Source organism: Streptomyces sp. NPDC032472, from assembly GCF_040636955.1.
In the GTDB taxonomy this organism is placed as follows: domain Bacteria; phylum Actinomycetota; class Actinomycetes; order Streptomycetales; family Streptomycetaceae; genus Streptomyces.
Window position 1 is genome coordinate 55,841 of record NZ_JBEZVK010000005.1, and the last position, 55,192, is coordinate 111,032.

A 55,192-nucleotide genomic window follows, 5' to 3' on the forward strand; every position below is an offset into this window, starting at 1 on the left:
CCAGCGCCCCGAGCAGGGTGTGGGTGTCGGCGGCCGAGAAGGCGGCCGTGCTCATCGACTCCACGAAGCGTTCGCCGATGGTGTCGTACTGGAACCGCATGCTCTGCCTTCCGTGGCCGGGTGGACGCCTGCGTAAGGTGCCCCGGGGCACGGCCGGGGTCCGCGCGGGCGCGGGTGCGTCCCCCGGACGGGGAGGCGTTCGGGTCAGCGCGTACGGCGTCCGGGGTGTTCGGCGGGACCGGGCGGCCCGGGGCATACGGGCTCCCCGGGCGTACGGGTTCCTCGTGATCCGCGGTGGCCCGCCGCTCCGGGAGGAGTTCGCGGACGCAGGCGCGCAGCCAGGCGTGGGCCGGGTCGGCGTCGTGGCGCGGGTGCCAGGCCATGCCGAAGGGCAGCGTGGGCAGGTCGAACGGGAGCTCGAAGGTCTCCAGTCCGAGCGCGGCGGCGAGTGACGCGGCCTGGGTGTGGACGAGGCCGACGAGGTCGCTGTCGCGCAGGACGAACTGGGAGGCGGGGAAGGAGCCGACGCTGCCGACGACCCGCCGGGACAGGCAGGGACTTCTCCCCCGCAGGCACCGGCCTGGCGATCGTCCCGCTGACGGTGGGCATGGCGCTGGTGCCGCGGCTGGGTGCCCGCCTGCAGGACCGGTTCGGGCCTCGGCTGCCGGTGGGGGCCGGGCTGGGGCTGCTCGGCGCCGGGCTGCTGCTGGTGTCGACGGCCGACGCGGGGACCCTGTACCCGGTGTACGCCTGCCACCTGCTGCTGCTGTCCGTCGGAACGGGCCTGTGCGCGCCGTCCTTGACGATGACCGTGGTGGCGGAGCTCCCCGCACACCAGGCCGGGCTCGGCTCGGGGCTGAACACGGCGGCCCGCGAGATCGGGGCCGCGCTGGGCGTGGCGGTGGTCGGAACGGTGCTGGCCTCGCGGTTCCACGGGGATCCGCACGATCCGGGGCAGGTGGCCGCGTTCACCGGTGCGATGGACTTCGCGCTGCGCGTGGTGGCCGGGGTGCTGCTGCTGGCTGCGGTCGCGGTGGTGGCGGGCTACCGGGACAAGGCCCGGCGCTGGGATGCAGCGCCGGGTGGGGCGGGGGCATGCTGACTGTGTGACGGCGAGACCGGAGCGCGGCCCTGCCGGCGATGCCACGGCCCGGGTGCTCGTACGGGCGACGGTGGATGCGGTGCAGGCCCTGGGCGGGTTCGCGGGCGGGGTCTACCTGCGCTCGGGCACGGAGGGGCTGCTGCTGATGGCGGTGGTGACCGGTCTGCCGGCGCGGCTGTTCCGCCCGTGGTGGCGGATGCACGTGAACCGCCCGTACCCGGTCGCGGAGGCGTACCGCAGCGGGCAGTCGGTGCACCTGCCGGACGCGGAGTCGGCGATGCGGCGGTTCCCGCAGCTGATGGCGGGGCTGCCGTTCCCGTTCGGGTCGCTGTACGAGCCGGTGTCCGCCGGGCCGGAGCGGTTCGGGGTGCTGTGGGTGATGCGGCCCGCGACGCCGGGGACCGCGGTGGGTGCCGCGGACCGGGGGCGGCTGCGGGCGGCCGCGGAGGGGCTGGCCGGGGAGCTGGGGGCGCTGGTCGCGGCCGGGGACCCGGTGGTGTGGAGCGGCGATCCGGTGCCGGTGGCTCCGGCGGGGCGGGCGCAGGGGGCGCGCGAGGCGGTGGAGCGGCTGCCGCAGGCGGTGCTGTCGGTGGACCGCGCGGGCAGGATCCGCTACGTGAACGGGGCGGCGGCCCGGCTGGGCCTGGGCGGGCCGGACCTGCGGGGCCGGGTGCTGTGGGAGGCGCTGCCGTGGCTGGGGCAGCCGGCGTACGAGGACCACTTGCGCGCGGTGTTCATCGCGGGGGACCCGGTGGTCTTCCCGGTGCGGCGGGGCCGCCCGCCGCACGCGGAGTGGGTGGCGGTGGAGCTGTATCCCGGTCCGGACGGGGTGACGGTGCTGATCGGTGCGGGCGACCGGCCGGCGTACGGGCCCGATGCCGCGGGCCGGCCTGGGGCGGGCGCGGGCTCGGTGACGGGCCCGGGCGCACCGGGCGCACTGGGCGCACCGGGCGCACCGGGCGCACCGGGGGTCCAGGGGTCGCCGAGGGCGCGGGTTTCGCCGACGGGCCTGGATTCTCCGGCGGACCGGGCGTCGGCGCTGTACCGGCCGGTGGCGCTGGCGATCGCGCTGACGGAGGCGGTCACGGCCCGGCAGGTGTCGGCGGTGGTCACGCAGGAGCTGCTGCCGGCGTTCGGCGGCCGCCAGCTGGCGATCTACCTGCTCAACGAGCGGCACCTGCACCTGGCGTGGGAGACGGGGTTCCCGCAGGGGTTCCTGAACCGGTTCGACGGGGTGGGGCTGGACGCGCGGCTGCCGGGTGTGGAGACGCTGACCACGGGCCGGCCGATCTTCTTCGAGTCGATGGAGCACCTGGCGGCCGCGTATCCGGGGATCCCGCTGGACGCGCACGTCGGGGCGCGGGCGTTCCTGCCGCTGATCGCGTCGGGCCGGCCGGTGGGCTCGTGCATCCTCGGCTTCGACACGCCGCGCGGGTTCTCCCCGGAGGAGCGCACGGTGCTGACGGCGCTGGCCGGGCTGATCGCGCAGGCCCTGGAGCGGGCCCAGCGCTACGACTCGGAGGCGGCGCTGGCGCGCGGGCTGCAGTCGGCGTTGCTGCCGCACCGGCTGCCGGTGCGCGAGCACGTGGAGACGGTGGGGCGGTACCTGCCGGGCACGACGGGCCTGGACGTGGGCGGCGACTGGTACGACGTGGTCGAGACGGGCGCGGGCTGCCTGGCGCTCGTGATCGGGGACGTGCAGGGCCACGGGGTGGCGGCCGCGGCGACGATGGGCCAGCTGCGCAGCGCCGTACGGGCCTTCGCGCTGAGCGGGAACGCCCCGGAGCAGGTGGTGTCGGGGACGAACCGGCTGCTGATCGATCTGGATCCGGGGCAGTTCGCCAGTTGCTGCTACGTGGTGCTCGACCCGGTGTCGGGCGCTGCGCAGGCGGTGCGGGCGGGGCATCCGCAGCCGCTGCTGCGCCATCCGGACGGGCGGGCGGAGGTGCTGGACCTGCCGGGCGGGGTGGTCCTCGGGGTGGACGCGGAGGCGGTGTACCCGGTGACGCGGCTGCAGCTGGCGCCGGGCGCGGTGCTGGCGCTGTACACGGACGGGCTGGTGGAGGTGCCGGGCCTGGACATCGACCTCGGCGTGGAGCGGCTGCGCGCGGCGCTGGCGGCGGCCCGGCCGTCGCCGCTGGCGGAGACGGCCGACCGGCTGGTCCGCGAGGTGGGCGGGAGCGCGGACCGGCCGGACGACATGGCGCTGCTGCTGGCGTCCCGTCCGACGGCGCCGGGGCGGCGGTGACCGGCCGGGTGGCGTCTGCGGCAGGCGTCCGGCGGTGACCTTCTCCGCCCGGCGGTGATCGTCTTCGTCCGCTGCGGTGTCGCGGCGGCCACGCATCGGCAAAGCGGAAGAAAATTTGCACGCGCCGCGCTGCGGTTCCCGTACGGGGAGACTGTGCAGCATTTACGCGGTCTTAACGTCGGCGAAGGGCCCCGGACACCACCCGGAACGATGGAATCCGCAGGAGGTGAACTCTTGACCTGCGGAATCCCTCAGGGATTCCATGTCGGCCCGGGAGCCTCCGAACATCTCTGCTCACCACCGCCCCGGAGGCGATACCGCTCCCGTCTCTCAGTTCACCGCATCTGCCGATCGGAACCCCGTACCGATGACTGAAACGATCAGCGCCCCGCAGGCCCTCGCGCCGGCCACCGGCCCCACCCCCCAGAAGCTCAAGCGTTCCATCGGCGTCGTCGGCGGGACCCTGCTGACGCTCTCGTGCGTGACGCCCGCGTCCACCCTGTTCGTGGTCGTGCCCGACCTGTTCGCGGACCTGGGTACGTGGACCGCCCTCACGATCGCCATCGGCTCGCTGCTCTGCATCGGTGTGGCGTTCTGCTACTCGGAGCTCGGCACGCTGATCCCCAGCGCCGGCGGCGAGTACGCGATGGTCTCGACGCTGGCGGGCCGGCTCGCCGGCTGGCTGGTGTTCGTACTCTCCCTGCTCGTGGTGATGATCGTGCCGCCCGTGATCGCCATGGGCACGGCCGACTACCTCGCGCCGATCGTCCACATACCGGCTCCGGTCGCGGGCGGCGGCGTGATGCTGCTGGCCACCCTGGCCGGCCTGCTGGACCTGCGGGCCAACGCCTGGATCACCGGCATCTTCCTGGTGCTGGAGGTCGTCGCCGCCGCTCTGGTCGCCGTCCTCGGCTTCGCGCACGGCGAGCGGGGCGCGGACGCGCTGGTGCACGGCGTCGCCGCGGGCGAGAGCGGTGCGTCCTCGCCCGTGACCGCGATGATGGTCGTCTCCGGCCTCGCGATCGCCCTGTTCATCACCCAGGGCTTCTCCACCGCCGTGTACCTGTCGGAGGAGCTGGAGAACCCGCGCCGCAACGTGGCCCGCACGGTCCTGGCCACGCTCGCCATCTCCACCGCCGTCATCCTGGTCCCGGTGATCGCCATCACCGTGGGCGCCCCGGACCTGGGCGCGCTGGCCGAGGGCGACCTCAGCGGGATGGTGACCGCCTGGTCGAACTCGGCCGTGGGCACCTTCGTCAGCCTGTGCGTCGCGCTGGCCATCATCAACGCCGGCATCGTCATGGTGATCCAGAACTCGCGCGTGCTGTTCGCCTCCGCCCGCGACAAGGCCTGGCCCGAGCCGGTCAACAACGCGCTGGCCAAGCTGGGCCGGTTCGGCTCGCCGTGGGTGGCCACCCTGGTGGTCGGCGTCCCGGGTGCGGCGCTGTGCTTCGTCAACCTCGACACGCTGTACGGCGTCACCGGCGTCTCGGTGACGGGCATGTACCTGCTCGTCGCGGTGGCCGCGCTGTTCGCCCGGCGCGGGGCGCACCGCCAGGTGGCCGCGTGGCGGATGCCGCTGTGGCCGGCCGTGCCGATCGCGCTGATCGCCGTCCTCGCGTACATCCTGACGCAGCAGGAGACCCAGTACCTGCTGTGGACCGGCGGGATCACCGCCGTGGCGACGCTCTACTGGGCGCTGTACCTGCGGCCGCGGCAGGACTCCCGCTGGCTGGTCAGCGTGCCCGAGGACGAGGCTGACGAGGCCGTCGAAGCGGCCAAGACCGCCGGGGCTCCGGCCGAGGTCGGCGCCGGAACGGCAGCCGTCCCCGGGATCGCCGTCGGCGAGGGCGCCCCGGCGTAGCAGGACCTTCGGGAACAACCGGTCGGCGGGGCCGGCCGTCGGCGGGAGCGCCGGCGGCCGGCCCCGCCGTTCAGCGTGCGGCGGCGGTCGCCGGGCCGCTGCCCAGGCCGAGGGTGAGTGCGGTGTTCACCAGGCCGACGTGGCTGAACGCCTGGGGGAAGTTGCCCAGTTGGCGGCGGGTGGCCGGGTCGTACTCCTCGGAGAGGAGCCCGACGTCGTTGCTCACCTCCAGCAGCCGTTCGAACAGCTCCCGGGCCTCCTTCTCGCGGCCGGTCATGTGCAGGGCGTCGGCGAGCCAGAAGGAGCAGGCCAGGAAGGCGCCCTCGGATCCGGGCAGCCCGTCCACCGAGGCGCCTTCGGTGCTGTAGCGGCGCACCAGGCCGCTGCTGCCGAGCTCGGCGCGGACGGCGTCGACCGTGCCGACCACGCGGGGGTCGTGGGGCGGCAGGAAGCCGACCCTGGGGATGAGCAGGGTGGCCGCGTCCAGCTCCTGTGAGCCGTAGGCCTGGGTGAAGGTGTTGCGCACGGGGTCGTAGCCGTTCTCGCACACGTCGCGGTGGACGGCCTCCCGCATGGACCGCCAGCGCTCGACGTCGCCGTGCTCGGAGGGGTCGGCCTCCAGGGTGCGCACGGCCCGGTCGGCGGCCACCCAGGCCATCACCTTGGAGTGCACGAAGTGCCGGCGCGGTCCGCGGACCTCCCACAGGCCCTCGTCGGGCCGGCGCCAGTTGTGCTCCAGGAAGTCCAGCAGGGCGAGCTGGATCCGCCAGCTGTGCCGCTCGGCGGGCAGGCCTGCCGTCCTGGCCAGGTGCAGTGAGTCGAGCACCTCGCCGTACACGTCGAGCTGGAGCTGGTTCACGGCGGCGTTGCCGATCCGGACGGGCGCGGAGTAGGCGTAGCCGCTCAGCCACGGCAGTTCGGCCTCGGGGATCCGCCGCTCGCCGCCGATCCCGTACATGATCTGCAGGTCGGCGGGGTCCCCGGCGACGGCGCGCAGCAGCCATTCGCGCCAGGCGCGGGCCTCGTCGAGGAAGCCGGTCGCGAGGAGGGAGCCGAGGGTGAGGGTGGAGTCGCGCAGCCAGCAGTAGCGGTAGTCCCAGTTGCGGATGCCGCCGATCTCCTCGGGCAGGGAGGTGGTGGCGGCCGCGGCGATGCCGCCGGTGGGTGCGTACGTCAGGGCCTTGAGGGTGATCAGGGAGCGGGTGACCGCCTCCTTGTAGGGGCCCTCGTAGCGGCACTGGGCGGCCCAGTCGCGCCAGTCGGCGAGGCTCTGCTCCAGGGCCGTGTACGGGTCCACGGGCTCGGGGCGCGGTTCGTGCGAGGGGTGCCAGGTGAGGACGAAGGCGACGCGCTCGCCGGCGGCGACGGTGAACTCGGAGCGGGTGCTGTTCTCCTCGCCCCAGGTGCGCACGGGCGGTTCGCTGCGGAACCAGGCGGAGTCGGGTCCGGCGACGGCGACGCGGTGGCCGTCGCAGCGGCGGACCCAGGGCACGACGTGCCCGTAGTCGAAGCGCAGCCGCAGGGTGCTGCGGACGGTGACCTCGCCGGACAGGCCCTCGACGATGCGCATGACGTCGGGGGCCTTGTCGCGTTGCGGCATGAAGTCGACGACCTTGATCGAGCCGCCGTCCGGGGTGTCCCAGTAGGTCTCCAGGACGAGGGTGCCGTCCACGTAGGCGCGCCGGGTGCAGGGCTCGCCGTCGGCGGCTGCGGCGGGGGCGATGCGCCAGTGGCCGTTCTCCCGGTCGCCGAGGAGGGCGGCGAAACAGGCCGCCGAGTCGAAGCGCGGCAGGCACAGCCAGTCGATGGACCCGTCGCGGCCGACGAGCCCGCTGGTCATCAGGTCGCCGATGATTGCGTAGTCTTCGATGGGTTGTGTCATTTGTGCGCCTTTCCCGCGGACACGCGGGCCCAATCAGCGCACGCGGCGCTAGTTGCGGGCGAGGAGCGTGACGGCCGCGAGGACGACGCCGAGGGCGACGGCCAGGGCGCCGTGGGCGAGGCGGTGGGCGCGCAGCACGGGCAGCAGGCGGTCGACGGCGTAGCGGCCGGGACCGGTGAGGGCGAGGGCGGCGGCGCCCGCGGTCAGGAGGATCTCGTACTCGATGCCCTTCGGGGCGAAGAACGACCCGGTGCCGTGGACGGCGATCGCGTTGATCATGGTGCCGACGACGGCGGCGCCGGCGAGCGGGGTGAGCAGGCCGACGGCGAGGCCGAGGCCGCCGAGGATCTCGGTCAGGCCGGCGACGACGGCCATGGACTCGCCCGCCGGGTAGCCGCTGGCGGTGAAGAACTGGCCGGTGCCGCTGATCCCGCCGCCGCCGAACCAGCCGAAGAGCTTCTGCGAGCCGTGGGCGGCCATGGTCAGGCCGAGGACGAGGCGCAGCAGCAGGAGGCCGGTGTCGTGGCCGGGGGTGGAGAGGGCGAGGGGGGCGGCGACCCGGGTGGCGGCCTGCGGCTTCGTCGCGGTGGCGGAGGGGCTGGTCATGGGGGATTCCTTCCGGTCGGGCGGCGGGGGCGGGAGTAGTTCAAATTCGAACCCGCCGGACCTGACAGTACCGATTGATTCAAATTCGAACAACCCGGTACCCTGGGCGCATGGCTGAAACGAGATGGCTCGACGATCGCGAGATGCACGCCTGGCGCGGCTTCCTGGCCGCGTCGGCCCTGGTGAACCGCCGTCTCGACCAACAGCTCAAGGACGAGGCCGGGCTCTCGCACCCCCAGTACGAGATCCTCGTACGGCTCTCGGCGGCCCCGGACCACGAACTGCGGATGACCGAGCTGGCCAACGGGCTGATCAACTCCAAGAGCGGTCTGACCTACCAGGTCACCCAGCTGGAGAAGGCGGGCCTCGTCCGCCGCCGCAGCTGCCCCTCCGATGTGCGCGGCGTCTTCGCGGTGCTCACCGAGGCCGGGCGCGCCCGCCTGGACGAGGCGGCCCCCGGGCACGTGGCGGCCGTACGGGAGGCGCTCATCGACGTCCTCACGCCCGAGCAGCTCGACGCGATCGCCGAGGGGCTGGGCGAGGTCAGCCGGCGGCTCCGCGCGCAGGGCTGACGGCGGACGGCGGACGGCGGACGGGTATAGGAGACGCATGGACACAACGGTCTGGCTGGTGCTCGCCGCGGTCGTCGCCCTCGGGCTGGCGGTCACGGCCGCGGTGCTGCTGGTACGGGTGGTCAGGGCGCGGCGCCTGCTGGTCGACGCGGGGGTTCCGCTGCGGGACAAGGCGCTGTTCTGGCTGGCCGTGGTCTACACGGTCTCGCCGGTGGACCTGCTCCCGGACCCGGTGTACCTGGACGACATCGGCATCCTGCTGCTGGCCCTGCGGGCGCTCCGGGCGGCGGCATCGGCAGTATCCGCGGCACCGGCGGGCACCGCCTCGTCAGCAGCGCGGACCGCGAGCGGGTGATCCCGGCCCGGTGACCGCAGGCCGGCCAACCGGGCCCGGTGGCCGCGTGGTTGGCCGACGGCCCCGGGCCGGGATGTCGGAGGCGGGTGGCACCATGTCCGCATGCCTCGCAACGATCTTGACACCTTCTTCTCCTCCCCCGCCGCCGTCCTGGAGGCCGGCCCCGCCGAGCTGGCGGAGCTGCTCGAACTGCCGGACACCGGCGGCGGTGTGGGCCGCGAGGTCTTCGCCCAGGCCGGTGCGGTGCTCGCGGGGGCGGAGGTGCCCCGGGCGGAGTTCGCCTCGTGGCTGCATTTCGCCGCGAAGGTGCTGGGGCACGACGCCTATGCCGATGCCGTGGCGGCCGCCGAGCCGGCCATGCCGTGGCGGACGGTCTGGGCCTGGTGGCGGCCCGTCGGCGCCTACCGGGCCGACCCGAACCTGAGCGGGGAGGCCGCCACCGAGCTCTACGACACGGCGGACGGCCGGGTCCTCCTCAAGGTGTGGTCGCTGTGGACCGAGGAGCGGTGGTTCGACGCGGCCACCGGTGAGCCGGCGCCGAAGCCGGCGGAGGGCGAGGCCACCGCGCGCGAGGAGGACTACGACCCGGACGGCCCGTGCCTCTTCGACCCGGACGGCGAGGACGGGCTGCACACCCCCGAGACCTGGGAGTGGCTCCCTCCGCTCGGTGACGACCGGTTCCTGCTGGTCGAGGCCCGCGGAATCGCCGTGGTCGAACGCGGCACCCCGGCGCCCGCGGCGGGCGCATCAGACGCATCAGACGCATCAGGCACAGCGGAGCGTGCCTCCTGGGGTACGGGGGAGCCGTGGTTCGCCGGCCCCACGCCCAACGGGACGCCGCTGGACGCCGACCGCTTGGAGGCGGTCTTCGGCGCGGAGTGGGTGGTGCGCGTACCGCCGGAGCAGCAGCCCGGGGTCCTCACCCACCGGCCGACCCGGGAGCTGATCGCCACGGCGGGCCTGCCCACGCACTGGGCGGCCGGGGTGGTCTCGTTCGAGCTGGCCTGGACCGCCTCGGGGCCGAAGGACCCGCAGCCCGATGCCGACGGGCTGCTGCACCTGGGGACGTTCGCGTGGGGGGACGACGGCGGGCCGGTGCTGGTCCACCCGGAGACGGGCGCGGTGTCGATGGTCCGGGACGGCGACGGGCCGTTCCCCCTCGCCCGGGACACCGAGACGTTCGTCCGGCTGCTGGAGGCCGTGCGCCGGTTCATGGGGGCGTGCTGGGACCCGTGGCCGGGCGAGTTGGGCCACACCACCTTCCTGCGCGAGGCGGCGGAGCTGGAGCCGCTCTCGGTGGACGGCGACGAGCCGGGCGGCCAGGCGTGGGAGCACCTGTTCGCCGGCATCACGGAGCTGAGCGTCTGGGGGTACTGACACGCCTGGTCGGAGGTGCTTCAGCGGACGCCCCGCGGACGGAACTGGATGCTGATGCGGGGGCCGACGGCGCGGGTGGACTTCGGCACCGCGTGCTCCATGGTGCGCTGGCAGGAGCCGCCCATCACGACGAGATCGCCGTGGCCCAAGGGCAGGCGCAACAGGGTCGGGCCGCCGCCGCGGGGGCGCAGGACGAGGTCGCGGGGGTCGCCGACGGAGACGATCGCGACCATGGTGTCCTCGGTGGCGGAGCGGCCGATGCGGTCGCCGTGCCAGGCGACACTGTCGCGGCCGTCGCGGTAGAGGCACAGCCCGGCGGTGGTGAAGGGCTCCCCCAGCTCGGCGGCGTAGTGCCGGGTCAGGGTCTCGCGGGCGTCGGTGAGCGCGGGGTGCGGCAGGGGTTCGCCCTCGCCGTAGAAGCAGAGCAGGCGCGGTACGTCCACCTCGCGCTCGTACATCTGCCGGCGTTCGGCCCGCCAGGGCACCTCGGCGGCGAGGTGCTCGAAGAGCGCGTCGGCCCCGGTGAGCCAGCCGGGCAGCCGGTCCACCCAGGCCCCGGCGCCGAGCTCGGTGCGCCGCAGGCCGGTGAGCGGGCCGAGGCGGATCTCCTCACCCTGGTCGAAGAGGGAGCCCTGGAGACCGTGGAGACTCTGGGTCGCGCGCATGGGTCCACCCTAACGCTCCGCTCGAACATTCGCTCGAACGTCGGCGGGCGCGAGGCACCCGGAACAGGGGCCCGGGAGCGGCACAGGCGGTGTCACCTTCCGTGCCGGTTACGTGACGCTGCGCGGCCCGCCGCATAGGCTCGCTCCGGTCGCCGACGGGCCTACGCACCCGCCGCCCTCACCCCGGGAGATGCACATGAGGATGCTGATCAACAGTGCCGACACCGTCGTCGCCGACGCCCTGCGCGGAATGGCGGCCGCACACCCCGAGCTGGAGGTCGACGCCGACAAGCGGGTCGTCGTACGGCGCGACGCGCGCGAGGGCGGCCGCGTCGGCCTCGTCTCCGGCGGCGGTTCCGGCCACGAGCCGCTGCACGCCGGCTTCGTCGGGCTCGGCATGCTCTCCGCCGCGTGCCCCGGCGAGGTGTTCACGTCCCCCGTGCCCGACCAGATGCTGCGGGCCGCGAAGGCCGTGGACAGCGGGCAGGGCGTCCTGTTCGTCGTCAAGAACTACACGGGCGACGTGCTGAACTTCGAGATGGCCGCCGAGCTCGCCGAGGACGACGGCGTACGCATCGAGCAGGTGCTGGTGAACGACGACGTCGCCGTCACCGACAGCCTGTACACGGCGGGACGCCGCGGCACCGGCGCCACCCTGTTCGTCGAGAAGATCGCCGGGGCGGCCGCCGAGGAGGGCGCCCCGCTGGAGCGGGTCGCGGCGCTCGCCCGGCGCGTCAACGAGTCCTCGCGCAGCTTCGGCGTGGCGCTGAGCGCGTGCACGACCCCGGCGAAGGGCAGCCCGACCTTCGATCTCCCCGACGGCGAGCTGGAGTTGGGGATCGGCATCCACGGCGAGCCGGGCCGCGAGCGGCGGCCGATGATGCCGGCGCGGGAGATCGCGGAGACCGCGGTGGCCGCCGTGATGGAGGAGGTGGCGAAGGTGGGGCCCGCCGAGGACCCGGTGCTCGTCCTCGTCAACGGCATGGGCGCGACCCCGCTGCTGGAGCTGTACGGGTTCCACGCGGAGGTGGCCGCGGCCCTGGCCGCGCGGGGCGTGCAGGTGGCGCGGTCGCTGGTCGGAAACTACGTCACCTCGCTGGACATGGCGGGCTGTTCGGTGACGGTGTGCCGTGCGGACGAGGAACTGGTGCGGCTGTGGGACGCGCCGGTGCGGACCGCCGCGCTGCGGTGGGGATGCTGAGCGCGGGGCCGGCCGTAGGGTGTGCGCAGACGGGACCGGACGGGGCGGTACTGGGGCGGGACCTGACGGGGCGAGGCGAGGAGACCGAGGTGCGTGACGCAGACTTCTTCCGGCGCTGGATGGCCGCGGCGGCGGCCGCCGTGGCCCGCGAAGCCGACCGGCTGACCGAGCTGGACTCCCCGATCGGGGACGCCGACCACGGCAGTAACCTCCTGCGCGGCTTCACCGCGGTGCAGGCCGCCCTGGAGGGCGAACCGCCCGGCACGCCGGGAGCGGTGCTCCAGCTGGCGGGACGGACGCTGATCTCCACGGTCGGCGGGGCGTCCGGCCCGCTGTACGGGACGCTGCTGCGGCGCACCGGCAAGGAGCTCGGGGAGGCCGCCGAGGTCTCCGACGACGCGCTGCGCCAGGCCCTGTCCGCGGGCGTGGCCGCGGTGGCCCAGCTCGGCGGGGCGGCGCCGGGCGACAAGACGATGCTGGACGCGCTGGTGCCGGGGCTGGCGGCGCTGTCCACCTCGTACCGGGCGGCGGCCGATGCGGCGCAGGAGGGCGCGGTGGCGACGGTGCCGATGCTGGCCCGCAAGGGCCGCGCCAGCTATCTCGGGGAACGCAGCATCGGGCACCAGGATCCGGGGGCGACCTCGTCCGCGCTGCTCCTGGAGGCGCTCGCGGAGGTGGCGGGATGACCGGGCAGGAGGTCGGGATCGTGCTGGTGTCGCACAGCGCGCGGGTGGCGCAGTCCGTGGCGGAGCTCGCGACGGGCCTGGCCGCGGGCGGAGCGGTCGCTCCGGTCGCTGCGGCCGGCGGCACCGAGGACGGCTCGCTGGGGACGAGCGCGGAGCTGATCGCGGCGGCCGTGCGGCAGGTGGACCGGGGAGCGGGCGTCGCGCTGATCGCGGACCTGGGCAGTGCGGTGCTGACGGTGAAGTCGCTGCTGGCCGATGAGGAACTGCCTCCGGGGGCCCGGCTGGTGGACGCCCCGTTCCTGGAGGGAGCGGTGGCGGCGGTGGTGGCGGCCTCGACGGGAGCCGGGCTGGACGCGGTGGCCGCGGCCGCCGAGGAGGCCTACGGCTACCGCAAGACCTGACCCCGGGTCGCGGCCGGTACGCCACCGGCCCCGGCCCGGGCGACCGTTCGGCGGATCAGGGCGAGCCGGAGGGGTGGCGCCCGGAGCCGGTCACTGGCCCACCCTTCCGTCGACGCACTCGCGCAGCAGGTCGGCGTGTCCGCAGTGCCGGGCGTACTCCTCGACCCGGTGCACCATGAGCTCCCGGACGGCTATCCCGTCCTTCCCGACGCGCCGGCCCAGGTCCTCGTGCTCGGCCAGGGCGGCGTCGGTCGCGGCCTGCTCGCGCTCCAGATCGGCGTACGCGGCATCGACCACGGCCTGCTCGGCGGCGGCCCCGTGGAAGTCCGCGTCCTTGGCGCCGTACAGCTTCGGCAGCGGTTCGCCGTCGCCGAGCCAGTTGCGCCAGTCCCGTTCCACCTCGGCGAGGTGACGGAGGAGGCCGAGCAGCGACATCGTCGAGGGCGGGACCGACCGGCGGGCCAACTGCTCCGGGTCAAGGCCCTCGCACTTCATGCGCAGGGTCATGCGGTAGTTCGCGAGGAAGTCCTGCAGGGTCGCGAGCTCGCCGTCCGGGCTGTCCTCGTTGTTGCGGGGGTCAGCGTCGGGGTCGGCCCACATGTCGGTGTAGACCGTTGCCTGCGTCCATCGCTCGGGTTGATCGCTCATGCGCTGCATGGTGAGCCGCGGCGGCCCGGGTCCGCCACCGGATTTTGCCGCCGGGCCGTCGACGGGACGTCGAGACGAGAGACGGGGAGACGGAGGGTCAGCGGCCGCGCAGGGTGTTGAGTTCCCGGCGGTCGCGCTTCGTCGGGCGGCCTGTGCCCCGGTCGCGGATGCCGACGGCCGCGGCCTCGACCGCGGTCGGCGGCGGCGGGCTGTTGTCGACGAAGCACTCGGCGGCCACCGGCGCACCCACCCGCTTCGTCACCGGCCGCTTGACCACCACGATGCGCTCGCGCCCCGCGTGGAACAGCCGCACCTCGTCCCCCGCCTTCACCGACTGGGCCGGCTTCGCACGCTCGCCGTTGACCTTCACGTGGCCCGCCCGGCAGGCGGTCGCCGCGATCGAGCGGGTCTTGGTGAGGCGGACCGACCAGATCCAGGCGTCCACCCGCGCACTTCCCGTCTCGGTGCCGGCGCCCGGACCCGCTGCCGCGCTCGTTCCCGTGCTCGCGCCCTTGCCCGTTGCGTGATCTGCCATGGCACCGACTCTAGCGATCCGGAGGGCCGGCAACGGAACGGGTTTTGGCGGAAGCTCCCAGTCCTATCGCATGTGCCATGTGTATCGCCCCAAGAGAATTGCACATGCGCCATGCGTGCACCTACCTTGTCGCACATGCAGTCCTACACCATCGGGCAGGCGGCGCGTCTGCTGGGCGTCAGCCCGGACACGGCCCGCCGCTGGGCCGATGCCGGCCGGGTCGCGACCCACCGCGACGACGCCGGCCGACGGTTGATCGACGGCCGCGACCTGGCCGCCTTCCCCGTGGAAGTGGGCCAGGGCGCCCACACCGAGGACGACGAGCCGTACACCTCGGCCCGCAACGCCTTCCCGGGCATCGTCACCGCCGTCAAGCTCGGCGACGTGGCCGCCCAGGTCGAGATCCAGGCCGGACCCCCCCGCCTGGTGTCCCTGCTCACCCGCGAGGCCGTCGAGGAGCTCGGCCTCAAGGTCGGCATGCAGGCCACCGCCCGTGTGAAGTCCACCGGCGTGCACATCGACCGCACCTGAGCGGCCCGGCCGGCTCCGCCGATCCGGCCGCTCGCGTCCGGCCGCCGGCCCCGCCCGCCCCCATCCCTGTCCCCGTCCCCGTCCCCGCCCGCTCCGCCGTCACCGGCGCGGGTCGCCGTCCCGCGCAGCCGGCACCGTCCGGCCGCCGACCCGACCGAGGAGCACCTGCTCATGTCCTTCGCCTTCCTCCCCGTGAACCGCCGCACCGCCATGGCCGCCGCCCTGGCCGCCGCCCTGCTCGTGCCCGCGCTGTCCGCCTGCGGCAGCGACGACAAGAAGGCCGACGACACCGGCTCGGGCGCCTCGGCCTCCGCCTCCGCCGAGCCCAAGGCCGCGAACCTCACGGTCCTCGCCGCGTCCTCCCTCACCGACGTCTTCAAGGCGGCCGGCGCCGCGTACGAGAAGGCCCACCCGGGCACGAAGGTCACCTTCTCCTTCGCCGGCTCGCAGGAGCTCGCCGCCCAGGTGAAGCAGGGCGCCCCCGCGGATGCCCTGGTGACCGCCGACACCAAGACGATGGACGGCCTGAAGGCCGAGACGAACGACCCGACGATCATCGCCAAGAACCGCCTGGTCATCGCCACCGGCAAGGGCAACCCGTTCAAGATCGCCGGACTCAAGGACCTCGCCGACACCAAGATCAAGGTGGTGCTCGCCGCGCCCGAGGTCCCCGTCGGCCGCTACAGCAAGCAGATCCTCGACGCCCAGAAGGTCGAGGTGAAGCCGGTCTCCCAGGAGCCCAACGTCCGCGCCGTCCTGAGCAAGGTCGAGCTCGGCGAGGCCGACGCCGGCCTCGTCTACAAGACCGACTCGGCGAAGTCCGCAGACAAGGTCGACACCGTGGAGATCCCGGACGACCAGAACGCCGTGGCCTCCTACCCGGCTGCCACGGTCAAGCAGTCCAAGAACGCCGAGGCCGCCACCGCGTTCGTGGCCTGGCTGAGCAGCCCGGAGGCGCAGAAGATCCTCCAGGACGCGGGCTTCCAGAAGGCCTGACCGGCCCGTCCGCCGGAGAGGTTCGGGAGGGACTGCCTGGTCCGGGGGGACAGGCAGTCCCTCCCGGCATATGTCCCGTCCGCCCGTACGCACCCGCCCCCGTACGCTTCAGCCAGGAAACCCATGAGCAGACACCGCACCCCCAACCGGCCCCCCGTGACCCTGGCGCTGCCCGCGCTGCTCGCCGTCGCGTTCCTGCTGCTGCCGCTCGTCGGCATCCTCACCCGCACCGAGTGGGGCGAGCTCGGCACGCACCTGACCAGCCCGGGCACCGTCGAGGCCCTGCGGCTCTCGCTGCTCGTGTCGGCGTGGGCGCTCGGCCTCTCGCTGCTCCTCGGCGTGCCGCTCGCCTGGCTGCTGGCCCGTGTGGAGTTCAAGGGCAAGGCGTTCGTCCGCTCGCTGGTGCTGCTGCCGATGGTGCTGCCGCCCACGGTCGGCGGTGTGGCGCTGCTGCTGGGCTTCGGCCGGCGCGGGCTCCTCGGGCCCTGGCTGGAGGACGCCTTCGGCATCACCCTGCCCTTCCACACGTCGGGCGCGGTCCTCGCGGCGACCTTCGTCGCCATGCCGTTCCTCGTGATCAGCCTTGAGGGTGCGCTCGGCGGGCTGAAGCCGAGCTACGAGGAGACCGCCGCCTCGCTCGGCGCCTCGCCGGTGCGGGTGTTCTTCACGGTGACCCTGCCCATGGTGGCCCCCGGTCTGGTGGCCGGCGCGGCGCTCACCTGGGCGCGTGCGCTCGGCGAGTTCGGGGCGACCATCACCTTCGCCGGGAACCTGCCCGGCACCACGCAGACCCTGCCCCTGCAGGTCTACCTGCTGCTGCAGGACAAGCCGGAGGCCGCCACCTCGGTGTCCCTGCTGCTCCTCGCGATCGCCATGGCCGTACTGATCGCCCTGCGCGGCCGCTGGACCGGTACCCCGCTCGGCCGCCGGCCGGCCGGGGCCCCGCAGCCCGCGGCCGAGGAGGCCCCGCCCGCCGACGCCCCGGCGGCCGTCGTCGGCGCCGACGACGGCGACGGCGACCGGGACCGCGAGCGGGACGGGCAGTGGCCGCTGCACGCCACGGTCACCGGATTCAACGAGCTCACCCTCGAAGCCGAGCCCGGCACCACCATCGCCGTCGTCGGCGAGAACGGCGCCGGCAAGACCACCCTGCTGCGCGCCCTGCTCGGCCTGACCCCCCGCGCCCGGGCCGAGCTCCGGCTCGGCGACACCGATGTCACGGAGCTGCCCCCGCACCGGCGGCAGGTGGCGTGGGTCCCGCAGGACGGGGCGCTGTTCCCGCACCTGAGCGCCCTCGCCAACACCGCGTACGGGCTCCGCGCCCGCGGGGTGCCGCGGGCCGGCGCCCGGCGCGAGGCGCAGCGGTGGCTGGACCGGCTCGGCGTCGGCCACCTCGCCGGCCGCAGGCCCGGGCAGCTGTCCGGCGGCCAGGCCCAGCGGGTGGCGCTGGCCCGGGCGCTCGCCGCCCGGCCGCGGCTGCTGCTGCTCGACGAGCCGCTGGCCGCGCTCGACCAGGCCACGCGGGCCCGCGTACGGCACACGCTGCGCACGCATCTGGCCGGGTTCGGCGGGGTCTGCCTGATCGTCACGCACGATCCGGTCGAGGCGGTGTCGCTCGCCGACCGTGTGCTCGTACTCGCCGACGGGCGGACCCTCCAGGACGCCCCGCCCGCCGAGGTGACCCGGCATCCGCGGTCCCCGTGGGTGGCCCGGATGCTGGGCCGCAACGCGTGGCCGGGCACCACGTCGGCCGACGGGCTCGTACTGCCGTCCGGGGGCCGGCTGGTGGTGGCCGAGGCTCTGCCCGAGGGGGCCGCGGCGCTCGCGATCATCGGCCCGGAGGCGGTGTCGGTGCACCGCGACCGGCCGGGCGGCAGCCCGCGCAACGTCTGGCCGGGGACCGTACGGGAGATCACCGCGGTCGGCAGTCGGCTGCGCGTGCTGGTGTCCCCGGCCGAGGCGCCCGACCTGGTCGCGGAGATCACCCCCGAGGCCGCCGCCGAGCTGGGCCTGGTCGACGGCTCGAAGGTGTGGACGAGCGTGAAGGCGACCGAGGTCAGTCTCGTCCGACTGTGACCTTGTCGGTGAGGGCGTCGAGGTTGATCAGGGCGCGCTCGATCCGCTCCTGGAGGGTCAGGGTCTCCTCGTACGCGCGGCCGCGCAGCTTCGGCTGCCGCTTGCCGCGCAGGTAGAGCGAGCAGGCGAGGTCGGCGCAGACGTAGAAGCCGACGGTGTTGCCCTCCCGTCCGCGGGGGCCCGCGAGCGGGGCGACGAGCAGGGAGACGCCGGAGGCGGCGTGCGCCGTCAGGCAGATCTGGCAGACGCTGGACTTCAGTGCGCTCGTGCGGTTGGTGCCGGGGACGCGGAGGCTGATGCCGACGGGGGTGCCGTCGGTGTCGGTCCCGGGGCGTACGAGGTGGGCGCGGAGGGGGGCGCCCGGGTCGACCCAGCCGAGGAAGTCGAGGTCTTCCCAGGGGAGTTCGTCGAAGTTCGGCGGCAGCTTCAGCCGGGCCGCCTCGCCCTTGGTGCAGTTCACGAAGGATGAACGGATCTGCTTCTCGGTCAGTGGTTCCATGGGAGGCAACGCTACTGGGCGGTAGCGCCCGAGTTCATCCGATTTTCCCGCTGCGTGAGCCGTTCCCCATCCCGCCCCTTCCCACTGTGCCGGATGTGCGCCTCCGCCGCGTGGCGGGCTCCGCCCGGACCCCGTTCCGGGCGCTTGGCGCCCGGTGCGCTCAAACGCCGCGCGGGCTGGATTCATCCAGCCCCGCCGGCGTTTGAGGCGAGCGGGGCCTGGGGCCGCAACGGCTCCGCGCAGCGGGAGCCCCGCAGGGGCTGCGCCCGACAGGGTCACGGCGGCGGCAGGGCGAACTCGCACCAGACCGACTTGCCCCCGCCCCGCGGTTCCACGCCCCACTCCCGCGCCAGCCGGTCCACCAGCAGCAGACCCCGCCCCGACACCGCCCAGTCACCCGCCTCCCGCCGATGCGGCAGGGCGCTGCTGGAGTCCTCGACCTCGACCCTGATCCGCCCGGCGGCGGTCATCCGGACGTTGACGTGGCCGCCGCCGTCCGTGTGCACCAGCACGTTCGTCATCAGCTCGTCCGCGGCCAGTTCGACCGCGTCGGCCAGTTCCCGCGCCCCCCACGCCGCCACGGCCGCCCGGATCAGGTGGCGGGCCATCGCCGGCCCCTCGGCGTCGCCGGGGGTGAGCCGCAGCCGCAGCGGCCCGCCGCCGCGCGGGCTCGGGGTGCCGCGGCGGCACAGCAGGAGCAGGGCCATGTCGTCCCCGGCGCCCGCGTCGCCGAGCAGGTCGCACAGGGCGTCGGCCAGCTCCTCCACGTCGGCCGGGCCCCTGCTGACGGCGTCCATCAGCTCGCGCATGCCCGCGTCGGGGTCGTCCGCGTACGGCCGTGCGAGCAGCCCGTCCGTACACAGCACCAGCGTGTCCCCGGGGTGCAGTTCGAGACTGGTGACGGGATAACCGGAGCCCGCCCGGCCCCCTGGCGGGGCCTCGCGCGGCGCCAGCCCCAGGGGAAGTCCGCCGGCCACCTGGACGGGATGGGCGGTGCCGTCGCCGCGCCGCACGACCGGGTCGTGGTGCCCGGCGCGGACCAGCCGCAGCATCCCGGTGTTCAGGTCCACCTCGGCGTACGTACAGGTGGCGAGGCGGTCGGTGGCCAGGTCGCGCAGGAAGGCTGAGGCCCGGGCCATCGCCATGTCGGGGGTGTGGCCCTCGGCGGCGTACGCCCGCAGGACGATCCGCAGCTGGCCCATGACCGCGGCCGCGTCGGTGTCGTGGCCTTCCACGTCGCCGACCATGACCCCGATCCGGCCGTCGCCGAGCGGGACCACGTCGTACCAGTCCCCGCCGATCTCCCGCCCCATCCGGGCGGCCCGGTACCGCACGGCGATCCGACTGCCCGGCACCTGCGGGATCCGGCGCGGCAGCATGGCCCGCTGGAGGCCTTCGGCGAGGTCGTGCTCCTGCTCGAAGAGCATGGCCCGCTGCAGGCTCTGGGCGATGCCGCTGCCGAGTGCGACGAGCACGTTGCGTTCCTCGGCGGTGAAGTCGCCGTCGCGCCGGTACAGCAGCCCGAGCGCGCCGATGGCCCGTCCTTGGGCGATCAGCGGCAGGTAGACCCCGCTGCGCACGGACAGCGGCTCGATGTACGGCCACAGCAGCGGGTAGCGGTGCTGGAACTCCTCGCGGGAGGCGATGAAGACCGGCTGGAGGCTGCGCACGGCCTCGCTCATCGGGAACCGGGCGTCGATGCGGGTGTACTCGATCTCCGGGACGTACGAGCCGAGCTGCCCCTCGGCGACGAGGTGGATCCGGGCGCCGTCGACGATGCCGAGCATCACGCTGACCGCGCCGAGGTGGCCGAGGGCCTCGGGGTCCTTCAGCACGTCGGTGACGTCGTTGACGGTGCGGGCGTGGGCCAGGATCGCGGTGGTCCGTTCGACGACGCCGGTCATCCGGCGCCGCCCCTCGGCCCGCTCCCCGCCCGCACCGGGCTCGCCGGGGTCGTGGGCGGCGTCGCGCAGGATCCCGATGACCCGGTACGGGCGGCCGTCGGTGTCGCGCAGGATGTGGCCCTGGATGTGCGTCCAGGCGGGGGACCCGTCGCGCCGGCGGCTGCGGACGTAGACCCCGTAGTGGCTGCGGCCGTCCTTGAGGGCCTGCGCCACTCGGGCGTCGAGGCGGGCCGCCTCGGACGGTCCGATACGGGTGCGCAGCCCGGCGGGGGTGCCGCTGAACTCCTCGGGACGCAGGTCGAGGACCTCGAGGGCGGTGGAGTCCAGGTGCATGCGCCCGCTGTCGAGGTCCCAGTCGAAGGTGCCCATGTGGTTGAGCGCGAGGCTCATGTCCGGCTCCGCAGGCCACCGGACCTCGGGGCTCGCTCGCCTTTCGGCCATGCAGCAAGCGTCTCACCGATCGGTGCGGCGCGCGGGCCGCGCGTCTGCGGCCCGCGCGCGGGATCTCCCGGCTTGCGCGGCCCTGCTGCTGCTAGGGGGCCGGGGCCTTCTTGCAGGTGATGGCACGATCTTCAGCTTCGCGCCGAAGGTCCTCCCGGGAATGAGGGTGCCGGTGACCTCGGCCGAGGTGATCGACACGTCGTCGTCGGCCGCGGCCTGCGGCGCATTCAGCGAGGCGGGCCCGCCACCAGTGGCAGGGCGACCAGCACCCGGCCCCAGCGGGGTCGCCGGCGCGCGGGTAGGTCGTTGGCTGCCGTCTTCGTGCCGCGTTGACCCGTGTCGGGCTTCGTCATCGATCGCTCCTTCGCCAGAGCCTGCCCTGTCGAGACGTCGCGACCGCATCTCATCCAGGCTCCGCCCGGGATCTCTTCCAGGCTCCGCCCGGGGTCGGCCCGTGTCGATTCGGCGGCCGCTGCGACCGTTCGCGTCGCGGTGACATCACCGCAGGTCAGAGGCCTCTTATGGGTAATGACAACGGTCCCCGTTGCAGCCTTTGCCCATTGCTTCGCGGTGCGCTTCACTTCACGCGTCGGAACCGAACGGACGGGGGACGAGATGGGCGTGCACGACCACACGCAGGAAGACGACCGCACCCGCGGCGCGGGCCACGACCACGGGGCGGGCCACGACCACGGGGCGGGGCACGACCACGACCACGCCGGGCACAGCCACGGCGTCTCCGCGGACGCCGACCGGCGGTGGCTGGCAATCGCGCTCGGCCTGATCGGCGCGTTCATGGCCGTGGAGGTGGCCGTCGGCATCATCGCCCAGTCGCTGGCCCTGATCTCCGACGCCGCGCACATGCTCACCGACGCGGTCTCGATCGTGCTCGCGCTCGTCGCGATGCGGCTCGCGGCCCGCCCGGCGCGCGGCGGGTTCACGTTCGGACTCAAGCGCGCGGAGATACTGTCCGCCCAGGCCAACGGGCTCACGCTGCTGCTGCTCGCGCTCTGGCTGGCGTACGAGGCGGTGCGGCGGCTGATCGATCCGCCGCCGGTGGCGGGCGGGCTGGTGCTGGTCACCGCGCTCGCCGGCATCGTGGTGAACGTGGCCGCGGCCTGGTGCATCTCGCGGGCGAACCGCTCCTCGCTCGCCGTCGAGGGGGCCTACCAGCACATCCTGAACGACCTCTTCGCCTTCATCGGCACCGCCGTCGCCGGCCTGATCGTCCTGACGACCGGCTTCGTGCAGGCCGACGCGATCGCCACGCTCGTGGTGGTGGCGCTGATGGTGAAGGCGGGTTACGGGCTGGTCCGCGAGTCCGGCCGGATCTTCCTCGAGGCCGCCCCGGCGCACCTGGACCCGGACGCGGTCGGGGACCGGCTCGTCGGGCTCCGGCCCGTCACCGAGGTCCACGACCTGCACATCTGGACCATCACCTCCGGCCAGGCGGCGCTGTCGGCGCACGTGCTCGTCGAGCCGGCCGGCGACTGCCACGCGGTGCGGCGGGAGCTGGAGCGGCTGCTCGCGCAGGAGTATGGGATCACGCACACCACCCTGCAGGTGGACCACGTGCAGGAGGCCCTGCTGACGGTGGGCCGGCGCGGCGAGGACGCGGTCGACCCGCACTGCGCGGACGCGCACGGCCCGGTGCACCGGCACGGTCCGCACGAGCACTGAGCGGTGGGCGGCCCGCCCGGCGGGCATACATCCGCCCATGACCGACAAACGCAGTGCCGGGCTGCTCCTCTTCCGTGACGCCGCCGGCGGCGCGGGCATCGAGGTGCTTCTCGGCCACATGGGCGGCCCGTACTGGGAGCGCCGCGACGACGGGGCCTGGTCCATCCCCAAGGGCGAGTACACGCCGGACGAGGAGCCGCTGGACGCGGCGCGGCGGGAGTTCACCGAGGAGATCGGCCTGCCGCCGCCCGAGGGGCCGTACCTCCCGCTGGGCGAGGTGCGGATCCCGGGCGGGAAGCTGGTGACGGTCTGGGCCGTACGGGCGGACCTGGATCCGGCGCTGATGGTGCCCGGGACCTTCACGATGGAGTGGCCGCCGCGCTCCGGGCGGACGGCGGCGTTCCCCGAGTTGGACCGGGTCGCCTGGTTCCCTCCGGAGGCGGCCGAAACCAAACTGGTGAGCTCTCAAGTCACTTTCATCGAGCGGCTGTTGGGGTTACCAGAGGGTTGACTCGACCTTGACTTGCCAACAAACCCCACCCGAGTGGACATTGCACGTATGACGAACGTCGTGCTGGTGGGAACCCTGGACACCAAGGGTGTCGAGTACGGCTGGCTGCGCGAGAAGCTGCTGCGCACCGGCGTCGAAGTGACCATGGTCGACACAGGAATCATGGGCGAACCACGCGTGCCCGCCGACGTGCCCCGCGCCGCGGTGGCCCGGGCGGCGGGAACGGAACTGTCGGACCTGCGGGCGGCCGCCGACCGGGGCGCGGCCGTCACCACGATGGCCCGGGGCGCGGAGGCGACGCTGCTGCGCCTGCACGCCGAGGGCAGGCTCCACGCGGTGCTCGCCATCGGCGGCAGCGGCGGCACCTCCATCGCCACCCGGGCCATGCGGGCGCTGCCGCTGGGCGTGCCGAAGCTGATGGTCTCCTCCATGGCGTCCGGGGACGTGGCCCCGTACGTCGGATCCGCGGACATCACCATGATGTACAGCGTCGTGGACATAGCGGGCATCAACAGCATCTCCTCCCCGATCCTCGCCAACGCGGTGGCCGCCGCCGCCGGCATGGCCAAGGCCTACGAGCGGGCCGGACTGGAGTTGCTGCGCCCGGCCCGCCTGGGCACCGGCTCACGCCCCCTCGTCGCGGCGAGCATGGCGGGGGTGACCACGCTCGGCGTCGACGCGGCGCGCGAGCGGCTGACCGAACTGGGCTACGAGGTCCTCGTCTTCCACGTCAGCGGCACCGGCGGCCGCACCCTGGAGAAGCTGGCGGGCCAGGGCGTGTTCGCGGGGGTGCTCGACCTCACCCTCAGCGAGCTTGCCGACGACCTGTGCGGCGGCATCCTCAGCGCCGGGCCCGACCGGCTCAGCGCGGCCGGGCGGGCCGGCATCCCGCAGGTGGTGAGCCTGGGCGCACTGGACATGGTGAAGTTCGGGCCGTTGGACTCCCTCCCCGAACGGGTGCGCTACCGGCGGGTCCGCGTGCACAACCCGTCCATCACGGTGATCCGCACCACCGAGGCCGAATGCGCCGAGCTCGGCCGCCGGGTCGCCGCCAAGCTCCGTACGGCGACGGGCCCCACCGAGGTGTGCCTGCCGCTGCGCGGCCTGTCCACGCTGGGCGCGCCGGGCGGCCCGTACCACGACCCGGCCGCGGACCGGGCCCTGTTCTCGGCGCTGCGGGAGGGGCTGCGGGGCACGTCCGCGGTCCTGCGCGACTACGACACCCACATCAACGACCCCGCGTTCGGGCGAGCGGCCGCCGACCGGCTGCACGCGATGATCCGCGCGGAGCGCGCCGCTGCCTGACGCGCGCCGCTGCCTGACGCGGGCCGGGGCCTGGCACGGGCCGAGGCCTGGCACGGGCCGAGGCCTGACGCGGGCCGAGGCCCGAGGAGTGAGACACGCCGGGGGTTGGGAACCGGCCGTGGCGGAAACCGTGTCCTGGGGGGTGGCCGGTCGGATGGCGACCGGCCCTTCGGGCACGGCGGCACGGCGCCACGGACGGGGGCGGACGATGACGAACGGGTGGACGGTACCCGGCTACACGCATGCCCGGGACCTCGGCTCCGGGGCGAGCGGCCGGGTGGTGCTCGCCGTGCACGACGCGACCGGCACGCCCGTGGCGGTGAAGTACCTCGCCGACCGGCTCCGCGAGGACCCGGCGTTCGTCGGGGAGTTCCGGGCGGAGGCCCGGCTGCTGGGCGGGCTGCACACCCCGTACGTGGTCCGCCTGTACGAGTACGTGGAGGCGCCCGGCGGCGCCGCCATCGTGATGGAACTGGTCGACGGGATCTCCCTGCGCGCCCTGCTGAAGCAGTCCGGGCAGGCCGGTCCCGAGGCCGCCCTGGTCCTGCTGAAGGGCTCGCTGCTGGGGCTGGCGGCGGCGCACCGGCAGGGCGTCGTCCACCGCGACTACAAGCCGGAGAACGTGCTGGTCGCGGCCGACGGCACGTCGAAGCTGGTGGACTTCGGGATCGCGACGCGCCGCGGCAGCACGCCGGGCGTGGCCGGCACTCCCGCGTACATGGCGCCCGAGCAGTGGCAGGGGCGGCCCGCCTCGCCCGCCGCCGACGTGTACGCGGCGACGGCGACGTTCTTCGAGTGCCTGACCGGCCACAAGCCGTACCCGGGGCAGAACTTCGCGGAGCTCGCGGTGCAGCACGTCGAGGCGCCGGTCCCGGCGGCCGAGGCCCCGGAGCCGGTGCGGCCGCTGATCCTGCGGGGCCTGGCCAAGGCTCCGGAGCAGCGCCCGGAGAACGCGGAGGCGTTCGTCGCGGAGCTGGAGCACGTGGCACTGGCGGCGTACGGGCCGGACTGGGAGGAGCGCGGGCAGCGCAAGCTGGCGGCGCTCGCCGCGCTGCTGCCGCTGCTGTTTCCCTCCGCGGGCGCACCGGCGGCCGGGACCACGGCGGTGGCGACGACCTCGCTGGGGCCCGGTTCGGGCTGGGCGCCGGGGCGTCGCGGCCTGTACGCGGCGGGCGCGGCGCTTGTCCTGGGAGTGGTGGCAGGGCTCACCACCAGTGCGATGGGCGGGGAGCCGGGCGGGGCCCGGGCGGTGAACACCTTCGCCACCTCCGGCCCGGGTCCGACCGCTTCGCCCGGGGCGTCGGGCTCGCCCCTGCCGGGTCCGAGCGGTTCGGCTTCCCCGGACGCGTCGGCCTCGCCCGAGGCGTCCGCGTCGGCGTCCCCGTCCGCGTCGCCTTCCGCATCGCCGTCCGGCTGGGCGTGGCCCTCGCTGTCGCCGAGCCCGGGCCACACCGTGAGCCGCCCGCCGACCACTGCCCCGGCCACGACCCGGCCGCCGACCTCGCCGCCGGCGCCGTCCCCGAGGGCGACGGTGTACGCGGTCGGGGTGAACCTGACCCAGAGCGCCCCCGGCACCGGGCAGGCGAGCGTGGGGATCAAGGCCGCGGGCAGCGGCACGGTGAAGGTCACGGTGCAGTGGTTCACCGGCAACGACGGCAACCCGTTCGCGACGCCGGACGGCTCCGCCGTCTACGACTACAAGCCGGGCGGGGCGTTCGGCCCGCTGACGCACACGTTCAAGGGCACGGGCTGCTACTGGGCCGTCCGTGTCACGACGGTGCCGGCCGCGGCCGAGGGGCCGGCGACCGACACCCTGCTCGACAGGAGGTGCGTTCCCGGATGAGCGAGGACGACGAGTACAGCGCAACGGTGCTCGGCAGCCACTGGATCAGCGGCCCGCCGGGGGCCCACACCACGCAGCCCCTCCCCACGCAGCCCCTCCCGACGCAGACCCTGCCGACGGAGGGCGGCCCGTCGCAGGTCGGCCCGTCGCAGGTTCCGGACGCCGTGCCGGACCGGGTCGAGGGATCGGTCATGCGGTTCGGGCCGGGGGTGACGGCGGCCATGCCCGCCCCGTTCCCCGTGGTCGTCGCCCCGCCGGCGCGGCGGCGGCGCGGCGAGTGGCGCCGCTACGCCCTGGCCGGCGCGGTGCTGCTCGCGGTGCTGGCGTACCTGGCCTGGCAGCGGCTCGGGCCGGGCATCGAGGTGCGGGAGGTGACGGCGGCGACGGCCGGCGCGCAGGATGCCGGCTGCGACTCGACGGCCGATGTGGTGGCCGTCGTACGGACCAACGGGCGCCCGGGGACGCTGGAGTACCGGTGGATCCGCAGCGACGGCACCCGCTCGGAGCAGCTCACGGAGCGGGTGCCGCGCGGCCGGGAGGAGGCCCGGCTGCACCTGCTGTGGACCTTCCGGGGCCGGGGCGTCTACCCGGCCACGGCCGAGATCGAGCTCGTCTCCCCGGAGCACCGCACGGCGACGGCGCGGTTCACCTACCGCTGCGCCGGCTGAGCGGGCCCGGGGCCGGTCCGGCCGCGGCCGCCCTCCCCGTCAGAAGCGGGCGTGGGCGGTGATGTCCGCCTCGAACTCGCCCGTCATGGCGGGGGTGACCGTGGGCCGGCACTGGCGGACCGCCGCCAGGTAGTCCTCGGTGGTGGCGCCGAGCCGGTCCGAGGCGGCGCCGCGGGCGCCCACCGACTCCAGGTCCCGTTCGAAGGAGACCTGGGCGGCGATCCGCGCCGCGTGCTCGATGTCGGCCGGGGTGAACAGCTCGCTCGCCTCCACCAGGGCCGCCACGTCGACGTCCGCGCGGCCCTCCGTGTAGCGCGACCAGATCGCGGCGCGGGCCCCGGAGTCCGGGGTGCCGATAGGGATCAGGTAGTCGAAGCGCCCGGGCCGCAGGAAGGCCGGGTCCAGGGAGCGGATGGAGTTGGTGGCGCACACCAGCAGCCGCTCGCCGCCCTCGCGGAATCCCGGGATCAGCTTGAGCAGCTCATTCGTCACCCCGTGGATGCCGCCGGGCTGCGCGGGCTCGGTGCGCACGGGCGCGATCTCCTCGACCTCGTCGATGAAGACGAGCACCCGTTCCAGCTCGGCGATCCGGGCGAACGCGTCGCGCAGCGCGGCGGCGAGGTTGCCCTCGTCGGCGAGGCGGGAGGGCAGCAGCTCCACGAACGGCCAGCCGAGCCGGGAGGCGATGGCGCGGGCGAAGGTGGTCTTGCCGGTGCCGGGCGGGCCGAACAGGGTGATGGCGCGCGGCGGCCGCACGCCGTGCGCGGCGGCCCGCTCGGGCTCGGCGAGCGGCAGCACCACGCGCCGTTCGATGAGGTCCTTCTCCTGCTCCATGCCGGCGACCTTCTCCCACAGGTCACTCGGCAGGAAGCGGCCGCCGAGGTCGTCGAGGAGGCCGGCGGCGGGCCCGTGCAGCGGCTCGCTCTTCTCGAAGTAGGCGACGGCCGGCTGCCGGGTGTAGCCGGCGTTGAGCAGGCCCTCGCCGAGCAGGTCCTCCTCGGGCAGGACGTACGCGATCCGGCCGACGCGGGCGGCGATGAGCCGCCGCTCCAGCTCGACCAGCAGGGCGCTGGCCAGGCCCCGGCCGCGCCACCCGGCGGCGATCGCGATCCGCATCACCCAGGCGCGCTCGCCGGTGACGCAGGCGAGGGCCGCTCCGATCGGGATGCCCTGGTGGACGGCGACCACGCAGGGCTGCCGGCCGGTCAGGGCGCTGATGCACTCGGCCAGCGAGAAGACGGATTCCTGGCCGAGCTCGGCCGTGGTGTCGATCAGATGGACGACTGCGGCGAGATCGCTCTCGCGGTAGTCGTGGATGAGCCAGTTCACCCGGTACCGCCCCTCGTTCGTGCTCCTGCCGCGAGGCTAGGGGCGGCGGGGCGGCCCGCCCACGCTCCGCGGTGCACAACAGCGGCTGCGCGAACCGTCCGTGCCGTCCATAGACTGGTGCTTTCCGCCCGCGCCGCCCCCCGAGGATCCGATCCGCTTCATGACTTCCGACATATCCGAGATACCTGACGCCCGGCGGCGGACCCTCGTGTGGCTGCTGCCGGTGCTCTGGACGCTCGGGTTCGGACTGTGGGGGCTGTCCCGGCAGGGCAGTGTGTGGCGGGACGAGGCGGCCACCTGGCAGGTGGCCGCGAGGCCGGCGGGCGAGATCTGGGAGATGCTCGGCAACGTCGACGCCGTGCACGGGCTCTACTACCTGCTGATGCACGGCCTGTTCGAGGTCTTCGGGGCGGGTACGACGACGCTGCGGCTGCCGTCGGTGCTGGCGGTCGCGGCCGCCGCGGCGTGCGTGGCGCTGATCGGGCGGCGGCTGGCCGGGTTCTGGGCCGGGCTGGGCGGGGGGCTCGCGCTGGCGCTGCTGCCGGCCGTGCAGTTCCACCTCCAGGAGGGCCGCCCGTACGCGCTGGTCACGGCGGGAGCCGGGCTGTCGACGCTGCTGCTGGTGTCGCTGCTGGCGGACGCCGGGGCCGAGGGGCCGCCGGGCGGGGGCCCGGAGCGGCCGCGAGGGCGCCGGTGGCCCCGCTGGACGGCGTACGGGCTCACGGTGCTGGCGTGCGCGCTGCTGAACTGGCTGTCGCTGCTGGTCCTGCCCGCGCACGCCGCGACCCTGTGGTGGGTGCGGGCGGGGCGCGGGGTGGTCGGGCGGTGGGCGGTGGCCTCCGCGGGGGCCGTGGCGGGGGCGCTGCCGCTGGTCCTGTTCAGCCGGAGCCAGTCCGACCAGGTGTCGTGGATACCGCCGCTGACCTGGCACATGATGATCGGCCCGGGGATCCTGTTGGCGGTCGGCGGCCTCGGGGCCGTGCTGGACCGGCCGCGCGCGGGCCGGCTGTCGGCGGCCGCGGTCGGGCTGCCGCTGCTGGCGGTGCCGCAGCTGGGCCTGGCCGGGATCTCGCTGGCCCGGCCGCTGTTCCTGGACCGGTACGTGCTCTTCGGCATGGTGGGCCTGGCCCTGCTGGTCGGTGCGGGCCTGGGGGCGGGCGTACGGGCCGCCGCGCCCCGGTTCCCGAGGGGGTCGGCGGTGCTCGTACCCGGCGTGGTCGGTGTCGGGATGCTGGCGCTGCTGCCGGTGGCCCTGGCCGATCGGGCTCCGGCCAGCCGGATCGACGACGTACTGGCGGTGGCCGGTGAGGTGGCCCGGCTGAAGCAGCCGGGGGACGCGGTGCTGTTCGTGCCGGCCGCGCGGCGGGACACCGCGCTGGTCTCCCCCGGGGCCTTCGCGGGCCTCGCGGACATCGCCCTGGAGCGCGGGCCGGGTGCCTCGGCCACGCTCAAGGGCGAGGAGGCGGAGCCGGACCGGATACGGGCCGCGCTGCTCGGGCAGCGGCGGGTGCTGCTGGTGACGGATGCGGCGCGGGTGGCGAAGCCGTGGCGGGCCGCGCGGGACGCGGCGAAGGCGGCGGTGCTGCGGGAGCGGTTCACGGTGGTGGCGGACCGGCAGGTACGGGGCCGCCGGGTGACGGTGTACGAACGCCGCTAGGAGGCGCCGGACAGGCCTTGGGCGGCGCCGTTCGAGCGGTTCGCCCGGTCCGCCCGATTGGCCCCGGCTCACCCTCGCCCGATTGGCCGGGCGGTCCGGGGATTCACAGCGGATTCATATGGAATAACGGGCTCCGGTCATAGTTTCGACGGGGAATCTCGGAGCATGATCCCGAGCATGCTTCCCCCACCGGCCCACCGCCCCCGCATCCGGCGGACGTCCCGGATGCTCGCCGCGCTGGCCGCGATGGCCGCCCTGCTGAGCGTGAACATGCCGGACGCCGAGGCGGTGCCGCCGCTGGGCGTCACCGCGCAGGCGCTCCCCGACGCGACGGCGAACCGGGTCGGGCCGCTGTTCGCGGGCGGCCTGTCCGGGGGCCATTTCTGCACCGCCGCCGTGGTCCACAGCGACGGCCGCGACGTGATCGCCACCGCCGCCCACTGCCTGGGCGACCCGCAGAACACCTACTTCGCGCCGGGCTACCGCGACGGCACCGCCCCGTACGGGGTGTGGCGCCTGACCAGCGCGTACGTGGCGCCGCAGTGGACCGCCGGCCAGGACCCCGACGCCGACGTCGCCTTCGCCACGGTGGTCCCGGCCGGCGACGGGCACCGGGCGTCCGTGGAGGACGCTGTCGGCGGCTTCCCGGTGGCGGCCGAGCAGGCGGCCGACGCGGCGGTCACGATAGTGGGCTACCCGAGCACCGAGAACGCCCCGCTGCGCTGCGCCAACACCACCGCCCTGTACTCCGACAGCCAGCGCCGGATCGACTGCCCCGACCTCAGCGGCGGCACGAGCGGCAGCCCCTGGCTGGTGGGCGGGGCGGTGGCGGGGGTGCTGGGCGGGTACGAGGGCGGGGGCTCGGACCCGGACGTCTCGTACAGCGCGGTGCTGGGCGACCAGGCGGTGGAGCTCTACCGGGAGGCGGCCGACGACGACTGAGCCGGCCGTGGCGCGGGTCCCGCTACTCCGGGATGCCCTCCGGCACCCACGCCGGAGCGGCGGCAGCGGCTGCGGCCGGGGCCACTGCAGGGGCCGCGGCAGGCGGCTCCTCGGGGAGCTCGGCAGCCGGCGTGAACCAGGTCGGCTCGTCGCGCAGCGCCCGCTGGATCCGGTCCAGCGCGAACGGCTCCAGCGGCGGCAGCGCGTCCGGTGCGAACCAGGCCACTTCCAGCGACTCGTGGTCGTTGACGCGGGCCTCGCCGCCGGTCGCCCGGCAGCGGAAGCTGATGTCCTGGAACTGGCAGAGGTCGCCGTTGGGATAGGTGAACGGCTGGAGCATCTCGACCAGCACCACCCGCTCGGGCACGCACCGCACGCCGGTCTCCTCGTACACCTCGCGCACGACGGTGTCGGCGGGCTGTTCGCCCGGCTCGGCGATCCCGCCGACCACGGACCACCCTCCGGTGTCGGCGCGGCGGCCGAGCAGGACCCGCCCATGCCCGTCGACGACGACGGCGCTGACGCCGGGCAGGAGCAGGAGCCGGTTCCCGGCATGGGCGCGGATCTGGCGGATGAACTCAGGTGTGCTCATGCCACGAACCTTACGAGGCCCGCGCCGGGCCCCCGGTCAGGCGGCGCTGCGGCGGGCGCGGATCCGGCGCAGGAGCGTGCCGCCGAGGGCGCCGGCGGCGAGCACGAGGAGCGCGTACTCGGGCAGCGGGCCGAAGCGGGTGGCGGGCGTCTCGGTCGAGCGCAGCGGGATCTCGGCGACCAGCGCGTCCGCGGTGAACATCTTCGTCTGCTGCACGACGGTGCCGTCGGGCCGGATGACGGCGCTGACGCCGCTGGTGACCGGGACCAGCACGGTACGGCTGTGTTCGACGGCGCGGACCCGGTCCATGGCGAGCTGCTGGTAGGTCATCTGGGTCCGGCCGAAGGTGGCGTTGTTGCTCGGTACGGCGACGACCTGCGCGCCGGCCTGCACGGTGGAGCGGACGGCGTCGTCGAAGGCGGCCTCGAAGCAGGTGACCATGCCGATGCGGCTGCCGGCCATGTCGAAGACGCCGGGGTCCTTGCCGGGGCCGAAGTCGCGTCGGACCCGGTCCACGTCGGAGCTGAAGATCCGGACGAAGGACCGCATCGGGATGCGTTCGCCGAACGGCTGGATCTTGCGCTTGTCGTAGGTGTCCGTGGGGCCCTTGACCGGGTCCCACAGGATCATCGTGTTGCGCAGCGGGCCGGTCTCGGGGGCGAGGACGGAGCCGATCGCGACGGGTACGCCGACGGCCTTCACCGCGCGGTCGATGGCGTCGTACGCGTCCGGCTGGGTGTACGGGTCGATGTCGGAGGAGTTCTCCGGCCAGACCACGAAGTCCGGCTTGGCGACGCGGCCCGCCTTGACGTCCTCGGCCAGCTGCAGGGTGCGGTTGGCGTGGTTGTCGAGGACGGCGCGGCGCTGGGCGTTGAAGTCGAAGCCGGCGCGCGGCACGTTGCCCTGGACCACGGCGGCCACGGCGGTGCCGTCCTCGGCGGCGTCGGACACCAGCGGGCGGGCGGCGAGCGCCGCGCCGACCGGGGCGGCGACGGAGAGGGCGGCGAGGGCGGCGGTGGCCCGGCGCGGGTGGCTGCGGGCGGTGCGCAGGACCTCGTACAGCCCGAAGCCGCACAGGGCGATGCCGAAGGAGAGCAGCGGGGTGCCGCCGAGCGCGGCGAGCGGCAGGAAGAGGCCGTCGGCCTGGCCGAAGGCGAGCTTGCCCCACGGGAAGCCGCCGAAGGGGGCGCGGGCGCGCAGGGCCTCGCCGGCGATCCAGACCGCGGCGCCCCACAGCGGCCAGGCGGGGAGCTTGCTGACGAGGGCGACGCCGAGGGTGGTCAGGGCGATGAGGAGGGCTTCGAGGAGGGCGAGGGCGAGCCACGGGACGGGGCCGACGCCCTCGCTCGTCCACACCAGCAGCGGCAGCAGGAAGCCCAGGCCGTGCAGGAGGCCCAGGCCGAAGCCGGCGCGGGCGCGGCGGCCGTGCAGGCAGCCGGCGAGGACGGCGAGGGCGAAGGGGGCCAGCCACCACAGCGGGCGGGGCGGGAAGCTCAGGTAGAGCAGCACGCCGGAGCCGGCCGCCAGTGCCGCGCGCAACGCGGCGGCGGTCTTCCGCTGCGGCCGTCCGGCGGCCGGGCGCGCGGCGGCTTCTGCTCCGAGGGCGGCTTCCGCTGCGGCGCCTTCGGGCTTTCGGGTGACACTGCTGCTCATTGGGCGGAGTGTACGTGGCCCGGCCGGAAGCCCCCACACGGACGGGCCCGCGCGGGCCCGTCCGGTACGCCGGTCAGCGGGCGAGGGCGCGCAGGTGGGTGCGGATGACGCGGACCGCGTTCTCGGCGTCGTCGACGGTGACGGTGAACAGCTTGCCGTCGCCGAGGTGGAGGGCCAGCCCTTCGCCGCGCCGGACGATGACGGCGGTGCCCTTCTCGGGGCGCCAGCGGTAGCCCCAGCCGCCCCACTGCTGGGGGGTGATCCGGGGCAGGAACTCGGCGGAGGTCACCTCGGAGAGCCGGATCGTGCGCCGCGGCAGCCCTATGTGCCCGCAGCGCACCTCCATGGCCTCGGAGTCCACGGTGACGGCGACGTGCACGAAGGCGATCGTGCCGTAGAGGATCAGCAGGCCGACGGCGAGGCAGCCGACCACGGACATCACGAGGGGGACGTTGCCGGAGCCCCAGGAGTAGTCGACGGCGAGTTCGATGCCGAGCGCGAGCGCCGCAGCGCCCGCCGCCGCCAGGAGCCACTGCGCGCGGTTGGAGGCCCGGCCCGTCCACAGCGGACCAGGGGGGTGACCCGTCATGGGTAGCAGCGTACTCACGTTCCGCATGTGCGGCACCGCCTCTCGCCGGCCCCTCACCCGGACTGTCGTGCAGCGCGTACCCGGCGGCGGTTGACCTCAAGCAAGGTTGAGCTCCTACGGTCACCCTCATGACCACTCACGAGGCGGCAGAGGCCGCACAGATCATCCCGGAGCGCTACCGCACGGCGGTGGTGCCGCATGTCATGGTGGCCGACGCGGGCGCCGCGCTCGCCTTCTACGAGCGGGCCTTCGGCGCGGTCGTGGACTTCCGGCTCGACCGCCCCGGGGGCGGGGTGCTGCACGCGGAGATCCGCATCGGCGGGGCCGTGCTGATGCTCGGCGACACCGCCGAGGGGCCCTTCTCCGCCCCTTCAGCGCTCGGCGGGACCTCGGTCGCGCTCCACGTGTACGTACCGGACGTGGACGCGCTGGCCGCGACGGCCGTGGCCGAGGGCGCGGAGCTGCTCCAGCCGCCGGCCGACCAGTTCCACGGCGACCGCACGGCCATCCTGCGCGACCCGTCCGGGCACCTGTGGGTGTTCCTGACCCATCTGGAGACGGTCTCCGGGGAGGAGTTGGAGCGCCGCCTCGCGGGGGCGTGAGGTTCCGGTTCAGCCGGGCAGCAGGCCGACGAGGGCGTCGCGCAGGGCCGGGCGGCGGGCGGTCACGAACCGGTGCAGGGTCCGCGAGCCGAGGGCGACGCGCTGGGCGCTGCGGCGCCGCTCGGCGTCGTACGCGCGCAGGGCGGCGGGCAGTTTGGACCGCCCGTGCGCGGCGACGGCCCGGGTGAGGGCCTCGGCGTCGAGCAGGGCGGTGCAGGCGCCCTGGCCGAGGTTGGGGGTCATGGCGTGGGCGGCGTCGCCGACGAGGGCGGTGCGGCGGCCGTCGACGAAGGCGGGCAGGGCCGGGTGGAGGTGGCGCATCTCGTAGCGGATCCAGGTCGCCGGGTCGGTGTCGGCGAGGGTGCGCGGGACGGGGTCGTGCCAGCCGGCGAACGCGGCGCGCAGCCCGTCGGCGGTGGTGGCTGCGGGGACGGCGGCGTACCAGTTCGTGCGCCCGGGCTCGACCGGGGTCATGCCGAAGAAGCGGCCGTCGCCCCAGGTCTCGCCGTACACGCCGGTCTCGAAGCCGGCGATGCCGATCCAGGCGGCCGTGCCGAGGGTGCGCACGCGGCTGCGCGCGCCGAAGCGGGCGGTGCGCACGGCACTGTGGATGCCGTCGGCGCCGACGACGAGGTCCGCGTCGAGCGCATCCGCGTCGGTCAGGCGCTGCCCGTACGCGAGGTGGACGCCACCGAGGCGGTCGAGTTCGGCGAGCAGGGCGTCGATGAGGTACGGGCGGGAGACGAGGAGTTCGGGGCGGCCGGCCTTGCGCTCGATCCGCTCGAGGGGCAGGGCCGCCAGCACGGTGCCGTCGGGCCGGCGGATCTTCGCGCCGCGGTACGGGACCGCGCGCACCCGCAGGGCCTCGCCGAGGCCGAGGCGGTCGAGGGCGGCCTGGGCGGTGGGGTGGATGCCGAAGGCGGTGCCGTAGTGCTCAAGTGCGGTGCGGCGCTCCAGGACGCGGACCGCCCAGCCGGCGCGGCACAGGCCGACGGCGGTGGCGAGCCCGCCGACCCCGGCCCCGACCCCGACGGCCGTGCCCGTGTCGCCGTGTCCGTCGTTGTGCCGTGTGGCCTGCTCGCCTTGCCGGTCCCGGTCGTTCTGTTCGTTCTGTTCGTTCTGTTCGTTCTGCATGACACGTTCCCCCTCGCCACGGGTTACGGGTGACCACCACAAGTGTGGTACTACACCTGTGGTACCACACTTGTGGTTAGGCTGCACACGTGAATCAGGATCGAAGGGACCGGCTGCGAGACGCAGCCGTCGCGGTGCTGGCGGAGGCGGGCGGGCGCGGGCTGACCCACCGGGCCGTCGACACCGCGGCCGACGTGCCCCTGGGCACGGCCAAGAACTACTTCCCGAGCCGGGACGCCCTGCTGCGGGCGGTCGCCGAGCGGTGCCTGGAGCAGTACCGGGCCCTGGCCGACGCCCTGGCGGGGGCCGGCCCGGGCCCCGGCGACCGGGAGGCCCTGGCGGCCCTGCTCGCGGGGCTGCTGCGCGATGTGGCCGGGCCGGGGCGGGCACGCGTCCTGGCCTATCTGGAACTCCAGGCCGAGGCGGCGCGGCGGCCGTGGCTGGCCGCGCTGCTGGACCCGATCGGCGCGGCGGACTTCGCGGCCCACGAGCACCTGCTGCGCGCGGCCGGGCTGCCGGCCGGGCCGGCACAGGCCCGAGCCCTCACCCTTGCGATGCACGGGGCGCTGTGGCACCTGCTGGCCGGGGCACCGGCCACCCTGGCCGCCGCCGGGCTGGACGACCTGGAGGGCTTCGCCCGCGGTGTACTGTCCGCGGTCTGCCCTGAACCGGACGGGCCGGAAGCGAACGTGGAGAACGTGGAGGAGGAGCGATGACCACGCGGCTCGACCGCGCCGTGGGTGCGGTCCTGGGCTCGGCCGTCGGCGATGCACTCGGCGCGCCCTACGAGTTCGGGCCCGCCGGGGAACTTTCCGCGCGCGGCGCCGAGATGCGCGGGGGCGGCGGCTGGGACCCGGGCGAGGCGACCGACGACACGCAGATGGCGGTCCTGGTCGGCGAATCGCTGCTGGAGCACGGCGGCCTCGAACTCCCCGACGTCTTCGGCCGGTTCCAGCGCTGGGCGGCGGGAGGGCCCAAGGACATCGGGCTCCAGACGGAGGACGTGCTGACCAGCGGCGCGCCCTGGGATCTGGCGGCCGCACTGCACTTCCAGGTCAACGCGCGGGCGGCGGGCAACGGTTCCCTGATGCGGGCCTCGACCTCGGCGGTGTACTTCGCCGCCGCCGGGCGGGAGGCGACCATGGACGCGGCCCGGCGGATCGCCGCGCTGACCCACGGCGACCGGGCCGCCTGGGAGGGCACGGCCGTACTGCACGAACTCGTACGGATCGCCCTGGACGGCGCCGATCCGCTGGCCGGCCTGCCCGAGGTGCTGGCGGCCGTACATCCGGAGCACCGGGAGCGGTACGGCCGGGTGCTGGATCCCGGCTGGCACCCGGGCCTGGCCACCGAGTTCAACGGCGCGGTGTGGCCCTGCCTGGGCTCCGCGGTGTGGGCGCTGCGGACGACCGCCGGGTTCGCCGAGGCCGTACGGGCCGCCGTGAACCTGGGCGGGGACACCGACACGGTGGCCGCCGTCACCGGCGCCCTGGCCGGGGCCCGCTACGGCCAGGCGGCGGTCCCGCCGGAGTGGAGCGCCGCACTGCACGTGCCCCTGCCCGGATTCGGCCCGCGGGTCCTGGGCGCGGAAGACCTGTGCGAGCTGGCCCGGCGCCTCGCGGAGCCGGGCCGGACCTGAGGGGGCTGCGGGTCAGCCGGCGACGGCCGCGCCCTCGCCGGCGAGGAGCCGGCCCTCGGCGTACTCCAGTGCGGCGGCGGGGAGGGCCCCTTCGGCCCCGCTGAGCAGGACCGTCAGGCTGCCGGTGCGCGGCAGCTCCGGTGCGGGGGCGGCGCCGATGCGGCGCAGCGCCTGCACGGCGACGGGCTCGGCGGAGCCGTAGTAGGTGAGCTCGGCCCCGCCGGTGCGCTCCGCGAGGGCGGCGCGGACGGTCGGCTCGACGAGCTCGTAGTGCGTGCAGCCGAGGACGATGTCGGTGACGTCGGCCGGGGTCAGCGCGGCCGCGGCCGCGACGGCCGTGGCGATGGCCGCCTCGTCGCCGGCCTCGACGGCGTCGGCGAGGCCGGGACACGGCACCTCGGTGACGCGCGCGCCGGCGGCGAAGTCACGGATCAGCCCGCGCTGGTAGGGGCTGCCGGTGGTGGCAGGGGTGGCCCAGATCGCCACGCGCCCGCCGCCGCCGGCGGCGGCCGGCTTGATCGCCGGCACGGTCCCGATCACCGGGATCGCGGGCTCCAGCTCGGCCCTGATGGCGGGCAGGGCGTGGACGGTGGCGGTGTTGCAGGCGATGATCAGCGCGTCCGGGCGCAGCGCGGCGGCGGCCCGGGCGACGCCGAGCGCGCGCCCGGTGAGGTCGGCCGGGGTGCGCGGGCCCCAGGGCATGCCGTCGGGGTCGGAGGACAGGACCAGATCGACGTCCGGGCGCAGCCGTCGCATCGCGGCGGCAGCCGCGAGGAGGCCGATTCCGGAGTCCATGAGGGCGATCTTCACCCGGTCACCTTAGTCGACGCGCCCCCACCACACCGGCCGACGGGGCCTGCCTGTGGCCCGCGGCACACCGCCCACCGCCACCGCTGCGCGGAGCCGGTCCCCTTCCCGCCCCTTCCCGAAGCCAGGGGCTCCGCCCCTCGAACGCCGGCAGGGCTGATTTCAGCCCGCGCGGCGTTTGAGCGTACCGGGTCCGGGCGGAGCCCGGTTTCGGGAAGGGGCGGGACTGGGGAACGGCTCCGCGCAGCGGTGGTCGGACGCCGGGCCGGGCGGCGCGGATACGAGACACGCCCCGCAGGGTTTCGGCAGACTGCCCGGCATGGGCCTCCTCACCGCCGCCTGCGCCTCCCTCGCCGCCTGGATCTGGCTCACCCTCGCCCAGGGCATGTTCTGGCGGACCGACGTCCGCCTCCCCCCGCGCACCGCCCCCGCCCACTGGCCCTCGGTGGCCATCGTCGTCCCGGCCCGCGACGAGGCCGAGGTGCTGCCCTGCAGCCTGGTGTCGCTGATCGCGCAGGACTATCCCGGCGAGGCCGAGATCATCCTGGTCGACGACGGCAGCACGGACGGCACGGGCGCCCTCGCCCTGCGCCTGGCCCGCGAGAACCCCGGCCTCCCGCTCACCGTCGCCTCGCCCGGGGACCCCGAGCCCGGCTGGACCGGGAAGTTGTGGGCCCTGCGCCACGGCATCGCGCTCGCCCGCACCGCCCACGCCGCCGAGCCGGAGTTCCTCCTGCTCACCGACGCCGACATCGCGCACGAACCGGACAGCCTGCGCGAACTGGTCGCCGCCGCGACCAGCGCCCGCCTCGACCTGGTGTCGCAGATGGCCCGGCTGCGCGTCGCCGGTGCGTGGGAGCGGCTCGTCGTGCCGGCGTTCGTCTACTTCTTCGCCCAGTTGTACCCCTTCCGCCGGATCAACCGCCCCACCGGCCGGACCGCCGCCGCGGCCGGCGGCTGCGTGCTGCTGCGCACGGAGGCGGCAGTGCGGGCCGGGGTCCCGGAGTCGATCCGGCAGGCCGTCATCGACGACGTCTCCCTCGCCCGGGCCGTGCGGCGCTCCGGCGGGCGGATCTGGCTGGGCCTCGCGGAGCGGGTGGACAGCGTGCGCCCGTACCCGGCCCTGGCCGACCTGTGGCGGATGGTCTCGCGCAGCGCCTACGCACAACTGCGCCACCGGCCGCTGCTGCTGGCCGGGACGGTGGCGGGGCTGGTCCTGGTCTACCTCGTGCCCCCGGCCGCCCTCTTCGCGGGGCTGGCGGCCGGCCGGCCGGCCGCCGCGTGGGCCGGGGGGCTCGCCTGGCTGCTGATGGCCGGCACGTACCTGCCGATGCTGCGCTACTACCGGCAGCCCGCGGCGCTGGCTCCGCTGCTTCCGCTCACGGCCCTGCTGTACCTGCTGATGACCGTCGATTCGGCCGTGCAGCACTACAGGGGGCGCGGAGCGGCTTGGAAGGGCCGTACCTATGCCCGCCCGAGCGATGCCTGAAACCGCACAGCCGCCGGCTTCGCGATGTCATCGCAGGTCACCGAGGTGTGACGCTCTGTCAGTGGAATGTGGGTGCAACAGCCAACCACCGGGCACGAGTCGGAGCAAGATGGGACGCAAGAGACGAATCGTGCACGTGAACGTGAAGTGAAAGGTGTGGCGCTGACCTGCGAAGATGCAGGTCAGCGCGGCGTTCGTCACACCTCGCTATGGACCCCGTGAAGTCGTGGGCTTAACTTATGTCCCATGACCTCCCCCCGCTCCACTTATGGCGGCGGCTACTACTCCGCGCCCTCCTTCCCGGACACCCCCATCTACGACTCGCTCGTGGCGGAACGCGGGACTCCGCAGATCGCCCCGATCCGGGTTCCGGCCGCCTACGACTCCCCGAGCACGGGCTATTCGAGCGGTGGCTACGTCCCGGCCCTCCCCTCCGCGCTGCCCGCGCTGCCGGCCGCGCTGCCCCCGGCAGCGCCCCAGCAGCAGCAGACCGGCGGGTACGGCTACCCGTACCAGGGGCAGGCCGCGCCCGCGCCCATGCCCCTGCAGAACGCGCCCGCGCCGTACATCCCCCAGCAGCAGCCGGTGGCGGCCCGCGCGGCGTACATGCAGCAGGCCCAGCCGCAGCAGCCGCGTCCGATGGCCACAGCCACCGGGTACGAGGCCATGCGCCCGGCCGCGCCGCGCCCGATGCAGGTCCCGACCCCCGTTCCGGCCGCCACGTACGAGGACCCGTACGGCCGCCCGTACCAGCAGCGCGGGTACTGACGAGAGGCCGGCCGGCGCTCCCCTGGGACGACGGCGGGGCTCCTGGCAGGATGCTCCCATGTCGAACCTCTCCGTCCATGCGCTCCACGTCCACCCCGTCAAGTCGGTAGCGGGGACAGCTCCCGACGAGGTGGCCGTGGAGCCATGGGGCTTTTCCGGGGACCGCCGCTGGGCGCTCGTCGACCCCGACGGCACGGTCATCACCCAACGCCAGCAGCCCCGGCTGGCGTTGGCCGCCGCGCGTCCCCTTGCGGGGGGCAGGGTCGCGCTGTCGGCTCCGGGCATGTCCGAGCTGGTGGTCGACGTGCCGGAGCCCGGGCCGCTGGAGCCGGTCGTCCTGTTCGGCAAGAAGATCGAGACCGTGGTCGCGGCAGGAGCCGCGGCCGACTGGTTCAGCAGCTACCTCGGCGTGCCGGCGCGACTGGTGCACCTGGACGACCCCGCAGTGCGGCGCCCCGTGGACCCCGACCACGCGCTGCCCGGCGAGACGGTGAGCCTCGCCGACGCCTACCCGGTGCTGCTGACCACCCTGGCGTCGCTGGACGCCCTCAACGCGCTGATCGCGCAGGGCAGCCACCCCGAGGAGGGGCCGCTGCCGATGAACCGCTTCCGGCCCAGCCTGGTGGTCGCCGGGGCCGAGGCGTGGGCCGAGGACGGCTGGCGGCGGATCGCGATCGGCGACGCCGTCTTCCGCGGCGTGCGCGAGTGCGGCCGGTGCATCGTGACGACGACCGACCAGCGGACGGCCGAGCGCGGCAAGGAGCCGCTCAAGACGCTGGCCAGGCACCGGCGGATCGGCAAGTCGCTGGCGTTCGGCCGGCAGCTGGTGCCCGTGCGGACGGGAACGGTGCGCGTCGGCGACGAGGTCCGCGTCCTGGAATGACACCTTCGAGGGGCTCTGCGCAAACGCTGGAACCAAGAGCCCCGGCCATGCCGTTGGATCAGTCGAAACGTGTCGCACGAGGTGCGGGGGAACGTGCACCGGATCGGGTGACACGTCCCTCGCGCGTCCCGGAATGCGCGTCGCCGGGGTGTGCGAGAGGCTTGGACGGCAGGCAGACGGAGGCTGGCACAAGTTGGGGGGCCGGACCGTGTGGACAGCAATGGGTGTGTGGCGCTGGCGGCGCAATCCGCTGCGGCGGCCGACCGATCTCTTCGAGGCCTGGCTGGCGTTCGCCGCGCTGGTGTGCGTCCTGCTGGTGGCCCCGGTCGTCGGCTGCGTGACGGGCCTGGAGGTGGACGGGACGCTGCAGCAGGCCGCGCGCGTGCAGCAGCAGGAGAGGTACCTGGTCCCGGCGGTGGTGGTCCGGCCGGCCGCGGAGCCGCCCACGGGCGCGGCCGCGGATCCGGCGGCGCAGCGGCAGACCCCGCAGCGGACGCAGATCGTGGCGTCGTGGACGGCTCCCGACGGCAGCAGCCACGAGGGCACGGTCCCGGCGGCGGAGGAACCGCCGCAGGCCGGCGACCGGTTCCGGATATGGACCGATCTGCGGGGCCGGCTCGTGGGGCGGCCGCTCGATTCGTCCATGGCCAGTGCGCACGCCGCTGTGGTGGGCCTGGCCGCCGCGATCGGCGCCGCCGCGCTGGTGGAGACGGTGCGCCGGCTCGTCGTACGGCGGCTCGTGCACCTGCGCTACCGGCGGCTGGACCGGGCCTGGGCCGCGGCGGGACCGGACTGGGGCCGCGCGGGCGCAGGCAGTTGACCTGGCGGCCCCGCGGCCTTCCGCGCGCTACGGTGGAGCGGCCGGAGCGGTTGCCGTAGGCCGGCGGCGGCCACCGCAGGGCGCCGGATGCGGCTGCGGCTCCGGCGGGTTCGATCGCTTCAGTCGCTTCGACAGCGCAAGGACGAGGACGAGGGCGGGGGCACAACAGCACCATGGCACACGGCACGGTCCAGGTGACGCACGGCGGGTCCTCGCGGTGGCGGCGCCGCTCCGGCGAGTATCCGACACTGGCCGCCGCGCTCGCCGCCGCGGGCGACGGGGACGTGCTGTCCATCGCCCCGGGCACCTACCGGGAGAACCTGGTGCTGCACCATGCCGTCACCCTGCGCGGGCCGGAGGGCGGCGGGGCGGGCTCGGTCCGGATCGCGCCGCCCGACGGGGTCGCGCTGACCCTGCGCGCCTCCGCCGTGGTCCAGGACCTGTACCTGGAGGGCCAGGACCGGGCTGCGCCCGCGCTGCTGGTGGAGGAGGGCTCCCCCGAGCTCACCGACCTGAGGGTGAGCACGCGTTCGGCGGCCGGCATCGAGGTGCGCGGCGGGGCCCGGCCGCTGGTGCGCCGGTGCACGGTGGAGAACCCGTCGGGCGTCGGGATCGCCGTGCTCGACGGCGGCGGCGGGGTCTTCGAGGAGTGCGAGGTCGTCGCCGCCGGCCAGAGCGGGTTCTCGGTGCGCGGCGGCGGTCACCCGCGCCTGGAGCGCTGCCGCGTCCACCACGCCTCGGGCGCGGGCATCGCCGTCACCGGCGAGGGCTCGGGGCTGGAGGCGCTGGGCTGCGAGGTGTACGAGATCAAGGGCACCGGCGTGCAGATCGCCGCCCGGGCGGCCGCCCGCCTCACCGACTGCATGGTCCACCGCACCACCACGGACGGGATCACCCTCGACACGGACGCGGTGCTCACCCTCTCCGGCTGCGACATCCACGACATCCCCGAGAACGCGGTCGACCTGCGGTCCCGTTCGGCGCTCACCCTCTCCCGCACCACCGTGCGCCGCTTCGGCCGCAACGGGCTGTCCGTGTGGGACCCGGGCACTCGGGTGGACGCCGAGTCCTGCGAGATCCACGACAGCACCGGGGACTACCCGGCGGTGTGGATCAGCGACGGGGCGACCGCCTCGCTGACCTCCTGCCGGGTGCACGACGTGCCCGACGCGGTGTTCGTCCTCGACCGCGGCTCGCGGGCGGATGTGGTCGACAGCGACCTGTCGCAGGTGCGCAACACGGCCGTCTCGGTGAGCGACGGGGCGACCGTGCAGGTCGACGACTGCCGGATCCGGGAGGCGGGGACCGGGGCCTGGTTCCGCGACCACGGCAGCGGCGGCACCCTCGCGGGCAGCACCATGGACCGCGTCCAGACCGGGGTCATCGTCACCAAGGGCGCCGACCCGTCGGTGGAGCGGTGCACGGTCACCTCGCCCGCCGAGGCCGGGTTCTACGTCTCGGCCGGCGGCCGGGGGAGCTTCCACGGCTGCCGGGTGAGCGACAGCTCCGGCTTCGGGTTCCACGTCCTCGACGGCTGCCGCACCACGCTGACCCGCTGCCGCACCGAGCGCTGCGCGCGGGGAGGGTACGAGTTCCCGGAGGACGGGCCCCTCGCCGAGGACTGCACCGCCGACGAGCCGGCGTCCCGGTTCGCCGCCGACCGGCCGGGCCCGGTCGGCGGGGCCGCCGCCGGGGAGTGGCCGGACGGGGAGTGGGCGGGCGGCCGTACGCTCAGCGCTCGGCAGGGCGTCGCGGAATCCTCCCCGGCCGGGGAGACGGCGCGGCTGCCCGGGTCGCGCCCGGCGGGCGGTGAGCCCCGTGCGGATGCGGCGGAGCGGGCGGACCGGGCGCCGGTGCGGACGGGTTCGGGTGCGGTGCTGGAGCGGCTCGAGGCGCTGGTGGGGCTGGAGAGCGTCAAGCGGGAGGTGCGTGCGCTCACCGACATGATCGAGGTGGGCCGGCGGCGGCAGCAGGCCGGCCTGAAGGCCGCCTCCGTCCGCCGCCACCTGGTCTTCACCGGCTCCCCCGGCACCGGCAAGACCACGGTGGCCAGGCTGTACGGGGAGATCCTCGCCTCGCTCGGCGTCCTGGAGCGCGGCCACCTCGTCGAGGTCTCCCGCGTGGACCTGGTCGGCGAGCACATCGGGTCCACCGCGATCCGGACCCAGGAGGCCTTCGAGCGGGCCCGCGGCGGCGTCCTGTTCATCGACGAGGCGTATGCGCTGGCCCCCGAGGACTCGGGCCGGGACTTCGGGCGGGAGGCGATCGACACGCTGGTGAAGCTGATGGAGGACCACCGGGACGCCGTCGTGGTGATCGTCGCCGGGTACACGGCGGAGATGGACCGCTTCCTGACGGTCAACCCCGGGGTGGCCTCGCGTTTCTCCCGGACCATCACCTTCGGCGACTACGGCCCCGAGGAGCTGCTGCGGATCGTGGAGCAGCAGGCGGAGGAGCACGAGTACCGGCTCGGCGAGGGCACGGCCGCGGCGCTGCTGAGGTATTTCACGGAGCTGCCGAAGGGGCCGGCGTTCGGGAACGGGCGGACCGCGCGGCAGACCTTCGAGTCGATGGTCGAGCGGCACGCGGGGCGGGTGGCCCAGCTGGCGGATCCGGACACGGACGAGCTCACCCTGCTGTTCGCGGAGGATCTCCCGGCGCTGCCGGCTCCTTGCTGATCCGCGGGGCGGGGACAGCGGGCGGGGCGGGCGGGACGGCCGGGACGGGCGGTTGGGGCCAGGCCCGCCGGACTTCCTGTTCCTGCCGGTCCTGCTGGTCCTGCGGTGCGGGCGGGCCGGCCAGGCGGGCCAGCAGGGCGTCGCGTTCGGTGGCGAAGGCGGGGTCGGCCTGGTAGTCGAAGTGGCCGAGGACGGGCGCCGGGAGCGGGTGGCGGGCGCTGCGCCCGTAGGCGAGCGGGTCGGCGAGCGGGCCGCGGTCCACGTCCGCGGCGTCCTGGGCGGCGGGGGCGGCGACGGGGCCGCCGATCGGGTCGGTGGCCCGCCACAGGTTGCGCCAGCAGTCGACCTGCCGGTGCAGGGCCAGGAGCGGGCCGGGCCCGAAGTAGGCCGGGAACCAGCGCCCGTAGAGCCGGCGCAGCGGGGAGCCGTATGTGAGCAGGGCGACGCGGCGGCGGACGTGCGGCGGCAGCTGCCAGACGGCGGCGGCCGCGAGGACGCTGCCCTGGGAGTGGCCGGAGATCACCAGGCGGCCGCCGGTGCGGCCGGTCCAGCCGGTCATCCGCCAGGTCAGGTCCGGCACGGCGCGCTCGGCGTAGCAGGGCGGGGCGAAGGGGTGGGCGGCGCGCGGCCAGAAGGTGCCGACGTCCCACAGCACGCCGATGGTGCGTCGGGCGGCCGGGTCGCGGTAGGCGCGCCGGCCCCAGGTGACGAAGAGCAGGAAGCCGAAGCCGATCAGCCAGGACCCGGCGTCCTGGGCGGCGCGGGCGGCGGCCTCCAGCAGCGGGTGCGTGCCGCGGGCGGCCTCGCCCGGGACCTGCCCGCTCAGCCATGCCCCGGTCAGGGCGCCCGCGCCGAGCAGCAGGGTGGTCCCGCAGACGGCGGCGACGAACCAGGGTGCGGAGTCGGTGAGCGCGGCTGCGGCCCGGGCCCCGGCGATGCGGCGGCTGCGGTCCGCGTCCGGGGCCTCGCCCGGGTATTCGGCGGCCACGCGGGCGGCGAGCCGGCGCCGGGCCAGGAGGGCGCGGACCGCGACGACGGCGGCAAGCAGCGCGAGAACGAGGAGCAGCGGGGGCAGGACGGCGGCCTGCCAGGACAGCAGCACCGGCGGGGCGGGCACGGCGGTGGTGCCGTTGCCGCTGCCGTCGAGCCAGTCGGCGAAACGCTGGGCGACCCCGCCGGACATGACGCCGCCGAGGGCGCAGCCGAGAAGGGCGATGGCGGGGCCGCCGAGCCCGGACAGGGCGGTCTCCGGGTCGGGGGCGAGGCGGTGGAGGCGGAGGGCGACGGCGGCGAGGAGCAGGGTGCAGCAGCCCTGGCCGAGCATGAGCACGCCGAAGGCGAAGTCGCCGGGGAGCCGGCCGGAGGAGGTCCATCCGGGGCGGGACCAGCAGGCGTACACCGAGGCGGTTGCGAGCAGGGCGAGTGCGGCGGCGGGCAGCCAGGTGACGGCGGCCCGGTCGAGGCGGTGGTCGGCTCGGGCCTCGGTGCGGCCGCGCCGGCAGACCACCCAGGCGACGGCGGCGGCCGCGAGGGTGAGCAGGAACTCCACGGCCCAGCCGAAGGCTTCGAGGGCGGGCGCGTTGGCGCTGCGGTCGTGGCGGGCGGTGGGTACCGTCACGGCGGCGGCGACGGTGAGCAGCCCGGCGGCGGTGTGGGCGGCGCGCAGCCGGGCCACGATCCGGCGCCCGTACCAGAATCCGGGGCGGCCGAGGGCGGGGGCCGCGTCGGGGGCCTCGGAGGCACCGGGCGCCCCGGACCCCGGCTCGGCCCCGGCTCCGGCTCCGGCTCCGGCTCCGGCTGCGTCCGCTGGCGGGGTCTGGGATTCGTACGCGCTCCACGTCCGGTTGGACAGGAACCACAGCAGCCCCGTGAGCGCCGCCGGGAGCAGCGCGGCGAGCGCGAGCCGCCGCCCGGGCTGTCCCCACCAGCGGCCGGGCTGGGCAAAGCCTGGCCAGGAGCGGGAGCCGGCGCAGGCCGGGGAGCCGGCGCACTGCCAGGCGAGGAGGTCGAGCGCCACCTCGCAGGCGGCCGCGATCAGCAGCAGGGTGAGGCTGAGGGCGAGGATCCGGACGAGGACCCCGTACGTCCGCACCGCGCGCGGCGGCGGGGCGCCGTCGGGCACGGCGGGGCGGGCCCAGTGCGCGAGGTTGACCACCATGAACGGCAGGAGCAGCAGCCACAGCGCGCGGGATCCGTTGCCGGAGGTGAGCCGGGACCAGCAGTACGCCTCCACGACGGGCCGGCCGGCATACCGTTCGGGGTGGGACTCGGCGTCGGCGTCCGCGGCGCGGCGGAAGACGGCGGCGGTCGCGTCGCCGGTGATCCGGACGGTGCGCGGGTCGTCGAGCAGCTCGTCGGGGGACGCGCCGTGCACGCCGTGGACGCGGAGTTCCAGGGCCAGGGGCCGGGGCGGGGCGAGGAGTTCGAGAGCGAGGGGGTGCGGGGTCTGGGGGTGGTCCGGCACGGCGGTCTCCGCTCACGGGGCGGTATCGGCGCAGGTCCAGCATCCCGCGCGGGGGGCCGCACGCATAGCCCCTGTACGGGCGATGCCGGCGGCCGCACCGAGGTAACCTGACAGGGCATCAACCACTCTTCGCCGCAGGCACATCCAGCACCCAGAGCACACCAGGCGCACCCGCAGAGAAACGGACTCCTCAGGAGGCAGGCCATGGCTCGCAGTCTCCGCCCGGTGGGGCTGGACTTCACCGGCAGCGCCCCGTTCCGCCCGTCCTTCACCGCCCGCACGGCCGCACCGCCCGAGGACGTGTACCGGGCGCTGGCCGAGGAGGTCGAGGGCTGGCCGCAGTGGTTCGGGGCGGTGACCCTCGCCCGGCCGGCGTACGGCGGCGCCGGCCGGGAGGTGCGGCTGCGGGGCGGGGTGTGGTTCCGGGAAAAGGTCATGGCGGCCGATCCGGAGCGGCGCTACGCGTACCGGGTCGACGAGACCAACGTCCCCGGGGTGCGGGCCCTGTTGGAGGAGTGGCGGCTCACCCCGGCCGCCGCGGGCGACGGGACCGAGGTCCGCTGGACGTTCGCCGCGGACGGCTCGGCTCCGTTCCTCCTCGCCCTCGCCGGCGCCCGCCCGGGCCTCGGGCACTCGTTCCGCACCGCGGTCCGCGCCCTCGACGCCCGCCTGGCGGAACGCCGTTGGAGCGGCGGCCGCTGAAACGAACGGCCGCCGTTGCCGCATGCGGCCGGCCGGTCAGGCGACGCCGGGCTCGCGCCACACCCCGGTCTCCAGCAGGGTCGCGATGGTCTTCTCGTACGGGGCGATGTCCAGGCCCTGCGCGGCCACCCACGCGTCCGAGTAGTACTTGTCGAGGTAGCGGTCGCCCGGGTCGCACAGCAGCGTGACGACGCTGCCCGTGCGGCCTTCCGCCACCATCTCCGAGATGATCTTGAGTGCGCTCCACACGCCCGTGCCGGTGGAGCCGCCGGCCTTGCGGCCGATGGCCTGCTCCAGCGCGCGGCAGGCGGCGACGCTCGCCGCGTCCGGCACCTTCATCATCCGGTCGATGGCGCCCGGCACGAAGCTGGGCTCCATCCGCGGCCGGCCGATGCCCTCGATGCGCGAGCCGCAATCGCTGCTCGCGTGGGGGTCGTTGCGGGTCCAGCCGTCGAAGAAGCAGGAGTTCTCCGGGTCCGGGACGCAGATGCGGGTGTCGTACTGCATGTAGTGCACGTAGCGGGCGATGGTCGCCGAGGTGCCGCCGGTGCCGGCGGTGGCCACGATCCAGGCGGGCTCGGGGTACCGCTCCAGGCGCAGCTGCTGGTAAATCGATTCTGCGATGTTGTTGTTGCCGCGCCAGTCCGTCGCGCGCTCCGCGTAGGTGAACTGGTCCATGTAGTGGCCGCCGGTGCGGGCCGCGAGATCCGCCGACTCCTCGTACATCTTCATGGGGTCGTCGACGAAGTGGCATTCACCGCCGTGGAATTCGATCAGGCGGCACTTCTCCGGGCTGGTCGTGCGCGGCATGACGGCGATGAACGGGACGCCGATCAGCTTGGCGAAGTACGCCTCGGAGACGGCCGTCGAGCCGGAGGAGGCCTCGATGACCGGGCGTCCGGGGCGGATCCAGCCGTTGCACAGGGCGTAGAGGAACAGCGAGCGCGCCAGGCGGTGCTTGAGGGAGCCCGTGGGGTGCGTGGACTCGTCCTTGAGGTACAGGTCGATGCCCCACGCCTCGGGGAGCGGGAAGCGCAGCAGGTGCGTGTCGGCGGAGCGGTTGGCGTCCGCCTGGACCTTGCGGACGGCCTCGTTCAGCCAGGCGCGGTAGTCCGCGTCGCTACGGTCGACGTCGACCGTCGTGGCCGTGGTGGCCGTCGTACCGGCGGTGGTACGGGTGGTGCTCATGCGCCTTGCTCCTTCGTGCGGTTCTTCGCCCCCTGCATTCGCAATGTACCTCTCTCACCTGCGCAAACAGTCACTTTGGGTATCCATGCGGATCGCTTTCGATCGCGTTCGGTTGCATCCGCGGGCACCGTGGGTGACCCTGGTGGAGCATTACTGAGGGTGCAGCACCCGTAACACTCATGTCGGGGAGTCGCAGCCGTGATCAGTCACTCACGCAGGCACTGCGTCGTCGAACTGCAGGCCTTGCCGTCCCGGATCGGGCAGATCCGGAGGATCGTTTCCGCGCAATTGCGCCACTGGCAGCTGGATCCACTCATAGACCGGGCTGCGCTGGGGGTGACGGAACTGCTGAGCAACGTCCACCGCCATGCACAGCCGGACAAGACGTGCACGGTCGAGATCGAGCTGCGGCTGGGGCGGCTGACGGTCTCGGTGTACGACAGCGACCCGCGCCTCCCGGTCCTGCGGGCGGCCGCCGCGGACGCCCTGGAGACCTGCGGACGCGGCCTCGCGCTCGTCGAGGCGGTCAGCGAGGCCTGGGGGGCACGGCACCAGCCGGACACACCCGGCAAGGTGGTCTGGTTCTCCCTGAGAGCCGCCCCGACCCGCCCCCGCCCAAGGCCACCCCGAGCCCCGGCCCGCACCCCGGTGGTCGCACCGGTCCCGGCAGACCCGATGCGGATGCCGATCCCGCTGGCCACGGTCGGCACGCCGATGACGGCTACGACCACCCCGCCGGACCGCACCCCCGTGACCGCTTCCGCCGCAGCCGCACCAACGACCGGCACCCCCACGCACCCGTCGCCGCAGGTCACAGCCGCACCAAACCCAGCCCCGCCGGCAAATCCGGCCCCGCCGGCGTTTGAGGCGCGGGGTCCGGGGCGGAGCCCCGGCACGACCGGCACCCCCACGCACCCGGCGCCGCACGCCGCGGCAGCCGGCGCGGAGGCCGCGTCGAGCGGGGGCGGGCCGGTGGAACGCGGGCCCGGCGGCGTAGCCGGCGCCCCCGGGGCCGGTGGCCTGACGCTGAGGGCGCCGACCGTCATCGGCCCCGGGTAGCGCCCGGCCGCGGCCGGCGGGCCGGGCGGAAGCCCGGCTCCTGCCCCACCCGGCCCCGTGGCTCACGTACGGGCAAGGCCTACGCGGCGGCCGCGCCCAGCGCCCCCAGCGGATCGTCCAGCACCGGCTGCCAGGCCAGCTCCGCGGCCCCCACCAGGCTGTTGTGGTCCAGCGTGCACGGCAGGATCGGCACTCCCCCGCTCCGCCCCCACAGGCTGCGGTCGGCGACCACCGCCCGCAGCCGCTCCGGGTCCGCGTACAGCAGCTCCCGGTGCAGTCCGCCCAGGATGATCCGGTCCGGGTTCAGGATGTTCACCAGCCCGGCGAGCCCCAGTCCAAGCCGGTCGATGAGCTCCTCCGCGGCGGCCCGTACCGCCGGCTGCCCGTACTCCTCGCGCAGCAGATCACGCGCCTGCTGGAGCAGCGACACCTCCGGCCCCGGGGTGCGGCCGGCCGCGGTCAGGAAGGCCAGCGGATCGGCCTCCACGTCCAGGCAGCCGCGCCCCCCGCAGTGGCAGGCCCGCCCCTCCGGGTTGACGGTGAGGTGGCCGACCTCCAGCGCCAGGCCCGAACTCCCGCTGTGCAGGCGCCCGTCCAGGACCAGCGCCCCGCCGACGCCGCGGTGCCCGGTGGCCACGCACAGCAGGTGCTGCGCGCTGCGGCCCGCGCCGTGCCGGTGCTCGGCGAGCGCGGCGAGGTTGACGTCGTTCCCGGCCAGGGCCGGCCCGTCGATCCCGGCGGCCTTGACGCACTGCTCGAAGATGGCCCGTACCGGCGCACCGGCCGGCCAGGCGAGGTGCAGCGGGTTGAGCGCCGTACCGTCGGGCTCGGCAACCGCCGACGGCACCGCCAGCCCGGCCCCGATGCAGCGCCGGCCGGTCTCGGCGAGCAGGGCGGCGCCCGCGTCGACGACCGCGCCCAGCACCTGCGCCGGGTCGGCAGAGACGGTGATCTTGCCGGGCGCGGTGGCGACGATCCGCCCGCCGAGGCCGACGAGGGCGGCCCGGAAGCCGTCCGGGTGCACCTGTGCGGCGAGGGCCACGGGGCCGTTCTCGTCGATGGAGAGCCGGTGCGAGGGCCGGCCCTGGGCGCCGCCGCCCGTGCCTCCGGGGCGGGAGTCGACGCGGATCAGGCCGAGCGCCTCCAGCTCGGCGGCGACGGCCCCGGCGGTGGCGCGGGTGACGCCGAGCTCGGCCGTCAGGACCGCACGGGTCGGGGCCCGGCCGGTGTGGACGAGCTCCAGCGCCGGGCCGAGGGCGCCACGGCCCCGCTCCAGCTTGCTCCTGGCGGACGCCGCGGACGCCGCGGACGCCGTAGCGGCGGCGGATCCCGCGGATGCGGCGGATCCCGCGGTCGACCCGGAAGCCGTGGTCGCCGCGGAAGCCGTGGATCCCGTGCTCCCGTCCCCCACCCGCGGCGGGGCCCCGTTGCCGTTCATGACAGCGATCCTCGCATGATCGGCGGGGTGCGCGGCGACCCGGCCGAGCGGAGACCGCCCGGCGGTCAGCCGCCCGGCAGGTCCAGCCCGCCGACGCGGAGGGTGATGTTCAGCCTTCCGCTGAGCCCGAGCCCGCGCGGACCGGTACCGGGCAGGACCTTCGGCACCCCGTGGTAGGCCAGCCGCGCCGGCCCGCCGAAGACGAAGAGGTCCCCGCTGCGCAGCTGCACGTCCCGGTAGGGCCGGCCGCGGTTGTCGGTGTTGCCGAAGCGGAAGACGCAGGTGTCGCCGAGGCTGAGGGAGACCACCGGCGCCGGGGACTTCTCCTCGGCGTCGCGGTGCATGCCCATGCGGGAGTCCCCGTCGTAGAAGTTGATCAGCGCGATGTCGTAGGGGGGCACGGCGACGCCCTCGCCGTACGCGGCGGCGACGGCTTCGTGCCCCAGCTGCGCGAGCCAGCCCGGCATCGGCTTGACCGGGGCTCCGTCCCCGTCGACGGCGGTGCGCGCGTACGCGTACGGATACCAGTGCAGGCCGAGGCAGACCTGGCGGGCGGTCATCGTGCCGCCGCCCGGGGTGCGGACCGTACGCAGTCCGGCGGGCGGCCGCGCCCACGCCCGGCAGGCGGCCAGCAGCTCGCGCTGGCGGCCGGGGCCGAGCCAGTCGGGCACGTGCACGGCGCCGGGGGCGATCTCGGTCCGCTCGCGCGGGAAGAGTTCCCCGTTCATGCCCCCATTGTCAGGGTCGGCTGGAAGACTGCCCATATGAAGATCACCGAATTCGTGGAGACCCTGGAGCGGGAGGGCGAGTTGCTCGCCGCGCAGGCGGAACGGGCGGGCACGGACGCCCTGGTGCCCACCTGTCCGTCGTGGCGGATCACCGACCTGCTGCGGCACACCGGCGCGGTGCACCGCTGGGCGGCCTCGTACATCCGGGACGCGGCCGTGGAGCCGGGCCCGTTCCCCGAGGCGCCCGAGCTGGTCGGCGCCGAGCTGCTGTCCTGGTTCCGGGAGGGGCATGCGGCCCTGGTCCGGACGCTGAACGAGGCGCCGGCCGACGTCCAGTGCTGGACCTTCCTGCCGACGGCCCCGCCGTCGCCGCTGGCGTTCTGGGCGCGGCGCCAGGCGCACGAGACCACCGTGCACCGGATGGACGCCGAGGCGGCGCTCGGTCTGCCCTTCTCGCCGGTGGCCCCTGAGTTCGCCGAGGACGGCGTGGACGAGCTGCTCACCGGCTTCCACGCCCGCCCGCGCAGCCGCGTACGGACGGACCGGCCGCGGGCGCTGCGGATCCGGGCCGCCGACACGGGCGCGGTGTGGACCGTCCACCTGTCCCAGGAGCCGCCCCGTGCGGTCCTCGGCGACGCGGGCCCGGCGGACTGCGAGGTGACCGCCGACGCGGCCTGGCTGTACGCGGCCCTGTGGAACCGGCTGCCGCTGACAGGCCCGGGCGTCACGGGCGACGAGTCCCTGGCCCGCCTGTGGACGGAGACGGCCGGCATCTGACCCGGCCACCGGCGCCGCGCCGCCCCGGCAAGCGGGCCGCCCACGGGCCGCTCCTGCCCGGGCGGCCCGCGGGAGCCGGCCCCGGGGAAGGCGGCGCGTCCCGTCCGGGCTTCGTGCTCCTCCCGAAGACAACCTGCACCTCAGCGGCGCGGAGACTCCGCCGCATCAGCGGCAAGCCGAACACGCAGTCGAGGTTAGGGTGTTCCCCAAACCACTCATGGGGGACTTCGTGGACATAGACATCAAGACGCACTACGTACGGCAAAGCGCAGGCGGGACCGACTCGGCCGCCGCAAAAGCGCTGGAGAACCTCCGCAAATCCCTCGACTCGAGCGACACGGCAGCCGACGGCCACCACGGGTGGGCCTCCGCCGCGGCGCTGAAGCGGTGCGCGACCGCCTGGGAGGACCACATGGTCGACCTGGGCAAGCAGATGAACACCATGGCCGACAACCTCCACACCACGGCCAAGGCCTACGACACCACGGACGCCCAGGCGAAGGACGCCTTCAGCAGGCTCCGGAGCGGTCTCGCCGACTTCGGGAGGAACTGACCCGTGGTCTCCTACCACGACCTGTACGACTGCCGAGTGGACCAGTGGCAGAAGGCGGCGGACGACTGGGTCGACCTCGCCCGGCGCTCCTCGTCCGCCTGCGAGGACATCCGCGCGCAGGGCAAGAAGCCGCTCGACGACCACTGGGCGGACGTCACCGGCAAGACGGCCGGCAAGCGCCTGGAGGACCTCGCCAACCGCCTCGAGTCCGGCGGCGACATCATGAAGGGCGTGGCCATGGTCCTCGACGCCCTGGCCCACACCATGGGCTACGCCCAGCGCACCCTCTCGCACGCCATCGAGCTGGCGAACGAGCACGGACTGCGCATCCAGGACGGCCGCGCCGTCGGCTTCTACACGGGCGCCGCACCGACGGGACCCAACGTCCCGCAGAACGTGCGCGACGCCTACAACAAGGAGCAGGGGCACATATCCACGGTCAACGCGCTGATAGACGAAGCCCTGCGCGAGGCCTCCCAGGCGGATGCGAAAGCCTCCGCCGAACTGGACAAGCTGGCGAAGACCATCAACGTCTCCGACACCTCACAGGCACACAACGAGATCCTGGTCGAGGCGTCCCACACCGAATTCGAGATACTCAGGGCGGACATCCCGGTCGGCAAGGACCCCCAACTCGTCCGCGCCTGGTGGGACGGCCTGACGCCGCAACAGCAGAAGGACCTCATGCGGGCCGACCCCGTTACCCTCGCCGACCTCAAGGGCCTGCCGCCCGAGGTCGGGCGCGAGCTCCGCGGACCCGACGGCAAGATCGACCGGGTCGAGATGGTGCGCTACGCGCTCGACCACTGGGACAAGCTGGATGATCTCGACTTCAAGAACAACTGCGCCAATTTCACGTCGTCGGCCCTTGAGGCCGGAGGGATGCACAAGAAGTTCGACTTCTGGCTGGGACCCCGCGGGGACAACACCTGGGGGCGGGAGAGCGGCGTGGGGATAGACCGGCTCGACCGACGGCTTTACCACTCCCGCTCGTGGGGTCTGGCCAAAGACCTGCACGGCTTCCTGCTGCGCAACGGCGGTGAGGAAGTCACGAGATCGGAAGCACGCCCTGGCGACGTGATCTTCTACGAGCAGGTCGCGCCCGACCCGGACGAGCCGCAGGGAGAGATCTACCACGCTGCTGTGGTGACGTCGGTGACCCCTGACGGCGACGTCAAACTTACCCAGCACACCAGCTCGTTCCAGAACGTGAGCCTGGACAGCCGCGAACACGTCGCCACCAGGAACCACGGCGAGCAGCGCATCCGCATCGTCCGACCCCACCCGAATTGGTACTGATGGAAACCTCTTCCTCCGCCGCGTTGTCGGGCGCTGCGCGGGGCCGCACGGTCACGCCCGGCATGGTGATCACGGCACTGCTCGTGCCGGTCGTGGCCGTTTTCGGTGTGGTCACCTCGTTGCGCGCCGAAGACATCGACATGGACTGGGTACACCGGCAGCAGGCGGCCTGCCGGCACATGCCCTTCCCGAAAATGGAATACGTCGTCGCGTGGTCGGGACTGCTCCTCGGGCTGTCGGCCGTGGCCGTCTGTCTACTGCTCGCCCGGCGGATCCGCCGACGCTGCGGGCTCCGGCTCTGGGACACCTGGCCGGGACTCCTGGCTTTCGTGTGCGCCCTGCTCAACGTGGTGGCGATTCTGCTGGAACTGTTCATGCTGTGGACCACCTACAACCCCTACATACCCGGGCCGATCCTCGGTGACTGCGGTTAGCCGCCCACACCGCACGGCGCGCCAGGCGGCCGCCGCGAGCCCCCGTGCCGTCACCGTCGGCACCGTGACGGCGGCCCTGCTGGTGCCGCTCCTGATCGTGGCCGGTGTGGCGACCTCCCTGCACTCGCAGGAGATCCAGCACGAGTGGGCCGACCGGCAGGAGGAGGCCTGCCGGCATCTGCCCTTCCCATTGGCGGAGTACGCCGCCGGCTGGGCCGGTGTGGTCCTCGGCGTGGCGGCGGTGGCGGTGTGCGTGCTGCTCGCGCGCCGGCTGCGCGGCCGGTGCGGCCTCCGGCTCGGGGAGTCCTGGCCGGGACTGCTCGCCGGCACCACCGTGTGGTTCAGCGTGTTGGCGATTCCCATGGAGCTGAT

49 protein-coding genes and 4 pseudogenes (2 of these 53 cut by a window edge) are annotated in these 55,192 nt (G+C 74.7%); 34 read left to right on the forward strand and 19 right to left on the reverse strand.

Annotation, left to right across the window (positions count from 1 at the left end; translation table 11 throughout):
* Positions 1-100, reverse strand: the beginning of a protein-coding gene (locus AB0F11_RS04520; RefSeq protein WP_362168329.1) for a class I SAM-dependent methyltransferase. 638 nt of this gene lie to the left of the window's left edge; 100 of the gene's 738 nt are visible here — the first part of the coding sequence; its start codon is at positions 98-100; the stop codon falls past the left edge of the window.
* 211 nt (positions 101-311) lie between these two features.
* Positions 312-551, reverse strand: a pseudogene (locus tag AB0F11_RS04525) (LysR family transcriptional regulator); the annotation flags it as partial.
* A gap of 17 nt (positions 552-568) precedes the next feature.
* Here AB0F11_RS04525 and AB0F11_RS04530 point away from each other — a divergent pair.
* The 3 genes and pseudogenes from AB0F11_RS04530 to AB0F11_RS04540 form a co-directional block, all read left to right on the forward strand.
* Positions 569-1,102, forward strand: a pseudogene (locus AB0F11_RS04530) (MFS transporter); the annotation flags it as partial.
* Positions 1,071-3,350, forward strand: coding sequence for a SpoIIE family protein phosphatase (locus tag AB0F11_RS04535; RefSeq protein ID WP_362168332.1), 2,280 nt, complete (start codon positions 1,071-1,073; stop codon positions 3,348-3,350). The pseudogene AB0F11_RS04530 and the gene AB0F11_RS04535, both read left to right, overlap by 32 nt.
* Positions 3,351-3,717: 367 nt before the next feature.
* Positions 3,718-5,214 carry an APC family permease gene (locus AB0F11_RS04540; protein WP_362168333.1) on the forward strand — a complete coding sequence of 499 codons (1,497 nt, stop codon included), beginning with the start codon at positions 3,718-3,720 and terminating at the stop codon, positions 5,212-5,214.
* Positions 5,215-5,284: 70 nt separating this feature from the next.
* Here AB0F11_RS04540 and AB0F11_RS04545 read toward each other — a convergent pair whose 3' ends face one another.
* A complete protein-coding gene (locus AB0F11_RS04545) occupies positions 5,285-7,096 on the reverse strand; it encodes a glycoside hydrolase family 15 protein (protein WP_362168335.1) in 1,812 nt (603 codons plus the stop codon).
* Positions 7,097-7,144: 48 nt separating this feature from the next.
* Complete coding sequence (locus AB0F11_RS04550; RefSeq protein ID WP_362168338.1) at positions 7,145-7,702, reverse strand: DoxX family protein; 558 nt, start codon at positions 7,700-7,702, stop codon at positions 7,145-7,147.
* Between the two features lie 110 nt (positions 7,703-7,812).
* Here AB0F11_RS04550 and AB0F11_RS04555 point away from each other — a divergent pair, with 110 nt between their 5' ends.
* The 3 genes from AB0F11_RS04555 to AB0F11_RS04565 all read left to right on the forward strand — a co-directional run bounded on the left by AB0F11_RS04555 (position 7,813) and on the right by AB0F11_RS04565 (position 10,006).
* A complete protein-coding gene (locus tag AB0F11_RS04555) occupies positions 7,813-8,274 on the forward strand; it encodes a MarR family transcriptional regulator (protein ID WP_362168340.1) in 462 nt (153 codons plus the stop codon).
* Positions 8,275-8,311: 37 nt separating this feature from the next.
* Positions 8,312-8,629: a DUF1232 domain-containing protein gene (locus AB0F11_RS04560; protein ID WP_362168343.1), complete on the forward strand. Its 318-nt coding sequence runs from the start codon at positions 8,312-8,314 to the stop codon at positions 8,627-8,629.
* Positions 8,630-8,731: 102 nt separating this feature from the next.
* Complete coding sequence (locus AB0F11_RS04565; RefSeq protein ID WP_362168346.1) at positions 8,732-10,006, forward strand: SUKH-4 family immunity protein; 1,275 nt, start codon at positions 8,732-8,734, stop codon at positions 10,004-10,006.
* Between the two features lie 20 nt (positions 10,007-10,026).
* On the opposite strand, the gene AB0F11_RS04570 is transcribed toward AB0F11_RS04565, so the two are convergent.
* A complete protein-coding gene (locus AB0F11_RS04570; protein WP_362168348.1) occupies positions 10,027-10,671 on the reverse strand; it encodes an alpha-ketoglutarate-dependent dioxygenase AlkB in 645 nt (214 codons plus the stop codon).
* A gap of 196 nt (positions 10,672-10,867) precedes the next feature.
* On the opposite strand from AB0F11_RS04570, the gene dhaK reads away from it, so the two are divergent.
* The 3 genes from dhaK (at position 10,868) to AB0F11_RS04585 (ending at position 12,959) form a co-directional block, all read left to right on the forward strand.
* Positions 10,868-11,872 (forward strand): dihydroxyacetone kinase subunit DhaK, encoded by a 1,005-nt coding sequence (gene dhaK / locus AB0F11_RS04575; protein WP_362168351.1) that lies wholly within the window; start codon positions 10,868-10,870, stop codon positions 11,870-11,872.
* A gap of 89 nt (positions 11,873-11,961) precedes the next feature.
* Complete coding sequence (gene dhaL, locus AB0F11_RS04580) at positions 11,962-12,558, forward strand: dihydroxyacetone kinase subunit DhaL (RefSeq protein WP_362168354.1); 597 nt, start codon at positions 11,962-11,964, stop codon at positions 12,556-12,558.
* Complete coding sequence (locus tag AB0F11_RS04585; RefSeq protein WP_362168357.1) at positions 12,555-12,959, forward strand: PTS fructose transporter subunit IIA; 405 nt, start codon at positions 12,555-12,557, stop codon at positions 12,957-12,959. Before dhaL ends, AB0F11_RS04585 begins: the two co-directional genes overlap by 4 nt.
* A gap of 90 nt (positions 12,960-13,049) precedes the next feature.
* On the opposite strand, the gene AB0F11_RS04590 is transcribed toward AB0F11_RS04585, so the two are convergent.
* Both AB0F11_RS04590 and AB0F11_RS04595 read right to left on the reverse strand, forming a co-directional pair.
* Positions 13,050-13,616, reverse strand: coding sequence for a DinB family protein (locus AB0F11_RS04590; RefSeq protein WP_362168360.1), 567 nt, complete (start codon positions 13,614-13,616; stop codon positions 13,050-13,052).
* Between the two features lie 88 nt (positions 13,617-13,704).
* The gene (locus tag AB0F11_RS04595; RefSeq protein ID WP_362168363.1) at positions 13,705-14,142 is read right to left on the reverse strand and encodes an RNA-binding S4 domain-containing protein; all 438 of its coding nucleotides are present in this window, start codon (positions 14,140-14,142) and stop codon (positions 13,705-13,707) included.
* A gap of 135 nt (positions 14,143-14,277) precedes the next feature.
* Here AB0F11_RS04595 and AB0F11_RS04600 point away from each other — a divergent pair, with 135 nt between their 5' ends.
* The 3 genes from AB0F11_RS04600 (at position 14,278) to AB0F11_RS04610 (ending at position 17,745) form a co-directional block, all read left to right on the forward strand.
* The gene (locus AB0F11_RS04600) at positions 14,278-14,673 is read left to right on the forward strand and encodes a helix-turn-helix transcriptional regulator (RefSeq protein WP_362168365.1); all 396 of its coding nucleotides are present in this window, start codon (positions 14,278-14,280) and stop codon (positions 14,671-14,673) included.
* A gap of 171 nt (positions 14,674-14,844) precedes the next feature.
* Positions 14,845-15,669: a molybdate ABC transporter substrate-binding protein gene (gene modA, locus AB0F11_RS04605; RefSeq protein WP_362168367.1), complete on the forward strand. Its 825-nt coding sequence runs from the start codon at positions 14,845-14,847 to the stop codon at positions 15,667-15,669.
* A gap of 123 nt (positions 15,670-15,792) precedes the next feature.
* Positions 15,793-17,745: an ABC transporter permease gene (locus AB0F11_RS04610; RefSeq protein WP_362168370.1), complete on the forward strand. Its 1,953-nt coding sequence runs from the start codon at positions 15,793-15,795 to the stop codon at positions 17,743-17,745.
* On the opposite strand, the gene AB0F11_RS04615 is transcribed toward AB0F11_RS04610, so the two are convergent.
* Together AB0F11_RS04615 and AB0F11_RS04620 are read right to left on the reverse strand one after the other, a co-directional pair.
* A complete protein-coding gene (locus tag AB0F11_RS04615; RefSeq protein ID WP_362168372.1) occupies positions 17,726-18,244 on the reverse strand; it encodes an FBP domain-containing protein in 519 nt (172 codons plus the stop codon). The two genes, AB0F11_RS04610 and AB0F11_RS04615, sit on opposite strands and share 20 nt — an antisense overlap.
* A gap of 275 nt (positions 18,245-18,519) precedes the next feature.
* Positions 18,520-20,589: a SpoIIE family protein phosphatase gene (locus AB0F11_RS04620; protein WP_362168375.1), complete on the reverse strand. Its 2,070-nt coding sequence runs from the start codon at positions 20,587-20,589 to the stop codon at positions 18,520-18,522.
* A 615-nt stretch (positions 20,590-21,204) separates the two neighbouring features.
* Between AB0F11_RS04620 and AB0F11_RS04625 the strand changes: the two genes are divergently transcribed.
* The 5 genes from AB0F11_RS04625 (at position 21,205) to AB0F11_RS04645 (ending at position 26,596) form a co-directional block, all read left to right on the forward strand.
* Complete coding sequence (locus tag AB0F11_RS04625; protein ID WP_362168377.1) at positions 21,205-22,269, forward strand: cation diffusion facilitator family transporter; 1,065 nt, start codon at positions 21,205-21,207, stop codon at positions 22,267-22,269.
* Between the two features lie 37 nt (positions 22,270-22,306).
* Positions 22,307-22,780 (forward strand): NUDIX domain-containing protein, encoded by a 474-nt coding sequence (locus AB0F11_RS04630; RefSeq protein ID WP_362168379.1) that lies wholly within the window; start codon positions 22,307-22,309, stop codon positions 22,778-22,780.
* Between the two features lie 48 nt (positions 22,781-22,828).
* Positions 22,829-24,085 (forward strand): Tm-1-like ATP-binding domain-containing protein, encoded by a 1,257-nt coding sequence (locus tag AB0F11_RS04635; RefSeq protein WP_362168382.1) that lies wholly within the window; start codon positions 22,829-22,831, stop codon positions 24,083-24,085.
* A 208-nt stretch (positions 24,086-24,293) separates the two neighbouring features.
* Positions 24,294-25,928 (forward strand): serine/threonine-protein kinase, encoded by a 1,635-nt coding sequence (locus AB0F11_RS04640; protein ID WP_362168384.1) that lies wholly within the window; start codon positions 24,294-24,296, stop codon positions 25,926-25,928.
* Positions 25,925-26,596 (forward strand): hypothetical protein, encoded by a 672-nt coding sequence (locus tag AB0F11_RS04645; protein WP_362168386.1) that lies wholly within the window; start codon positions 25,925-25,927, stop codon positions 26,594-26,596. Before AB0F11_RS04640 ends, AB0F11_RS04645 begins: the two co-directional genes overlap by 4 nt.
* A 39-nt stretch (positions 26,597-26,635) precedes the next feature.
* On the opposite strand, the gene AB0F11_RS04650 is transcribed toward AB0F11_RS04645, so the two are convergent.
* Positions 26,636-27,925, reverse strand: coding sequence for a bifunctional GNAT family N-acetyltransferase/ATP-binding protein (locus AB0F11_RS04650; protein WP_362168388.1), 1,290 nt, complete (start codon positions 27,923-27,925; stop codon positions 26,636-26,638).
* Between the two features lie 160 nt (positions 27,926-28,085).
* On the opposite strand from AB0F11_RS04650, the gene AB0F11_RS04655 reads away from it, so the two are divergent.
* Both AB0F11_RS04655 and AB0F11_RS04660 read left to right on the forward strand, forming a co-directional pair.
* A complete protein-coding gene (locus tag AB0F11_RS04655; protein WP_362168390.1) occupies positions 28,086-29,582 on the forward strand; it encodes a glycosyltransferase family 39 protein in 1,497 nt (498 codons plus the stop codon).
* A gap of 177 nt (positions 29,583-29,759) precedes the next feature.
* Positions 29,760-30,524, forward strand: a complete 765-nt coding sequence (locus tag AB0F11_RS04660) for a trypsin-like peptidase domain-containing protein (protein ID WP_362168392.1) — start codon at positions 29,760-29,762, stop codon at positions 30,522-30,524.
* Between the two features lie 124 nt (positions 30,525-30,648).
* Here the strand turns inward: AB0F11_RS04660 and AB0F11_RS04665 are convergent.
* From AB0F11_RS04665 to AB0F11_RS04675, 3 genes and pseudogenes are all read right to left on the reverse strand, one after another.
* A pseudogene (locus AB0F11_RS04665) lies at positions 30,649-31,116 on the reverse strand (NUDIX domain-containing protein); the annotation flags it as partial.
* Positions 31,117-31,152: 36 nt separating this feature from the next.
* A complete protein-coding gene (gene lnt, locus AB0F11_RS04670) occupies positions 31,153-32,769 on the reverse strand; it encodes an apolipoprotein N-acyltransferase (RefSeq protein WP_362168393.1) in 1,617 nt (538 codons plus the stop codon).
* Positions 32,770-32,842: 73 nt separating this feature from the next.
* The gene (locus tag AB0F11_RS04675; RefSeq protein WP_362168396.1) at positions 32,843-33,358 is read right to left on the reverse strand and encodes a hypothetical protein; all 516 of its coding nucleotides are present in this window, start codon (positions 33,356-33,358) and stop codon (positions 32,843-32,845) included.
* 128 nt (positions 33,359-33,486) lie between these two features.
* Between AB0F11_RS04675 and AB0F11_RS04680 the strand changes: the two genes are divergently transcribed.
* On the forward strand, positions 33,487-33,960 hold the full coding sequence (locus tag AB0F11_RS04680; RefSeq protein ID WP_362168398.1) for a VOC family protein: 474 nt from the start codon (positions 33,487-33,489) through the stop codon (positions 33,958-33,960).
* A gap of 9 nt (positions 33,961-33,969) precedes the next feature.
* Here AB0F11_RS04680 and AB0F11_RS04685 read toward each other — a convergent pair whose 3' ends face one another.
* Positions 33,970-35,094 carry an NAD(P)/FAD-dependent oxidoreductase gene (locus AB0F11_RS04685; RefSeq protein WP_362168400.1) on the reverse strand — a complete coding sequence of 375 codons (1,125 nt, stop codon included), beginning with the start codon at positions 35,092-35,094 and terminating at the stop codon, positions 33,970-33,972.
* Positions 35,095-35,183: 89 nt separating this feature from the next.
* On the opposite strand from AB0F11_RS04685, the gene AB0F11_RS04690 reads away from it, so the two are divergent.
* Both AB0F11_RS04690 and AB0F11_RS04695 read left to right on the forward strand, forming a co-directional pair.
* On the forward strand, positions 35,184-35,810 hold the full coding sequence (locus AB0F11_RS04690; protein ID WP_362168402.1) for a TetR/AcrR family transcriptional regulator: 627 nt from the start codon (positions 35,184-35,186) through the stop codon (positions 35,808-35,810).
* Entirely contained in the window at positions 35,807-36,733 is a 927-nt protein-coding gene (locus AB0F11_RS04695) for an ADP-ribosylglycohydrolase family protein (RefSeq protein WP_362168405.1), read from the forward strand. Before AB0F11_RS04690 ends, AB0F11_RS04695 begins: the two co-directional genes overlap by 4 nt.
* A gap of 12 nt (positions 36,734-36,745) precedes the next feature.
* On the opposite strand, the gene AB0F11_RS04700 is transcribed toward AB0F11_RS04695, so the two are convergent.
* Complete coding sequence (locus AB0F11_RS04700) at positions 36,746-37,543, reverse strand: aspartate/glutamate racemase family protein (protein WP_362168407.1); 798 nt, start codon at positions 37,541-37,543, stop codon at positions 36,746-36,748.
* A gap of 316 nt (positions 37,544-37,859) precedes the next feature.
* On the opposite strand from AB0F11_RS04700, the gene AB0F11_RS04705 reads away from it, so the two are divergent.
* From AB0F11_RS04705 to AB0F11_RS04725, 5 genes are all read left to right on the forward strand, one after another.
* Entirely contained in the window at positions 37,860-39,029 is a 1,170-nt protein-coding gene (locus AB0F11_RS04705) for a glycosyltransferase (RefSeq protein WP_362168409.1), read from the forward strand.
* Positions 39,030-39,275: 246 nt separating this feature from the next.
* The gene (locus AB0F11_RS04710) at positions 39,276-39,797 is read left to right on the forward strand and encodes a DUF6643 family protein (protein ID WP_362168411.1); all 522 of its coding nucleotides are present in this window, start codon (positions 39,276-39,278) and stop codon (positions 39,795-39,797) included.
* 58 nt (positions 39,798-39,855) lie between these two features.
* On the forward strand, positions 39,856-40,680 hold the full coding sequence (locus AB0F11_RS04715) for an MOSC N-terminal beta barrel domain-containing protein (RefSeq protein ID WP_362168413.1): 825 nt from the start codon (positions 39,856-39,858) through the stop codon (positions 40,678-40,680).
* A gap of 208 nt (positions 40,681-40,888) precedes the next feature.
* The gene (locus AB0F11_RS04720; protein ID WP_362168415.1) at positions 40,889-41,500 is read left to right on the forward strand and encodes a hypothetical protein; all 612 of its coding nucleotides are present in this window, start codon (positions 40,889-40,891) and stop codon (positions 41,498-41,500) included.
* 173 nt (positions 41,501-41,673) lie between these two features.
* The gene (locus tag AB0F11_RS04725) at positions 41,674-44,178 is read left to right on the forward strand and encodes a right-handed parallel beta-helix repeat-containing protein (RefSeq protein ID WP_362168418.1); all 2,505 of its coding nucleotides are present in this window, start codon (positions 41,674-41,676) and stop codon (positions 44,176-44,178) included.
* Here the strand turns inward: AB0F11_RS04725 and AB0F11_RS04730 are convergent.
* Positions 44,129-46,552, reverse strand: coding sequence for a hypothetical protein (locus AB0F11_RS04730; RefSeq protein WP_362168609.1), 2,424 nt, complete (start codon positions 46,550-46,552; stop codon positions 44,129-44,131). The genes AB0F11_RS04725 and AB0F11_RS04730 overlap by 50 nt on opposite strands.
* Before the next feature lie 294 nt (positions 46,553-46,846).
* On the opposite strand from AB0F11_RS04730, the gene AB0F11_RS04735 reads away from it, so the two are divergent.
* Positions 46,847-47,344: an SRPBCC family protein gene (locus AB0F11_RS04735; RefSeq protein WP_362168420.1), complete on the forward strand. Its 498-nt coding sequence runs from the start codon at positions 46,847-46,849 to the stop codon at positions 47,342-47,344.
* 36 nt (positions 47,345-47,380) lie between these two features.
* Here the strand turns inward: AB0F11_RS04735 and AB0F11_RS04740 are convergent, their stop codons facing one another.
* Positions 47,381-48,532, reverse strand: a complete 1,152-nt coding sequence (locus AB0F11_RS04740; RefSeq protein ID WP_362168422.1) for a PLP-dependent cysteine synthase family protein — start codon at positions 48,530-48,532, stop codon at positions 47,381-47,383.
* Positions 48,533-48,730: 198 nt separating this feature from the next.
* On the opposite strand from AB0F11_RS04740, the pseudogene AB0F11_RS04745 reads away from it, so the two are divergent.
* Positions 48,731-49,123 (forward strand): annotated as a pseudogene (locus AB0F11_RS04745) (ATP-binding protein); the annotation flags it as partial.
* Positions 49,124-49,670: 547 nt separating this feature from the next.
* Here the strand turns inward: AB0F11_RS04745 and AB0F11_RS04750 are convergent.
* On the reverse strand, positions 49,671-51,029 hold the full coding sequence (locus AB0F11_RS04750; protein ID WP_362168425.1) for an ROK family protein: 1,359 nt from the start codon (positions 51,027-51,029) through the stop codon (positions 49,671-49,673).
* 65 nt (positions 51,030-51,094) lie between these two features.
* Positions 51,095-51,757 (reverse strand): alpha-ketoglutarate-dependent dioxygenase AlkB, encoded by a 663-nt coding sequence (locus AB0F11_RS04755; RefSeq protein WP_362168428.1) that lies wholly within the window; start codon positions 51,755-51,757, stop codon positions 51,095-51,097.
* A 36-nt stretch (positions 51,758-51,793) separates the two neighbouring features.
* On the opposite strand from AB0F11_RS04755, the gene AB0F11_RS04760 reads away from it, so the two are divergent.
* The 5 genes from AB0F11_RS04760 to AB0F11_RS04780 all read left to right on the forward strand — a co-directional run.
* Positions 51,794-52,534, forward strand: a complete 741-nt coding sequence (locus AB0F11_RS04760) for a maleylpyruvate isomerase family mycothiol-dependent enzyme (protein WP_362168431.1) — start codon at positions 51,794-51,796, stop codon at positions 52,532-52,534.
* 229 nt (positions 52,535-52,763) lie between these two features.
* On the forward strand, positions 52,764-53,087 hold the full coding sequence (locus AB0F11_RS04765; RefSeq protein ID WP_362168435.1) for a type VII secretion target: 324 nt from the start codon (positions 52,764-52,766) through the stop codon (positions 53,085-53,087).
* 3 nt (positions 53,088-53,090) lie between these two features.
* Positions 53,091-54,386: an amidase domain-containing protein gene (locus AB0F11_RS04770; RefSeq protein ID WP_362168438.1), complete on the forward strand. Its 1,296-nt coding sequence runs from the start codon at positions 53,091-53,093 to the stop codon at positions 54,384-54,386.
* Positions 54,386-54,820 carry a hypothetical protein gene (locus tag AB0F11_RS04775; RefSeq protein ID WP_362168441.1) on the forward strand — a complete coding sequence of 145 codons (435 nt, stop codon included), beginning with the start codon at positions 54,386-54,388 and terminating at the stop codon, positions 54,818-54,820. The genes AB0F11_RS04770 and AB0F11_RS04775 overlap by 1 nt, the downstream gene beginning before the upstream one ends.
* 64 nt (positions 54,821-54,884) lie before the next feature.
* On the forward strand, positions 54,885-55,192 hold the 5' portion of the coding sequence (locus AB0F11_RS04780) for a hypothetical protein (protein WP_362168443.1). It continues 61 nt past the right edge of the window; 308 of the gene's 369 nt are visible here — the first part of the coding sequence; the start codon lies at positions 54,885-54,887; the stop codon falls past the right edge of the window.

Excerpts from the sequence above, each read along its gene's own strand:
- AB0F11_RS04645 (WP_362168386.1), top strand. The coding sequence starts at position 25,925 with ATGAGCGAGGACGACGAGTACAGCGCAACGGTGCTCGGCAGCCACTGG.
- AB0F11_RS04705 (WP_362168409.1), top strand. The coding sequence starts at position 37,860 with ATGGGCCTCCTCACCGCCGCCTGCGCCTCCCTCGCCGCCTGGATCTGG.
- AB0F11_RS04685 (WP_362168400.1), bottom strand. The coding sequence starts at position 35,094 with ATGCAGAACGAACAGAACGAACAGAACGAACAGAACGACCGGGACCGG.
- AB0F11_RS04655 (WP_362168390.1), top strand. The coding sequence starts at position 28,086 with ATGACTTCCGACATATCCGAGATACCTGACGCCCGGCGGCGGACCCTC.
- AB0F11_RS04560 (WP_362168343.1), top strand. The coding sequence starts at position 8,312 with ATGGACACAACGGTCTGGCTGGTGCTCGCCGCGGTCGTCGCCCTCGGG.
- AB0F11_RS04545 (WP_362168335.1), bottom strand. The coding sequence starts at position 7,096 with ATGACACAACCCATCGAAGACTACGCAATCATCGGCGACCTGATGACC.
- AB0F11_RS04775 (WP_362168441.1), top strand. The coding sequence starts at position 54,386 with ATGGAAACCTCTTCCTCCGCCGCGTTGTCGGGCGCTGCGCGGGGCCGC.
- AB0F11_RS04610 (WP_362168370.1), top strand. The coding sequence starts at position 15,793 with ATGAGCAGACACCGCACCCCCAACCGGCCCCCCGTGACCCTGGCGCTG.
- AB0F11_RS04615 (WP_362168372.1), bottom strand. The coding sequence starts at position 18,244 with ATGGAACCACTGACCGAGAAGCAGATCCGTTCATCCTTCGTGAACTGC.
- AB0F11_RS04735 (WP_362168420.1), top strand. The coding sequence starts at position 46,847 with ATGGCTCGCAGTCTCCGCCCGGTGGGGCTGGACTTCACCGGCAGCGCC.
- AB0F11_RS04680 (WP_362168398.1), top strand. The coding sequence starts at position 33,487 with ATGACCACTCACGAGGCGGCAGAGGCCGCACAGATCATCCCGGAGCGC.
- AB0F11_RS04675 (WP_362168396.1), bottom strand. The coding sequence starts at position 33,358 with ATGACGGGTCACCCCCCTGGTCCGCTGTGGACGGGCCGGGCCTCCAAC.
- AB0F11_RS04740 (WP_362168422.1), bottom strand. The coding sequence starts at position 48,532 with ATGAGCACCACCCGTACCACCGCCGGTACGACGGCCACCACGGCCACG.
- AB0F11_RS04600 (WP_362168365.1), top strand. The coding sequence starts at position 14,278 with ATGCAGTCCTACACCATCGGGCAGGCGGCGCGTCTGCTGGGCGTCAGC.
- AB0F11_RS04715 (WP_362168413.1), top strand. The coding sequence starts at position 39,856 with ATGTCGAACCTCTCCGTCCATGCGCTCCACGTCCACCCCGTCAAGTCG.
- AB0F11_RS04555 (WP_362168340.1), top strand. The coding sequence starts at position 7,813 with ATGGCTGAAACGAGATGGCTCGACGATCGCGAGATGCACGCCTGGCGC.
- AB0F11_RS04570 (WP_362168348.1), bottom strand. The coding sequence starts at position 10,671 with ATGCGCGCGACCCAGAGTCTCCACGGTCTCCAGGGCTCCCTCTTCGAC.
- AB0F11_RS04585 (WP_362168357.1), top strand. The coding sequence starts at position 12,555 with ATGACCGGGCAGGAGGTCGGGATCGTGCTGGTGTCGCACAGCGCGCGG.
- AB0F11_RS04755 (WP_362168428.1), bottom strand. The coding sequence starts at position 51,757 with ATGAACGGGGAACTCTTCCCGCGCGAGCGGACCGAGATCGCCCCCGGC.
- dhaK (WP_362168351.1), top strand. The coding sequence starts at position 10,868 with ATGAGGATGCTGATCAACAGTGCCGACACCGTCGTCGCCGACGCCCTG.
- AB0F11_RS04640 (WP_362168384.1), top strand. The coding sequence starts at position 24,294 with ATGACGAACGGGTGGACGGTACCCGGCTACACGCATGCCCGGGACCTC.
- AB0F11_RS04710 (WP_362168411.1), top strand. The coding sequence starts at position 39,276 with ATGACCTCCCCCCGCTCCACTTATGGCGGCGGCTACTACTCCGCGCCC.
- AB0F11_RS04660 (WP_362168392.1), top strand. The coding sequence starts at position 29,760 with ATGCTTCCCCCACCGGCCCACCGCCCCCGCATCCGGCGGACGTCCCGG.
- AB0F11_RS04540 (WP_362168333.1), top strand. The coding sequence starts at position 3,718 with ATGACTGAAACGATCAGCGCCCCGCAGGCCCTCGCGCCGGCCACCGGC.
- AB0F11_RS04590 (WP_362168360.1), bottom strand. The coding sequence starts at position 13,616 with ATGCAGCGCATGAGCGATCAACCCGAGCGATGGACGCAGGCAACGGTC.
- AB0F11_RS04760 (WP_362168431.1), top strand. The coding sequence starts at position 51,794 with ATGAAGATCACCGAATTCGTGGAGACCCTGGAGCGGGAGGGCGAGTTG.
- AB0F11_RS04535 (WP_362168332.1), top strand. The coding sequence starts at position 1,071 with ATGCAGCGCCGGGTGGGGCGGGGGCATGCTGACTGTGTGACGGCGAGA.
- lnt (WP_362168393.1), bottom strand. The coding sequence starts at position 32,769 with ATGAGCAGCAGTGTCACCCGAAAGCCCGAAGGCGCCGCAGCGGAAGCC.
- AB0F11_RS04725 (WP_362168418.1), top strand. The coding sequence starts at position 41,674 with ATGGCACACGGCACGGTCCAGGTGACGCACGGCGGGTCCTCGCGGTGG.
- AB0F11_RS04550 (WP_362168338.1), bottom strand. The coding sequence starts at position 7,702 with ATGACCAGCCCCTCCGCCACCGCGACGAAGCCGCAGGCCGCCACCCGG.
- AB0F11_RS04625 (WP_362168377.1), top strand. The coding sequence starts at position 21,205 with ATGGGCGTGCACGACCACACGCAGGAAGACGACCGCACCCGCGGCGCG.
- AB0F11_RS04635 (WP_362168382.1), top strand. The coding sequence starts at position 22,829 with ATGACGAACGTCGTGCTGGTGGGAACCCTGGACACCAAGGGTGTCGAG.
- AB0F11_RS04630 (WP_362168379.1), top strand. The coding sequence starts at position 22,307 with ATGACCGACAAACGCAGTGCCGGGCTGCTCCTCTTCCGTGACGCCGCC.
- AB0F11_RS04595 (WP_362168363.1), bottom strand. The coding sequence starts at position 14,142 with ATGGCAGATCACGCAACGGGCAAGGGCGCGAGCACGGGAACGAGCGCG.
- AB0F11_RS04565 (WP_362168346.1), top strand. The coding sequence starts at position 8,732 with ATGCCTCGCAACGATCTTGACACCTTCTTCTCCTCCCCCGCCGCCGTC.
- AB0F11_RS04695 (WP_362168405.1), top strand. The coding sequence starts at position 35,807 with ATGACCACGCGGCTCGACCGCGCCGTGGGTGCGGTCCTGGGCTCGGCC.
- AB0F11_RS04620 (WP_362168375.1), bottom strand. The coding sequence starts at position 20,589 with ATGGCCGAAAGGCGAGCGAGCCCCGAGGTCCGGTGGCCTGCGGAGCCG.
- modA (WP_362168367.1), top strand. The coding sequence starts at position 14,845 with ATGTCCTTCGCCTTCCTCCCCGTGAACCGCCGCACCGCCATGGCCGCC.
- AB0F11_RS04750 (WP_362168425.1), bottom strand. The coding sequence starts at position 51,029 with ATGAACGGCAACGGGGCCCCGCCGCGGGTGGGGGACGGGAGCACGGGA.